Raw genomic sequence first — 57481 nt, forward strand, 5'->3', positions numbered from 1 at the left:
AGCCGCGCCGGGATGACAAGAGGAAAACTGCAAAAGATGGCACTTTTTGCAGTTTTTCGATTCAACCGTTGTTTTATTAAACAAAAGCCCCGCATCGGCGGGGCTCTTTCAGGCAATAAACCCTGAATTTACATCACACTGCTACCTTTTTGACCAGAATTCGCGTGCGAAGCTGCGCACCTTTTCCCAATCGGTAAACTCGAGGTCCTTGCTGGTATCAGTGCTACCACCGGTGATCTTCATGATCAGCTGGATAATGCGGGTCTGCCACCAGTTATAGCTGGAGTACTGCAATGCACCAGCAAACACCCCCATGGTTTTCGGCTTCCAGGGTGAGAGACGCAGGAACTTCTTCATATAGGCATTGGTTTGCGGCGTCTGCTTCTCTGGCTTGCGAGCGGTCAGGTTGACACAGAAGAAGGCCGCATTGGCCACTTCCAACTGCTCCTGATGGGCATGAATAAAACTGAACAGGCTGGGGTGATAGTTGCCATAGCGAATGGAGGCGCCAATCAAGACCTTGGCATACTTGCTGAGGTTGCACATCGGCAAGGTATGCAGATCGTGCATCACCACTTCGCATCCAGGCATCTGCTCCAGCATGACATCGATGATTTTGCGGGTTTGGCCATCCCGAGAGGAATAAAGCACCAGAATCTTGTTCATAACAACCTCAACTACGCCAGAATGCAGGGGTAAACAGTACCAGAAGTGTGAAAATTTCCAATCGACCAAACAACATGGCCACCACCAGCACCCACTGTGCCGCTGGCGAGATATTGCCAAAGTTGGCAGAGACCTCTCCCAACCCCGGGCCTACGTTGGTGAAGGCCGCCGCCACGGCTGAAAACGCCGTTACCTCGTTCAGGCCACTCATCAACAGCAGCAGCATGAAGATAAAGAAGAGAATGATATAGGTGGCAAAGTAACCCCACACTGCTTCGACGATGCGTTCGGGCACCGCCCGCCGTCCCAGCTTCAAGGTATAGATCGCCCGCGGATGCACAAGACGTTTCAACTCGCGCATACCCTGCATAAACAGGATCATGAAGCGCATCACCTTGATGCCGCCCCCGGTACTTCCCGCACAACAGCCAATAAAGGCGGAGAACATCAGTAACATGGGCAGAAAAGAGGGCCAATCTGCATACGTTGTGGTGCTGTAACCAGTCGTTGTTCCCAACGAAACCGCCTGGAACAGACCATGATTGAGCGCCTCCTGCCAAGTGGCGTAGTGCCCGTGCGTCAGCAAGGCGACAAAGCAGATCAGCACCAAGGTTGCCTGAATGGCGAGGAACACCTTGAGCTCGGAGTCATAAAGATAGCGCCCGAGCTGGATTGGACGATGGGAGAATACGGTAAAGTGCAGCGCAAAGTTCACACTGGCCAGCAGCAGGAATACCACCGTGATCAGATTGATAACTGGGCTATTGAAGAAACCGATGCTGGCATCGTGGGTAGAGAAACCACCGACCGACAGGGTCGAAAACGAATGACACACCGCATCAAACAGCGTCATCCCCGCCAGCCAATAAGCCAGGGCACAGAGCGCAGTCAGCAATAAATAGATGAACCAGAGCGCCTTGGCCGTTTCGGCGATACGCGGCGTCACCTTGGTATCCTTGACAGGTCCCGGGATCTCGGCACGGTAGAGCTGCATGCCACCGATCCCGAGCAGCGGCAGAATGGCCACCGCCAGTACGATGATCCCCATCCCACCCAGCCACTGCAACAGCTGGCGGTAGAACAGAAACGCCTTGGGCAAATTGTCCAGCCCGGTCAGCACTGTCGCCCCCGTGGTGGTCAAACCGGAAAACGACTCGAAGAAGGCCTCCGAAACCGACATATCCGGCACATCGCTCATGATGAAAGGCACCGCACCGACACTGCCCAGCACGGTCCAGAACAGCACCACAATGAGGAAACCCTCTTTAGAGCGCATCTCTTTCTTGTGGTAGCGGTTGGGAAACCAGAGCACCACCCCGAGCAACAGGGCGACGAAAAAGGAGTTGATGAACTCGGCCCCACCCCCATCCCGGTAGCCAAAGGCCACCAGTGCAGGCAACAACATGGTCGAACTAAACAGCGCAACCAGCAGGCCTACGATGCGAATGATGCTCCGAATGTGCATTACTGCTCCCTTTCCCCAATTATTAAAGAGCGATGGATTCTAGCCATCTAAGGGACTAAGGGATACCCGTCCATGAGTTCGGTCGGTCAATTCCCGATCAACCTGAGCCCACACGGAAGATTCCCACGCCACCTGCAGAGTGACCTGCTGGCCGTAATCAGCAGCCAGCAGATCGCCGTTGTGGCTGCTGATCAGTGACTCGACCACACCCATATCGCCATAGTCGCAATGAATGGAGGAAGGAGTTCGCGGCACCTTGAGTTCGGTCACCAGCTGCTTGAGCGCGGATCCCACACCGCCGCCATAGGCTTTGACCAGACCGCCGGTACCAAGCTGGATACCGCCGTAATAGCGCACCACGACAGCACAGATCTCTCCGTATCCAGAACCCATCAGCTGGGCCAGGATCGGTTTGCCCGCAGTACCGGATGGCTCGCCATCATCGCTGAAGCCATAGACCTGGCTGTCTTGTGGCGCGCCAGCTACAAAAGCCCAGCAGTGGTGGCGGGCGACAGGGTGTTGTCTCTTTATCTCGCTTACCCACGCCTTGGCCGCCTCGACGGTCGGGGTGTGGGCAATCAGGGTGATGAAGCGGCTCTTCTTGATCTCTTCGGTCAGTTCCAGCGGGGCGGCCGGAATGGAATAGGCTACCGCCATCAGAGCCCTGCTTGTCTGGTCATGTTCTCCACCCCGTTGGCGTGCAGCACCACGTTGTCCTCGATGCGGATGCCGCCGAACGGACGCAGCGCCTCCACCTTGTTCCAGTTGACTCGCTTGCCCTGTTCGCCCTGACGCAGCGGCTCCAGCAGGCTGTCGATGAAGTAGAGACCGGGCTCAATGGTAAAGACCTGGCCTACCTCCATCACCCGGGTACAGCGCAGATAGGGGAACTGCTCAGGAGCCGCCAGATGGGTACCGCGCTCATCCTGCATAAAACCACCCGCATCGTGTACCTGCAAGCCAAGGAAGTGACCGAGACCGTGAGGGAAGAAGACGTTGGTCACCCCGGTGTGGATCATCTCGTCCACCGACATGTCCACCAACTCGGTCGCTTGCAGCAGGCGCGCCAGCTTGTGGTGCATCTGCAGATGCAACTCGCTGTAACGACGGCCCGGTTTGATCTCACCGATGATCTCCTGCTGCTGCGCATCCAGCGCCGCGATGAGATCGGCAAACTCGCCGCGCCGCCACGCCCAGGTACGGGTGATGTCGGAGGCATAACCGTGGAAATCGACGCCCGCATCGATCAGGAAGGAGTAACGCTCGGCATCCGGCACCCGGATGGCAGAGAGGTGGGTGTAGTGCAGGATGGCCGCATTGCGGTTGATGGCGACGATATTGCCATAGGGTGCCTCGTTGGCCCCCTGCCCGACCGCCTTCATATAGGCCAAGTTGATCTCGAACTCGCTCGCCCCTGCCATAAAGGAGTCCTTGGCCGCGATATGGCCACGGACACCGATGCGGTTCGCCTCGCGCAGACACTCCAGCTCGTAGGGGGTCTTGTAGGCGCGGTGATAGTGCAGGTAGTTAAGCACCGCTTCGGGATTGGGCTGGGTCAGCCCCAGCAGCTCGGCCACTTCCAGATGACCGCCCAAGTAGGCCCACTCTTGCTTGTTGCTCGGCAGATGATCGGCCACCTGCTCGGGTCGAGTCAGGAAACGGATATCAAAGAATTCGACCCAGAAGGCATTGGGCAGATCAGCCACCTTGTGCCAGAAATCGACCGGACGATAGAACAGCAGGATTGGTTTGTTCACCCCGTCCACCAGCAGCCAGCAGTGGGGATTGTCCAGCACCGGCAACCAGGCCTTGAAGTGCGGGTTTACCTTGAACGGGTAATCCTGATCATCGAGGAAGATGCGGTGGGTCTGGCCGGAGTGGATGGCCAGCCCGCCAAGCCCCTGTTGCTGCAGGATATCGCGGGTGCGTTGCTGCAAGGTATCGAGATGCTGGGCAAAAAGTTGGCTGTAGCTGCTCATGGCGTCCTGCTCCGAGGTGAATGTGATAGCAGCATAACATCAAGCTCGGGGCGGCTCGACCCGTCAAGCTGCCGCTTCGTGAGGTAACGCATGCGTTACAACCTGTTTGTTATCAACACAAAACCAAACATTAACAAATCAAAAACAATTCAATACACTGCCGGTAGATACATGAAGTCAGGGACTACTCATGGACAACCTCTGCCTGTGGCAACCGGATCCGCTCAGGATGCAGCAATCCAACCTCTACCGTTTTATGGCGGAGGTGAACCGTTTCCACGGCTTGCAGTTGCAGAACTATCCGCAGCTTTACCAATGGTCGGTGGAGAAGACCACCCGTTTCTGGCCACTGGTGTGGCAACACTGCGGCGTCAAGGGTGAGCTCGGCAACATAGTGGCGGAGAACCGTCAAGATATGCAGCGCACCCGCTGGTTCCCCGACAGTCGCCTCAACTTCGCCGAGAACCTGCTGCGCCGCCAGGACGAGAGCCCGGCCATCATCTCCCGCATCGAAGAGAGCCCAAGCCGCACTCTGAGCTGGCGTGAACTGGGAGAACAGGTTGCCCGCTTGGCTCAATGGCTGCGCCATCAGGGGATTGGTCGTGGCGATGTGGTTGCCGCCTATCTGCCCAATATTCCGGAAACCGTGGTAGCCATGCTGGCAACCACCAGTCTGGGGGCAATCTGGACCTCCACCAGCCCCGACTTTGGCGAGGCCAGCGTGGTAGAGCGCTTCGGCCAGACCCAGCCGCGAGTGCTGTTTGCGGTGGATGGCTATCGCTACAACGGCAAGGCTATCGACATTCAGGATAAAGTGGCAGGGGTCGTCAGCCAGATCGACAGCATAGAGCAGACGGTGATGATCCCACTGCTCGGCAACCCGCTGCAGCTTGGCCACGACTGGCAACAACTACTGGCCAGCCAAAGCGGTGCCCAGCTCACCTTCGAGCCGATGGCCTTCAATGACCCGCTCTACATCCTCTACTCCTCCGGCACCACCGGCAAACCCAAGTGCATCGTGCACGGCATCGGCGGCACCCTGCTGCAACATCTGAAAGAGCACCAGCTGCACTGCGACATCAAGCCGGGGGAGCGGATCTTCTACTTCACCACCTGCGGCTGGATGATGTGGAACTGGCTGGTGAGCGCCCTCGCCTCCGGCGCCACCCTGGTGCTCTATGACGGCTCGCCGTTTTACCCGGATGGCAATGTGCTGTGGGATCTGGCCCGCGACGAGCAGGTCAGCTTATTCGGCACCTCGGCCAAGTATCTCGATGCGCTGCACAAACAGGGTTATGCCCCCATCAAGACTCACCAGCTGCCGCAGTTGCGGCTGATCTGCAGCACCGGTTCTGTGCTGTCGCCGGAGGGGTTCGACTACGTCTATCAGCAGATCAAGCAGGATGTGCAGCTCAGCTCCATCTCCGGCGGCACCGACATCTGCTCCTGCTTCGTCATCGGCAATCCGCTCAGCCCGGTCTATCGCGGCGAGAGTCAGGGGCGCGGCCTCGGCCTCGCGGTGCAGGTGTTCAACGAAGCGGGGCAGCCGGTGCAAGGGGAGAAGGGCGAGCTGGTCTGTACCAAGCCGTTCCCGGCCCAGCCCATCTACTTCTGGGGTGACGAGAACGGCGACAAGTACCACGCCGCCTACTTCGAGCGGTTCGACAACATCTGGTGCCACGGCGACTGGATCGAGCTGACCCCGACCGGGGGCATTCTGTTCTACGGCCGCTCCGACGCCACCCTCAACCCGGGCGGCGTGCGGATCGGCACCAGCGAGATCTATCGCTATGTCGAGCAGCTGGACGAGGTGGAGGAGAGCATCGTCATCGGCCAGCAGTGGCAGCAGGACGAGCGGGTGGTGCTGTTCGTCAAACTCAAGGCGGGCTGCAAGCTGGATGAGCCGCTGCGCGAGCGGATCCGCCAGCAGATAAAACAGCACTGCACCGCCCGCCACGTGCCCGCCCGTATCCTGCAGGTGGATGCCATCCCCCGCACCAAGTCCGGCAAGATCGTCGAACTGGCGGTGCGGGAAGTGGTGCACAACCGGCCGGTCAACAACACCCATGCCCTCGCCGATCCCGAAGTGTTGAACCAGTATCGCAACCGGCCGGAACTGGCCAGTTGAGAACAAACTCACATCCATCGGAGGCGCCGCAAGGCGCCTCTCTTTTGCCCGTTTTGTGATGAGGAGCTTTTACTCGATAACTGTTAAACAAATGTTTTAAATAGGTGTTGAAAATGTCTCCTTTTGGATCAATAGTGAGCCTCGCCCCCTGCTGGGGATAAAGGAGCAACACCCCCCACTGAGTGGGAACAAGGAGACACTCTCATGATCTACCAAGGCGAAACCCTGTCGGTCAGCTACCTCGAAAACGGCATTGCCGAGCTGAGGTTTGATGCCCCGGGTTCAGTCAACAAGCTGGATCGCGCTACCCTGCTCTCCCTGAGCGAAGCGATCGCCGCACTACAACAAGAACGTGAACTAAAAGGTCTGATCCTCACCTCCGGCAAAGACGCCTTTATCGTCGGTGCCGACATTACCGAATTCCTGGAACTGTTCGATCTGCCGCAAGAAGATCTGCTCGGCTGGCTGAAAAAGGCCAACGACATCTTCAACGCTATCGAAGATCTGCCGGTTCCGACCCTCTCCGCCATCAAGGGCCACGCGCTGGGCGGCGGCTGCGAGACCATTCTCTCTACCGACTTCCGGCTGGCTGATACCACAGCCAAAATCGGCCTGCCCGAGACCAAACTCGGCATCATGCCGGGCTTTGGCGGTACAGTCCGTCTGCCGCGAGTGATCGGTGCCGACAACGCGCTGGAGTGGATCACCACCGGCAAGGATGTCCGTGCCGATGACGCCCTCAAGGTGGGTGCTATCGATGCGGTGGTCGCCCCCGAGGCGCTGCAGAGCGCTGCGGTACAGATGATGAAAGACGCCATCGCGGGCAAGCTGGACTGGCAAGGCCGTCGTGCCGCCAAAAAAGCGCCGCTGCGTCTCTCCAAACTGGAAGCCATGATGAGCTTCACCACCGCCGCAGGCATGGTTGCCGCCGTGGCAGGCAAACACTATCCGGCACCGATGACTGCGGTGAAAACCGTCGAGGCCGCCGCAGGCATGGGCCGTGACGAAGCGCTGGTGGTCGAGGCACAAGGCTTTATCAAGCTGGCCAAAACCGATGTCGCCAAGGCGCTGGTCGGGATCTTCCTCAACGATCAACACATCAAGGCGCTGGCCAAGAAGGCGGCCAAGCAGGCTGCTAAGGCCACTAGCCACGCCGCCGTACTGGGTGCCGGCATCATGGGGGGCGGCATCGCCTACCAGTCTGCCAGCAAGGGCATTCCGGCGGTGATGAAGGATATCAACGAGAAGGCGCTGGCACTTGGCATGGGTGAAGCCACCAAGCTGCTTAACGGCCAGCTCGAAAAAGGCCGCATCGACGGCATCAAGATGGGCCAGGTGCTCTCTGCCATTACCCCGACCCTCAGCTATGACAACGTCAAGCATGTGGACGTAGTGGTCGAAGCCGTGGTCGAAAACCCGAAAGTGAAGGCCGCCGTACTGGGCGAAGTGGAAGGGATCATTGGTGAAGACGCCGTGCTCGCCAGCAACACCTCCACTATTCCCATCTCCCTGCTGGCCAAGGGGCTGAAGCGTCCGCAGAACTTCTGCGGCATGCACTTCTTCAACCCGGTACACCGCATGCCGCTGGTGGAGATCATCCGCGGCGAGCAGACCTCCGATGAAACCATCAACCGCGTGGTGGCCTATGCCGCCGCCATGGGCAAGTCCCCGGTCGTGGTCAACGACTGTCCGGGCTTCTTCGTCAACCGCGTGCTGTTCCCCTACTTCTTCGGCTTCAACAAGCTGGTCGCCGATGGCGCCGACTTCGCCGCCGTCGACAAGGTAATGGAGAAAGAGTTCGGCTGGCCGATGGGCCCCGCCTACCTGCTGGACGTGGTCGGCATCGACACAGGTCACCATGCCGGTGACGTGATGGCGCAGGGTTTCCCGGCACGTATGAGCAAGGAAGGCCGCACCGCCATCGACGTGATGTATGAGGTGAGCCGCTTCGGCCAGAAGAATGGCAAGGGGTTCTACGCCTACGAGCAGGACAAGAAAGGCAAGCCGAAGAAGGTGGCCGATGCCGCTGCCTACGAGCTGCTGGCCCCCATTGCCAAGGCGAAACAGGAGTTCGACAAGGACGCCATCATCGCTCGCATGATGATCCCGATGATCAACGAAGTAGTGCTCTGTCTGGAAGAGGGCATTGTTGCCACGCCAGCCGAAGCCGACATCGCACTGGTCTACGGTCTGGGCTTCCCTCCCTTCCGCGGTGGCGTGTTCCGCTATCTGGACACCATAGGTCTGGATCGCTACGTGGCCATGGCCGACCAGTATGCCGATCTGGGCCCGCTCTACCGCGTCAGCGACAAGCTGCGTGAGATGGCCGCCCAGGGCAAAACCTTCTACTGATTGCGGAAAGGAGATCCATTCATGAAAGACGTAGTCATTGTCGACTGTATCCGGACCCCCATGGGCCGGTCCAAGGGCGGCGCCTTCCGCAACGTGCGTGCAGAAGATCTGTCCGCGCACCTGATGAAATCCATCCTGCTGCGCAACCCTAACCTCGACCCGAACGAGATCGAGGATATCTACTGGGGCTGCGTGCAGCAGACCCTGGAGCAGGGCTTCAACATCGCCCGTAACGCCGCGCTGCTGGCCGGTATTCCGAAGCAGGTGGGGGCGGTCACCGTCAACCGTCTGTGCGGCTCCAGCATGCAGGCGCTGCACGATGCTTCCCGCGCCATTCAGGTGGGTGATGGAGATATCTTCATCATCGGCGGCGTCGAGCACATGGGTCACGTACCGATGAGCCATGGCGTCGACTTCCATCCCGGCATGGCCAAGTCGGTGGCGAAAGCCTCCGGCATGATGGGGCTGACTGCCGAAATGCTTGGCAAGCTGCACGGCATCAGCCGTCAGCAGCAGGATGAGTTTGCTGCCCGCTCCCACCGCCGCTCCCATGCTGCAACCGTGGAAGGGCGTTTTGCCAAGGAGATCGTCGGGCTGGAAGGCCATGACGCCAGCGGCGCCCGCTTCTTCTACGACTACGACGAGGTGATCCGCCCGGAGAGCACGGTCGAAACTCTGAGCCAACTGCGCCCGGTATTTGACCCGGTCAACGGTACCGTCACCGCGGGCACTTCTTCGGCGCTGTCCGATGGCGCCGCCGCCATGCTGGTGATGAGTGCGGATCGTGCCAAGGCGCTCGGCCTCACCCCACGCGCCAAGGTACGTGCCATGGCCATCGCAGGCTGCGACGCCGCCATCATGGGTTACGGCCCGGTGCCAGCGACCCAGAAAGCGCTCAAGCGTGCCGGTCTGACCATCGGCGACATCGACCTGTTCGAGCTGAACGAGGCATTTGCCGCCCAGTCCCTGCCCTGCGTCAAGGACCTAGGTCTGCAGGATCTGGTGGACGAGAAGGTAAACCTCAACGGCGGCGCCATTGCGCTGGGCCACCCGCTCGGCTGCTCCGGTGCGCGCATCTCCACCACCCTCATCAACCTGATGGAGGAGAAGGATGCCACGCTAGGGGTTGCCACCATGTGTATCGGTCTGGGTCAGGGCATCGCCACCGTGTTTGAACGGGTGTGATAACCAGCCGGATCGACGGGATGCACTACTGAGAGTTGTCCCTTTTCGGGGCCAGTCTGACTGGCCCCTTTTAACGGCTGTGACGATCGCCACACGGGGTAATCGTCAGTGGTCAGAAGCTGTCTATTGGCCGTCCCGTTTGGGTCGGCCTTTTTTCATTTCAAACTTATCAATAGTCTGTTATTGCCTTAAACCTCACATTAGATGGGGGGCTTGCTTGCTTTTTACTCCCCCGACAGGTTCAATCTGCACAAAAAAATGGGTGGATGCACATACATATGTCAATGAGCAAACAACTGCTGATCGTCGATGACGACCAAGAGATCCGCGAGCTGCTCAATGAGTACCTGACCCGGGCGGGCTTTCAGGTATTGACGGCAGCGGAGGGCAACGAGATGCGCCAGCAACTCGCCCAGCACAGCCCGGACCTGATTATTCTGGACATCATGATGCCCGGCGAGGACGGTTTTACCCTCTGCCAGCAGATCCGTCGTGATTCTCAGGTTCCCATCATCATGCTGACCGCCGCCTCCGACGAAGCGGATCGGGTGATCGGCCTCGAACTCGGTGCCGACGACTATATCGCCAAGCCGTTCAGCCCCCGTGAACTGCAGGCCCGCATCAAGGCGCTGCTGCGCCGTGCCGAATTCCGCCAGCCGGAAAAAGAGAAAGAGCCGAGTCGGCGGCTGCGTTTTGCCGAATGGACCCTCGATACCCTGAGCCACCAGCTGACCCATGACGATGGCAGCCTGCTGGATCTCTCCGGCAGTGATGCCATGCTGCTCGGCATGTTCCTGCAACAACCCGGCGTGGTGCTGGATCGGGATACCATCTCGGATGCCACCCGCGGCCGCGAGAGCCTGCCGATGGAGCGCGGCATTGACGTGCAGATCAGCCGGTTGCGCCAGAAACTGGGCGACAACGGCAAGAGCCCGCGCATCATCAAGACCATTCGCGGCAGCGGTTACATGCTGATTGCCGAGGTGCACGAACTGCCATGAGCAACAAATGGTCCTGGGGGGCGCTGGTGCCCCGCTCTCTGCTGTCACGGATGATCCTGCTGCTGCTGCTGGCCATCCTGCTCTCCCAGACCATTCTGACCGGCATCTGGATGCAGCAGATCCAGAAGCGGGAGCTGGAGGGGATGATCAGCACTACCCGCAATCTGGCGCTCTCCGCCGCCTCCACCGTTAATTTCTTCAAATCCCTGCCGCTGCAGTACCGCCATATCGCGCTGGACCAGCTGCGCAACATGGGCGGCAGCCGCTTCTTCGTCTCTCTCAACGAGGAAGAGATCCACATCAATGCCATTCCCGAGAGCGAGCGCAAGATGCTGGTGCTGCAGGAGGTGCAGGGGGTTCTGACCCGCAAGCTCTCCGACGCCATGGCGATCAAGGTGGACTTCTCGCGACCCGAAGATCTCCACGTCTTCAACAACGACACACTGCTGGCGGATCTCCCCTCCTCCTGGGCCCGCTACACCCTGTCGCTGGAACCGCTCAACCCGCCGGTGCTGGTGACCCAGATCGAGATTGAAAAGGGGGAGTGGCTCTATCTGGCGGCCCTGCTGCCCGCCCCCTACATGACGCTGGATGACACAGTCATGCCGAGCAATCAGGTGCGCTTCATCGCCCTGATGACAGTGTTCCTCTGCTTCTTTACCTTCATGCTGGTGCGCTGGCAGACCCGTCCCCTGCGTCGTCTCGCCAAGGCGGCAGTCAACCTCGGCAAGGATATCGACCAGCCCTCCCTCAAAGAGGAGGGCGCCTCGGAAATCGTGGCGGCCACCCGCGCCTTCAACATCATGCAGCACCGGATCCGGCGCTATATCGATGATCGGGAGCGGCTGTTCAGCTCGATCTCCCATGACCTCAAGACCCCCATTACCCGACTGCGGCTACGGGTCGAGCTGCTCGACGACGAGGTGCAGATCGGCAAGTTCAACAAGGATCTCGACGAACTGGAGCTGATGGTGAAAGGGGCGCTGCAGACGGTCAAAGAGACCGACATCCACGAGAACATCGAGGAGATCGACATCAATGCCCTGCTGGAGCAGATGGCGGAGTCGATGAACCTGCACGACGAGCGGCTGACTATCGAAGGCCACTGCAAGTGGCCCTATCGCGGCAAGCTGCTGGCGCTCAAGCGCTGCATCGGCAATCTGGTGGACAACGGCATCAAGTACGGCCAGCGGGTGCGCATCATCATCATGGATGACGAGGAGATGCTGATCCTCTTCATCATGGATGAGGGCCCCGGCCTGCCGGAAGATCAGTTCGAGCGCATTTTCGAGCCCTATTACCGGCTCAGTACCGATCAGGCGGGAACCGGCCTCGGCCTTGGCATCGCCCGCAACATTGCCCACGCCCACGGTGGCGATCTGGTGCTGGAAAACCGTCCGCAAGGTGGCCTACAGGCCACACTCTCTCTACCAAGGCAGTAACCTTATGAAGTGGTTGTCTTTTTCTGTCATCAGCCTGTTATCACTACCGGTTAGCGCCTCGCAAGTGGAAGTGCTGCACTGGTGGACATCCGGCGGCGAAGCCAAAGCGGTGGAGGTACTCAAATCCGAGTGGACCGAACAGGGCAACCAGTGGAACGACTTTGCTGTACAGGGCGGCGGTGGCAAGAGTGCCATGACGGTGCTGAAAAGCCGGGCGCTGGCGGCCAACCCGCCGGAGGCTGCCCACCTCAAGGGCTATGAACTCAAGGAGTGGGCCGGGCTCGGCTTTCTGCGCGATCTCAGCCCGATGGCCGATCATCTCGGCTGGTACACCAAAATGCCCCCCATGGTACGGGCCACCCTCAGCCAGAATGGTGCCCTGATGGCGGTACCGACCGGTATTCACCGGGTCAACTGGTTGTGGCTCAACCGCAAGGTGTTCGAGCAGCAGAAGCTCTCCCCGCCCACCGACTGGGCCCAGTTCGTCGCGGTCGCCGACCAACTTAAAAAACGGGGCATCACCCCGCTCGCAATCGGCAACGAACCCTGGCAGCTGGCGGTACTGTTTGAAACAGTCGCGCTCGGCGAAGGCGGCAAAGCGTTCTATCGCAAAGCATTTCTCGATCAGGATAGCGAAACGCTGACCGGCCCCGAGATGGTGCGGGTGCTGACCCGTTTCCAGCAACTACGCGCCTATGTGCCACAAAAGTACGCCGGACTGAAATGGCATCAGGCCACCAATCTGATGGAGAGCGGGGGTGCCGCCATGCAGGTGATGGGGGACTGGGTGAAGGGGGAGCTGAGCGCGGGCAACTATCGACCGGGTGAGGATATCGCCTGCCTGCCCAGCCCGGGTAGCGCTGGCCTCTTTAGCTACAACCTCGACTCCATCGCCATGTTCAAACAGCGGGATCCCGCCCAGCTACAAGCGCAGGGCGAGCTGGCCCAACTGCTGATGACGCCGAAATTTCAGGAGGAGTTCAACCGAGTGAAAGGCTCGATCCCGGCGCTGACCAACCCGAACATGAGCAAGTTTGACCGCTGCGCCGTCCACTCTTATCAGGATTTTCTGCTGGCGGAAAAAGAGGACAACCTGCTGCCCAGCATGGCAGAAGGGATGGCCACACCGACCAATATGCGGCAGGCAATCATGGATGTGCTGAGCAACTTCTTCAACGATCCCAAAGCCAACCCGGAGCAGACGGCGCTGCATCTGGAGCGGGCCATGCGCTCGACCCGCTGAGCCAGCCAAATGGCTGAGCGGCAGAAATGACAAAGGCGGAGTTACTCCGCCTTTGTAGTTGAATCGTCATCCGGTTCAGGATTGATCGTTTTCGTCCTCCTCCTCATCGTAGTAATCGCTGAGCTCGATCCAGAGCCCCAACCCGACCATCACCATGGAGCCGAACCAGGTACCGGTATTCCCGATCGGGCTGCCCATCACTATCATGGCGAAGGACAAGAACCCCATGCCTGCGTAGGCCTGTAATCTGCCGTAGGAGACCTGCATATTCACCTCCTTGTTGAATATGGTTCAATTTTTATATTACTCGTCCGGCGCAAGCTGGGTAGGGCTGAATAACATTTCGGTTACATATGCTGGTTGGCAGGCCGTTTATTTGCTTATTTTTTAGCCCTGAGTATCATTGGCAGCCGAATAGGTTGAAGGTTGATAATAGATGAGTGATTTATTCTGCGATGCAACCCATGAGTTGGATGCAATCGGGCTTCGTTGCCCGGAACCCGTAATGATGGTACGCAAAAAAGTGCGACTGATGGCGGATGGCGAGACCCTGCTGGTCAGCGCCGACGATCCTTCAACCACCCGCGACATCCCCAGTTTCTGCCGCTTTATGGATCACACCCTGGTCGCCAGCGAGACAGAGCAGGCCCCCTACCGTTATCTGATCCGCAAGGGTCAGTAAGCCCCCGTTTCCGGAGCACTCCATGACAACCATTACCCGAATCGGCACCACCCAGCGTTGGTCAGACGTGGTCATCCACAATGGCACCCTCTATGTGGTAGAAGTCCCCGTCAGCGAAGAAGCTGACATCCACCAGCAGACTCGCGAAGTACTGAGCAGCCTGCAACGTCTGCTGGAGGCCAATGGCTCCGGCGTCGACAAGATCCTGATGGCCAATATCTATCTCAAAGACATTCAGGACATCGCTGCCTTCAACGAGCAGTGGGATGCCTGGATCCCGGCTGGCACCGCACCGGTCCGCGCCTGCGTACAGGCCCGTCTGGCCCACGAAGGCTACAAGGTCGAAGTGCAGCTGACTGCAGCTGTCTAAGCAAAACGGGATGCCTGGCTCCCCTGATGCCGACACTGCGCCAGTCCGCGCCTGCGTACAAGCCCGCCTCGCCCACGAAGGCTACAAGGTAGAAGTGCAGCTCACTGCAGCTGTCTAAGCCACGCGATGCAAGGCCGTGACCAATTGCTAAGGGAGTAGCCCGATCCGGGGTCTGTTCCCTCTCCCTTTGGGAGAGGGCAGGGTGAGGGGGCTTTCCGTTTGTTGGCTATGTTTACAACAAGGTTTGCAGCTCCCCTCATCCCCGGCCCTTCCCCCACAAGGGGAGAAGGGTGCAAACAACAAGGCGCCGTTGCAAGCAACGGCTCCAATAGAAAGGCCCCGCCATCACTGGCGGGGCCTTCTCGTTACCGAAAACCGGACGACTTAGGCTGTCGGGGTCAGGGTAATAGTCACACGGCGGTTCTGGGCTTTACCAGCCGCGGTGCTGTTGGTAGCAATCGGCTGATCCGGGCCGACGCCACGGGTAGCGATGCGGCTGCCCGCCACACCCTGACCAATCAGCTGGGCAGCAACGGCATCGGCACGGTCGCGGGAAAGCTTCATATTCAGGTCGCGGGAGCCGGTGCTGTCAGTGTGACCGACCACATTCAGGCGAGTCTTGTCGAACTCGGCAACCACCATGGCTACACCGGAAAGGGTGTTGGCACCGGCCGCTTTCAGCTGGGAGCTGGAGCTGTCGAAGGTGACGTTGTTCGGCATATTGAGGATCAACTCGTCGCCATTACGGGTAACGCTGACGCCAGTACCCTGCAACTTCTCGCGCAGTTTGGCCTCCTGTACATCCATGTAGTAACCGATACCCCCACCCAGCGCTGCACCGGCAGCCACGCCAGTCAGGATACCCTTCTTGCGGTCACCCTTGCTGGAGGAGAGTGCTCCCACCGCGGCACCGGCAGCAGCCCCCGCCAGAGCGCCCCACGCGGCCTTGCCGGTCTGCTGCTCACCAGTGTACGGGTTGGTAGTACAGCCACTCAGGGCTACGGCCAGCGCAACGGCTGGAACAAGTGTCTTGAAATGCATGAAAAAACCTCTGAAAAAAACCGACTCTAAACCGGAGAGCGCGCATTCTACCCCAGAGGAGTGCCAAGGTGTGACGTCAGGATACGGGTTACGCCCTCTTCTGACAGATAGCCGTCATTCGGCCAAACCGCCCAGGTTATCAGCTAGCACAAAAGCCCCGAACGAAACCAAAATAATCAGAAACAGCAGGCCGCAATGTGACGCCGTTGACTACTATTGAAGGTACTATCAACAGCTCTCAGAGATCTTTCCATGCCTGCTCTGCTTCATAACCTCTCGATCCGGCGTCTGTTGCTGGGAGCGAGTCTCGTCATTCTCCTCACCATGGTACTTGGGGGCATCTGGCGCAGCACTCTGACTGATCGGCTCGGGCAACTGCCTGAGCAGTTGATCACCAGCGCCAACCACCAAATTGCCCTGCAGGAGCTGCGCTATCACACCACTCAGGTGCAGCAATTTCTCACTGATGCGGCCGTATCGGGCGAACAGGACTCCATCGGCGAGGCGGAGCAGCACGCTCAGGCCGCCCGCCAACTGCTGGATACCCTGCCACAACTGCAAAATACCCTCTCCCCCCTGCTTACCAAGCAACTCGATATTGGCAAGCGGATGGTCGATGCCTATCTGAAAGGGGGGCGTGAGGCGGGCAACCTGTTGATGAAGCAGCCAGGCGAGGGGTTTGATGCGATAACCGATACCATCGCCAGCCAGGTGGAGGGGGCGCTGGATCAGCAACATCAGCAGTTAATGCAACAAGAAACGAAGATCGAAGACCAAAGCAAAGCGTTGCAAAGCCAGGATCTGCTACTGCTGGTCACCAGCCTGACCATTATTTTGCTGATGCTGCTGTTTATCTATCTCAAAACGGTGCGACCATTGCAGCATCTGATGACCCAACTGGTCGAGCTGGCCAACCACAGCCACAACCTCACCTTCCGCCTGCGTAGTCAGGGACAGGACGAATTCGCCTACCTCGCCACGGTTTTCAACCGCTTCCTCGACAATATCGACAGCCTGATCGGCTCGGTCCAACAGGTATCCCACAAAACCCACGACAAGATGGCGATGCTGATGAAGCACTCGGGCAGCACCCTGAGCAGCATGCAGCAAGCCCAGCAAAATACCGACTTGCTGGCGACCGCCATCAACGAAATGACCGCCACCGTCCACAACATCGAACACAATACCGAGCAGGCCAGTCAGGATACGCTGCTAACCCAGCGCCAGGCTCACGATGGCCAGCAGCAGGTGAGTCAAACCATCGCCCTTATCCGTCAGGTGGCCAACCATATCGAGCAATCCGCCGGTGAAGTAACCCAGCTGGATCAGGAGAGCAGCCAGATCGGCAACATACTGCAGGTGATCAGCACCATCTCGGAGCAGACCAACCTGCTGGCACTCAATGCTGCCATCGAAGCCGCCCGGGCTGGCGAACAGGGACGCGGTTTTGCAGTGGTCGCCGATGAGGTTCGCCAGCTGGCAACCCGCACCCAGGCGGCCACCGTCGATATCCAGAAGCGGATCGAAGCGTTGCAGAACAACACCCGCCATGCGGTCAGCACCATGCACACCACTCGCAACGTCAGCGAACAGGCGGTCAATCAGGCCGCGGGCACCGGCGAAACCCTCAATGCCATTGTCTCGGCCATTACCCGGGTCGCCGATATGAATGGCCAGATCGCCACAGCGGCCGAGCAACAGGCTCAGGTCGCTGAAGAGACCAATCGCAACGTTATGCAGGTTGCCAATATTGCTCGTGAATGCCTCGAGCTGGCCCGCGAGAGCCGCGCCCACACTCGCGACCTGAACCAGTCCAATGAGGAGATCAGCCTGATCAGCGATCAGTTCGAGGTGAGCCCGCCGAAATCCACGGGACATGAGCATGACCTGCTGCACTGGAACGAGACATTCATGGTGCGGGTAGCGAGTGTGGATCGCCAGCATCAGGGATTGTTCGAAGCGATGAACCGCTTCTACCACGCGGTCAGTGATAACAGTCCGGTGCAGGTGCGCAAACAGCGGCTGGACGAGCTGCTCAAGCTGGCGATTCAGCACTTTGCCGACGAGGAGCGCAGTATGGAACAGGCGCGCTATCCGGATCTGCAGCGCCACAAACAGGAGCATGCCAGGCTGCTGGCCGAGCTGGGCAACCTGATCCGCCGCGAAGATGGCGACGAACAGGATCTCAACATGGAGATGATCATCTTCCTCAAGAGCTGGCTGCTCAACCATATCCTGAAGGTGGACAAGCAATACAGCGAGTGCATGATCAAGGCGGGGGTACAGTAGTTTATCCCCTTCCCAAACCGAGCCAACGCCAGTCAGTCATGACTGGCGTTTTTGTTTGCGGGGCTATTTTGGCAAGGCGATTATGTACGGGCGGGACGGGCAGCCTGCTGGCATTCGGCGTGGCAAGGACAGCTGACCAGATGATCGTTCACCATTCCCACCGCCTGCATAAAGGCATAACAGATGGTGCTGCCGACGAAGTTGAAGCCGAGCTTCTTGAGTGCTTTCGACATGGCATCCGACTCGGGCGACGTTGCCGGAATATCGCCGTTACCCTGGCGCTGGTTGACGATGGGGGCACCGCCGACAAAGCCCCACAGGTAATCGGCGAAGTCGATCCCCTGCTCCTGCAACGCCAGCCAGGCGCGGGCATTTTTGATGATCGACTGCACCTTGAGCCGGTTGCGGATAATGCCGCTGTCCTGCATCAGCCGCTCCACATCCTGCTCGTCGAAGCGGGCGATCAGCACCGGATCAAAGTCGGCATAGGCGCGATGGTAGCTTTCGGTGCGCTTCAAGATGGTGATCCACGACAGCCCCGCCTGCTGGCCATCGAGGCAGAGCTTGGCAAACAGCTCGCGGGGGTCATAAACCGGCCTGCCCCACTGTTTGTCATGGTATTCAATGTATTCCGGGTCCTTGGTCACCCATGCGCAGCGCAGTTCCATTTCCTCTCCCTCGTTATTTCAGCGGTCTCCCCGACCCTGCCTACTCTGCAGGCGGCATCGCTCACATCATATACCGGACATCCCGCCCGACCAGCCAGGGCGCAGCACCATCCCGCGAATCCGCTGCAATTTCGCCTATTATCCGACCATGCCAGACGGTATACTCCCTCGGTTCACATTCAGCAAATCTTGCTCTGATTTTCATTTCGCGCGAAAAAAATTATGCAAAAATTCGATGTCAAAACCTTTCAGGGCCTGATCCTGCAGCTGCAGGACTATTGGTCCCGCCAGGGCTGTACCATCATTCAGCCGCTGGATATGGAAGTGGGTGCCGGTACTTCCCACCCCATGACCTGTCTGCGTGCCCTGGGCCCGGAGCCCATCGCCTGCGCCTACGTGCAACCGTCCCGCCGTCCGACTGACGGCCGCTACGGTGAAAACCCCAACCGCCTGCAGCACTACTACCAGTTCCAGGTGATCATCAAGCCTTCCCCCGACAACATTCAGGAACTCTATCTGGGCTCCCTGAAAGAGCTGGGCATGGATCCTGAAATCCACGACATCCGCTTCGTGGAAGACAACTGGGAAAACCCGACACTGGGTGCCTGGGGTCTGGGTTGGGAAGTGTGGCTGAACGGCATGGAAGTGACCCAGTTCACCTACTTCCAGCAGGTTGGCGGCCTCGAGTGCAAGCCGGTGACCGGCGAGATCACCTATGGTCTCGAGCGTCTGGCCATGTACATTCAGGGCGTGGACAGCGTCTACGATCTGGTCTGGTCTGACGGCCCGCTGGGCAAGACCACCTACGGCGACGTGTTCCACCAGAACGAAGTGGAGCAATCCACCTACAACTTCGAGCACGCCGACGTGGAGTTCCTGTTCCACTGCTTCGAGCAGTACGAGAAGGAAGCCCAGAATCTGCTGGCACTGGAAAAACCGCTGCCGCTGCCTGCCTACGAGCGCATCCTCAAAGCCGCTCACTCCTTCAACCTGCTGGATGCCCGCAAGGCCATCTCGGTCACCGAGCGTCAGCGCTACATCCTGCGCATTCGCACCCTGACCAAGGCCGTGGCAGAGGCATACTACGCCTCCCGCGAAGCGCTGGGCTTCCCTATGTGTCAGCGCAGTGAGAACAAGCAAGGTTAAGGAACGGACATGGCACAACATACATTTCTGGTAGAGATCGGTACTGCTGAGCTGCCGCCCAAAGCCCTGCGCTCCCTGGCCGAAGCCTTTGCCGACAACTTCAAAGCCGAACTGACCAAGGCCGATCTGGCCTTTGGCGACGTCGAGTGGTTTGCCTCACCGCGCCGTCTGGCACTCAAGGTGAGCGAGCTGGCCGGTGAACAGCCGAGCAAGAGCGTCGAGAAGCGCGGCCCGGCCGTAGCTCAGGCGTTCGATGCCGAAGGCAAGCCGACCAAAGCAGCCGAAGGCTGGGCCCGTGGCAACGGCATCACCGTTGAGCAGGCCGAGCGTCTGGTCACCGACAAGGGTGAGTGGCTGGTTCACACCGCCAAGGTCGAAGGCCGTCCGGCCAAAGATCTGCTGGGCGAGCTGGTTGCCTCTGCGCTGGCCAAGCTGCCGATCCCGAAAATGATGCGCTGGGGCGACAAAACCATCCAGTTCGTGCGTCCGGTCTTCACCGTGACCCTGCTGCTGGATGGCGAGCTGGTTCCCGCCACCATTCTGGGTATCGACTCTGCCCGCACCCTTCGCGGTCACCGCTTTATGGGCGAGAGCGAATTCACCATCGACAACGCCAGCCAGTACCCGCAGATCCTGCAGGAGCGCGGCATGGTGATTGCCGACTTCATGGCGCGCAAGGCCAAGATCAAGGCTGACGCCGAAGCGGCCGCTGCCGCCTTCGGTGGCGTTGCCGATCTGGACGACGCCCTGCTGGAAGAGGTCACCGCACTGGTCGAGTGGCCGGTGGTGCTGACCGCCAACTTCGAAGAGAAGTTCCTGGCCGTGCCGGCCGAAGCACTGGTTCACACCATGAAGGGTGACCAGAAGTACTTCCCGGTCTACGACAAGAACGGCAAGCTGCTGCCGAAGTTCATCTTCGTCACCAACATCGAGTCCAAAGACCCGAGCCAGATCATCAGCGGCAACGAGAAGGTGGTTCGCCCCCGTCTCTCTGACGCCGAGTTCTTCTTCAAGACCGACCTCAAGCAAACCCTGGCCTCCCGCCTGCCGCGCCTTGAAACCGTGCTGTTCCAGCAACAGCTGGGCACCGTCAAGGCCAAGGTCGAGCGCATCGAGACCGTCGCCGGCTTTATCGCCGAGCGTATCGGTGCCGACGTGGCTCAGGCCAAGCGTGCCGGTCTGCTCTCCAAGTGTGACTTGATGACCAACATGGTCGGCGAGTTCACCGACACCCAGGGTGTCATGGGGATGCACTACGCCCGTCACGATGGCGAAGACGAAGCAGTGGCCGTGGCCCTCAACGAGCAGTACATGCCGCGCTTTGCCGGTGATGCCCTGCCGTCTGGTCTGGTTGCCTGCGCCGTCGCGCTGGCCGACAAGTTCGACACCCTGGCCGGTATCTTCGGCATCGGCATGCTGCCGAAGGGTGACAAGGACCCGTTCGCCCTGCGTCGCGCCGCCATCGGTGCCCTGCGCATCATGACCGAGAAGCAGCTGGATCTGGACCTGGTTGAACTGGTGGAAGAAGCGGTACGCGTCTACGGCGACAAGCTGACCAACAAAACCGTCGTCACCGACGTGGTCGACTTTATGCTGGGCCGCTTCCGCGCCGCCTATCAGGACGAAGGCATCGGTGCCGACGTGGTACTGGCCGTGCTGGCCCGCCGCCCGACCCGTCCGCTCGACTTCGATCGCCGCGTCAAGGCCGTCAGCCACTTCCGCACGCTGGATGCCGCACTGGCACTGGCTGCCGCCAACAAGCGCGTGAGCAACATTCTGGCCAAGGTCGAAGGCGAACTGCCGACTGCCGTCAAACCGGAACTGCTGGTCGATGCCGCCGAGAAGGCGCTGGCCACCCAGGTTGCCGAACTGCAAGCCGAACTGGCCCCGCTGTTCGCTGCCGGTGACTATCAGGCTGCCCTCACCCGTCTGGCCGCCCTGCGCGAGCCGGTCGACACCTTCTTCAACGAGGTGATGGTGATGGCCGATGACGAAGCCCTCAAGGCCAACCGTCTGGCGCTGCTGAACAACCTGCGCAACCTGTTCCTGCAAGTCGCGGATATCTCCCTGCTGCAGTAAAAACGAAGTTTGGGATTGAGATCAAGAAAGGCGCCGATAGGCGCCTTTTTAATTGACCATACACATCTAAATACGTAATTTATTCAACTGGTTAAGTTTAGAGTTCTATTTTATGATAGATATACCTCTCAATATCAAAAAGATCAACGTGAATGATTTTTTAGAGTTTCTTTGGGATAGATTCTCTAAAGAAATCGGACCTGTTGCATGCCAACACTTTTATATTGAAACAGGCGACCCTCAAGTCTATATATACGATGTTAATTGGGCGCATAGAACATTACCATTCTCTGCTAGCATGCAATTTTACAACCATACAAACAAAGGAATTTACAAGGTAGTTCTTGATGTTACGTATGAGAACACATCTATAAACGGTGATCATGAAAAAGCGATCGCAGATATAATTAAAGATGCTAACAAAATAGATCTGCACACCGTAATAAATGCAAGGAGAATTTATTTCCCTGTGAGATCTAAATACCACTTTGGATGTGACTACTTTTTCCCTGAATCTAATCTTGGGATAACTAGTATAAATGGTGTTCTATATTTTTATTTCTCTGTAGAATACATATCAAAGTCCCAATTAGACATGTACATATTGGAGAGAGTAAAGCTCACCTGTGCGATATTCACTCTAGTAACACAACACCTATTCGAATATGAACCAAACAATAAAATATACTGCACAGATATCGACAACAACACCACAAAAGAAAACTACTTTATTGATAAGGATGGTTTTGTTGATGCTGACGAAATAATAAAAAATGATAAGTTATATTTACCGAACGAGGCTCACAAAATAATTTCAGCAATAATAAGAGATGATAAATGTAAGAACTCAGCTCTGAGATTTGCAGAATCCATCAAGTTAAGACATGAGGTTGAGCATGACCGTATACATAATTTATTTAAGATTCAGTACGAGCTTTTAGGATATGTATCTGCGATAGAATCTCTATTAGACACTACTGAAAAAACCATTACGGTTGCATGTAATAACTGTGGTGCTCCAATTGATAAAACCCAACGTAAAATAACAAACAAATTTAATGACTTTGTAAAAATACATTCGTTAAATAAAAAATCAGTGATGACTGCGATGAAAGACCTTTATAATGACAGGTCTAAATTTGTTCATATGGGAGAGTCATTGACAAAATCAAACACAATGGGCTCAAAACCACTGTTGCTAGAAGGGAAATCGTATAACATAGGGTTTCCATATTATTATTTAAATATTCATGAATTCACTGGGTATCTATTAAGAAGCTCAATGTCTCAACCAAATATAAATTCATAGTCCGTTCAATTAGCCGTCAGGCATAATCGGACGTTCGCGTAAATCGATTCTCCCACCATAACAGCCAGCCGAATTTCCCCCTCCGGCTGGCCGCCCCTGCGTCACGGCAACAACCGCAACCAAAGCCTCTCGTTCGTCCGATTACGCTGCGCTAATCGAACCTACAGGGCTTTGGCTGGCGCGGCATACCTATTGATTAAGATCGGCCATTGCCCTTTGCGGGCGGTGGACGGGCCAAACTGCGGCATCAGGGCACACTACAAGCATGCATAAGTAAAAATTTGGTCATTATCCGAAAACCCATAAATTCTGTTTATACCTACTACCTTGGCTGAGTTGGCGGCCACCCGCGGCGATAACGGGTGCCAGCGGGGCATCGCCCGATCTCTGGCAAACAAGCGGAACACCCCTTACCCGCCCTTGCCGCATATCTTGCAGAAAACGGGGTAACGTTTGGTGCATCGGGTCGTAGGTTCGATTAGCCGTCAGGCGTAATCGGACGTTCGCGTAAATGGATTCTCTCGCTATAACGGCCAGCCAAATTGCCCCTCCGGCTGGCCGCCCCTGTTGCACGGCAACAACCGCAACCAAGGCCACTCGATCGTCCGATTACGCGGAGCTCATAACACCCACAGAAAACGGTAGCTTGTGGTGCATCTGCCTGACGCTGATCAGCTATGGCCCGCACCAATCATGCCGCTCTTATTTAATTTATAAATAACAGCTTAATAGTGGGACAGGTAAATATCATGAATAGTGGGCCGTATCACAATAACAGCAAAAAAGCCTTGGTTAATTCTCAGCGAGAATTTAGTGTATGAAAATCAGAGGTTGAATATAAACACCGCCGCAAAAGCATTCTGTTGTCGATATAAACATCACGTAGAAGACAGCATTTTCCATAGAGATATTTATGAACAAACTATACAGTCTTTTTTTCATTGGAGCGCTAACACTTCCACTCTGTGCCAATGCTCAGGATGGACGTGCCAACAACAACCAGAACAGCCGTGAAGTGGCCAGCGCCATGAACGGGTTACCCAACAAGGTGTTTGCACAAAATAGAGGCCCATCCATTACTGTTGCCACGTTCAATATTGGTGCGGCAAAAGTGTCAAATATCAGTGCTATTGCAGCAGCAATAAAGGCTAGCTCAGCAGATATTGTTGCTTTGCAGGAAGTTGACCAACTCACAAAGCGCAGTGGCAATATCGATCACCTGGCTGAATTAAAAAAACTCACCGGTATGAATGGTGTGTTTGGTGCAGCAATTGATTTTGATGGCGGTAAATATGGCTTGGCATTCTTGTCAAAATATCCCATAGCAACCAAAGAAATTGTACAGCTGCCATCTGGTAACAGAGAGCAACGGATAGCGCTGATCACCGAAGTTTCCGTACCGGGCTTCCCTGCCCCCATTACCGCGATCAACACCCACCTGGATACCAAAGAGAATCCGGAAATGCGGATCGGCCAGATCCAGGAGCTTAATGACCGGACAATTGAAATTCGCGGTATAAAAGTGCTTATGGGTGACTTCAATGACACGCCAGAGACAGCAAGCATCAAGGAAGTAACAAAATACTGGAACTCGATCACCCCACTGAATCGGGATCATCGTACATGGCCAGCCAATAACCCTGAAATCGGGGTAGACTATATCTTCACCAGCAATGCACAACGCTGGAATATCAAAAATGTCACCATTCCAGCCAAGACCGGTGTTTATGCTGGGGTCAATTGGCCAACCGTCAGTGACCATTTGCCAATTATGGCTACGCTGCAATTAACCGAGCAATAATTGCGCTGGTCAATTCCTGCCGCTTTTTGCGTTTGATAGCATGATCTCTTTGGCTATCACGCCCCCAGCCCCGAGTGAAAAAATACGCTCGGGGCTGTAACACTCCTCCTCTTGCCAGCCCTGCTGCTTTTTGACCTAGCCAGAGAATCAGAGACGTTCTGCACTGGTCATCTGCGTCATCAGTTGATCGATACAGCCCACCACCCGTTCGGAGTTCTGTTCAATCTCCCGATAGAGGGCCTCCGCCTCTTCGTGTTTATGCTGGCTCTTGAGTTCGATGATCTGCTGGATCACCTGATGCAATCTGGCATGGGGCGCGGCGATCGCCTTGAAAGCAGGATGGTCGCCACAGCATGCGGCCCCTTCGCTAAAGTACCAGCGGCCAAGGCGGCACTCCTTGTCGCTGACGGCTTCGCTGCGGGATAACCCCTCCTGTCCGTCGAGATAGGCACGCACCCTGGTCTTCCAGCCCATGTGGGCGGCGCGGGCACGGCTCAGCACCATCTTCAGGTTGGCGCCATCGTGAAACTGACCCGCCAGCTCCCCCAGCTTGTCGACCAGGGTAGCCACATGGCTGGCAATCTGGGCGGTATCCCGCGCCACCAGCGTGGTGGCCTGGGAGATCTCGTGGACACCAACGATGTTACGGGTGATCTCGTCGCTCACCGAGGATTGCTCCTCCGAAGCAGTGGCAATCTGGGCATTCATGTCGCGAATGCGGTTGACTGCCCCCTTGATCCGGCCGAGCGCTTCCCCTGCCTGATTGGCCCGCTCGACCGACCCTCCCGCCTGCTGCACACTGTGCTCGATCATGGTCACCGTGTTGGTAACAGCCCGTTGCAGTTGCTCGATAGTGCTGCGGATCTCGGCAGTGGAGTGCTGGGTACGCCCCGCCAGCGAGCGCACCTCATCGGCCACCACCGCAAAACCGCGCCCCTGCTCACCGGCCCGGGCCGCCTCGATGGCGGCGTTGAGCGCCAGCAGGTTGGTCTGCTCCGCAATGGACTGGATCACCGCCAGCACCGAGCCGATCTGCTCGCTGGCTCTGGCGACCTCCTGCACCGTGCTGCCTGCGCTGGCGATCTCATCGGCCAGCTGCTCGATCATGGTGACGCTCTGCTGCACCACTCCGTCGCCAGTGACGGCCTGAGTATCCGCCTCGCTGGCTGCTTCGGCAGCCTGCGCCGTGTTGTTGGCTACCTCGTGCACCGTGCTGGTCATCTCGCTCATGGCGGTTGCGAGCTGGGTGGTCTGCTCCTGCTGACGCGTCATGCTGCCAAGGTTGCCCGCTGCACTGCGCGACAGCCGTTCGCTCTCGCCCGCCAGTTCGCCCAGGGTGGCGGTCAACTGGCTGATGGTGTCACGGATCTTGCCGACAAAGGCGTTGAAGGCAATGCCGAGACGGCGAGTCTCCTCCGGCCCGGCCACCGGCAACGTACTGCTCAGATCGCCCGAACCATTGGCCAGCGCCTCCAGCGCTTTGACGCTCTCCTGCAGCGGGCGGTTAAGGCGTCCCAGCAGCAACACCAGCGCCACCGCGATCAAGGCCGTACCGAGCAGGGCAATCATCACCATCTGCCAGTTCTGGCGCGCCAGTGCGGCGGCAACCTCGCTGTGATCCCGGGCCAGCTCGATGACCCCGACCGCCTTGCCGGAGAAGTCGCGCAGCGGCGCCACCATCACCAGAAAATCGCGCCCCTGCTGCTTGCTGGTGGTGAAGCGGCTCTCTCCTGCCAGCACCTCCTGATACCAGTCCGCCGACTCGACGAGCATGGATGTACCGGTCAGCATCACGGGTTTGCCCTGTTCAAACAGATAGATGGCGAGACGACTGTCCTGACCCAGCAGATCGGCAAACAGCGAAGCATCGAGGGCGCGGCCAAACTCCACCGAACCGACCGGCTGACCGTTGAAAGTCACCGGCACCACGCCACGGATCCCGGTACCACCCTGGCCTGTCTCCAGCCCGCCCACCGGCTGGTGGTTGCGGTTCACCTCCACCACCGCCAACCGGGTGGCAGAGAGATCATCGCCATGGTTTGCGGGCTTGTGCACCCGATAGAGGGAGGTTGCTGGCGGCAGGTGGAAGTGGAACTGCTGGATCCCCTGCGCCTTGAGGGCTGGCCAGAGCGGATCGAACAGGCTGGCGAGGGTTTGCCAATCCTTGTCGGCCACGGCTTTGGCGGCATCCGGGCGCTGCGCAATCAGGGTGGCCGCCAGCACCGTCTCATGGCTGGCATTGCGGATCACCGATTCGATATTTTGCAGTTCGGTTTGCAGCGCAGTCTGCTCGGCCACGACGGCTCGCTGACGGTTTTCGAACAGGTTGAAAGTGAGCAGCACGACGGCCAGCAATACGATGCCGCTGATCGCCAGCAGCGTGATCTGGTGACCCAGCTTGCGAGGGGGGAACATAAGACACCATCCTTGATAGTCATACCCAACTTACAGGATGGAACGGTTAAAATGGGAGTCCATCAGAACTTATGTCTTTGTTGATATTGATCAAGCCATCAGCAGACTAAACCGGAGCCTGCTCACAATTCCCCCTTGCAACCCGCTCAATGGGTCAACTGCGGCAGCAGTTGCAGCAGGTGGGCCCGCACCGCCAGCGGAGTCTGGCTGACCCAGATATCCAGCAGACCATAAGCAAGCAGCGGCAACACCAGCAGCATCAGACAGAGCAGCCCCAGCAAACGGTTCGGCGCGAGCCTGTGCGTCTTGCTACCAAGGTGCAACGCATCGGCCCGCTTGGGGCAGGCGGCGACACAGCTCAGGCAACTGGTGCACTCCGGGTTGCGCACCGCGATAAGCTGATGCACCTGAATGTGCGACGGACAAGCACGGCTGCACTTGTCGCAGTCGTGGCCCGCACTGCGCAGGCAACGGGCCGGGTCACGGCGTATACGCAGAGGCGTCAGCAAGCCCAACAAGGCGAGCCAGGCGCCATAGGGGCAGAGATAACGGCAGAAGCCCTGCCGGAAGACGGCGGTGAGCAGCAGCACCCAACCGAGGCACAGGCCGGAGATCAGGGTCAGGTTGAAGAAGAAGGCGCCCATCTTCATATCTGCCGCCTGATGATAGGGGCTGGTGAAGTAACCGGGCAGGGCGGTGGAGGGCACCGCCAGCACAATAATGAAGAGCAGAAAACCAAGTACCAGAAACTTCTGGGCACGCAGCAACCTATCCAGCCAGCGCGGCGGCAGCCACTCCCCCGTAATCCAGCGACTGCGCAGGCAGTGCAGCCACTCTCCCACCAGACCAAGCGGACAGAACCAGGCACAGAACGCCCGCCCCAGCAGCAGGGCCGACAGGGAGAGTGCCAGCACAGTGATGGTCGCCGCCGGATGGTGGGGATCCACCAATCCCTGGCCGAACCAGGCCCGCAGCCCAAGCCCGCCAGCAATGGGCAAGAAACCGTCCACCACGTCGGGACGCACCAGCCAGGGAGTCATCCCCTGCCCCAATTGCCAGATATGCAGAGCATATTGGGCCGTCACCAAGCCCCAGCAGAGCAACAACAGGTGCCGCGTCCGCCCCCGTAACCACTGGCTGTTGATCTCGCCGAGGTCAGGCAACGGCCTACCCCGTTGCCACAGAACAAGCGCCGCAGCCACCAGCCCCAGACCAAGCCAGAGCAGACTATCTGCCGCCAGCAACCAGACCATAAGCAGCAGACCGAGGGCAAGGCACCACGACCAGCCGGATCGCGCCTGCCACGCCAACAGAACCAGATAAGCCAGGCCTGCGGCCATGGTCACGGCTTCGATCACACTCATGTTTCCCTCACTGCCCCCATCCAGAACTGACGGGGCAAGGATAACTAACATCTGAGTTGATTATTTTGATCTGCATGGGCAGAAGGAGACATTCGCGGCCATAGCCCCGACAGGTTTATCTGTCGCTATTGTTGAGCAGGACTCCTTATGACTGTTGCACAGACTCGGCCTGCTCATCATCAAAGCGGTGTGAGGGGTCTGCCCGCGTTAAACCACAGGACCAACTCATCTGCCAGTCACGCTAGCTAGCTGCGGGCCCGACGCAGGTGGTAATCCACGTGATAGTCGTTGGCATTGCGAAACATGATGGAGTAGTTGAGAAACTCGCCGTTCTCGCCGTATGAAAGGGAGGTGAGTCGCAGGATGGGGGCACCCTGTTCGATATGCAGCAACTCGGCCATCCGCCTATCGGCCAGCACGGCGCTGAAACTTTCGTAGTTGCCTGCAATGGGGAGCTGGCACTCATTCTCGATGTAGGCAAACTTGGAGCCCTCCAGATGAGCCACCGATAGAGTGCGAAACAACCGCACCGGCATGTAGCTCTCCTCCACGAGCAGGGCCCGACCATCAACCGAACGCACGCGGTTGGAGAAATAGACCGGCTCGTTCACCTTGATCCTGAGCTGACTGGCGATGGCAGGCGGAGCTGGCATGGTGCGAAACTCCAGCACCTCGCTGGTCAAGGTGCGACCCTGCGAACGCATCAGTTCGGTAAAACCACATAACCCTTTGGTTTCATGCTGGACATCCTTTTTCGTCACATAAGTGCCGCTGCCGTGACGCCGCTCCACTAGTCCCCATTCGATCAACATGTCCAACGCTTTTCGGATGGTCATACGGGAAACGCCATACTGTTCTGCCAATGCTTTTTCGCCCGGCAACACATCCCCTACCCGACACTCGGCCTCATTTACCCTGATCCTGAGTCGATCGGCTACCGATTTATAGATCACTGCTAGACATCTCCTGTGGTAGCAATACCAGCTACCTCATTTTGAAAAACGTAGCAAAATAACATAAAAACAATGAGTTAACTTTCAACAAAAGCTGCATAAACATCACAAAACAAAGAGGTACAATAATATCTCAAAAGTTGGACATCTTTGTCTAAATAACCGCATGCGTCAGATCACATATTTCCAAGATATTTCATGAGCTCTCTTTTTTTCGTTGTTAATTTGCATCTGGCAACACCGGCAAAGATTAGATTAATTATTTCAACCAAGGGACAATATATGCTCAGTCAAATTCAACGTTTTGGCGGAGCAATGTTCACTCCTGTCCTGCTTTTTCCATTTGCAGGTATGGTAGTAGGCATTGCCATTATGCTGAAAAACCCGATGTTTGTCGGTGAATCACTGGCAAACCCACAAGGATTGTTTTTCCAGATCATCCATATTATTGAAGAGGGTGGCTGGACAGTATTCAGAAATATGCCGCTAATATTTGCAATTGGCCTGCCAATCGGTCTGGCAAATAAGGCACAAGCCAGAGCGTGTCTGGCTGTATTGGTCAGTTTCATGACCTGGAACTATTTTATCAACGCCATGGGAATGACCTGGGGCAGTTATTTCGGAGTCGACTTCAGTCAGGATGTGGGTGGTGAAAGTGGCCTCGCCATGGTGGCGGGGATCAAGACCCTGGATACCAGCATCATAGGTGCCATCGTCATCTCCGGCATCGTCACTGCCCTGCACAACCGTCTGTTTGATCGCCAGCTGCCGGTCTTTCTCGGCATCTTTCAGGGCAGCTCCTTTGTCACCATCGTCGCCTTCTTCGTGATGATCCCCTGTGCCTGGCTGACCCTGCTCGGCTGGCCAAAAGTACAGATGGGCATCGCCTCCCTGCAGAATTTCATGCTGGTCTCCGGTCCGGTCGGGGTCTGGGTATACACCTTCCTCGAGCGAATTTTGATCCCGACCGGCCTGCATCACTTTATCTACGGCCCCTTTATCTTTGGCCCTGCAGCAGTAGAAGGTGGCATTCAGCTCTACTGGGCACAACACATGCTGGAGTTCAGCCAGAGCACTCGCCCGCTGATTGAGCAGTTCCCTCAGGGTGGCTTTGCCCTCCATGGCAATTCGAAGATTTTTGGTGCCATGGGTATTGCCCTGGCCATCTACGCCACTGCCGCCAAAGAGAACAAGGCCAAGGTGGCAGGCCTGCTGATCCCGGCCACCCTGACCGCCATTCTGGTAGGCATTACCGAGCCACTGGAGTTCACCTTCCTGTTTATCTCGCCGCTGCTATTTGCCATCCACGCCCTGCTGGCAGCCACCATGTCGACGGTGATGTACCTGTTTGGCGTGGTCGGCAATATGGGCGGGGGTCTGCTCGACCAGTTCCTGCCACAGAACTGGATACCCATGTTCCACAATCATGCAGGAATGATGTTCACCCAGATCGCTATCGGATTGGTCTTTACTGGCATCTGGTTCCTGGTATTTCGCGCACTTATTATCCGGCTCAATCTTAAAACCCCTGGGCGGGAAGACAGTGAAATAAAGCTTTATTCAAAAGCTGATTATCAGGCAGCCAAAAAACAGCATGGTAGTGATAGCGCAGCACAAATTATCGAGGCGCTTGGCGGAGTCAAAAATATACGCAGCCTGAATAATTGCGCCACCCGGTTAAGAATTTCGCTGGTTAACAGCAAGCTGGCAGCAGCAGATGAGGAATTTATGAAATTGGGTGCCCATGGTGTCGTCCGCCATGGCGATAGTATCCAGGTAATTATCGGTCTGCATGTACCTCAGGTACGTGAAAATATGGAATCGATTATGAACAACAGTCATCAACAATCATCTTTAGTAATGGAGTCATGATCATGAAAAAATTCTCTGTAGTCATTGCCGGTGGTGGCAGCACTTTTACTCCTGGTATCGTTCTGATGTTGCTGGAAAATCAGCATCGCTTCCCGCTCAAGGAGATCAAATTCTACGACAACGATGGTGCCCGTCAGGAGATCATCGCCGAAGCCTGCAGAATTCTGCTGAAAGAGAAGGCCCCCGAGATCGCCTTCAGCTACGGTACCGACCCCAAAGCTGCTTTTAGCGATGTAGATTTCGTCATGGCCCATATCCGGGTTGGCAAATATCCGATGCGCGAGCTGGACGAGAAGATCCCGCTGCGCCATGGCGTGGTCGGTCAGGAGACCTGCGGCCCGGGCGGTATCGCCTACGGCATGCGCTCCATCGGCGGGGTGCTGGAACTGGTCGACTATATGGAGCAGTACTCACCCAATGCCTGGATGCTCAACTATTCCAACCCGGCTGCCATCGTGGCCGAAGCAACCCGGCGCCTGCGCCCCAACGCCAAAATTCTCAACATCTGCGACATGCCGATCGGGATCGAGGGACGCATGGCCCAGATCGCAGGCCTCACATCCCGCAAAGAGATGCGGGTGCGCTACTACGGCCTCAACCACTTCGGCTGGTGGACCCGCATCGAAGATCTGGCAGGCAACGACCTGATGCCGAAGATCAAGGAGCACGTTGCCCGCCACGGCTATGTCGCCAACAGCGACAGTGGTGCAGAAGCAAGCTGGAACGATACCTTCGCCAAGGCCAAGGATGTGTGGGCGCTCGACCCGGATACCCTGCCCAACACCTATCTGAAGTACTACCTTTACCCGGACTACGTGGTTGCCCACGCCAACCCGGAGCACACTCGCGCCAATGAAGTGATGGAGCACCGTGAGAAACATGTCTTCAGCGCCTGCCGCGCCATCGTGGCAGCTGGCAACTCCGCAGCCGGCGAGCTGGAGATCGATGAGCACGCCTCCTATATCGTTGATCTGGCAACCGCCATCGCCTTCAACACCCAGGAGCGGATGCTGCTGATCGTTCCCAATCGCGGCGCCATCCCCAACTTCGACCCGGAGGCCATGGTCGAGATCCCCTGCCTGGTGGGCAGCAATGGGCCTGAGCCGTTGCAAGTGGGTAACATCCCGTTGTTCCAGCAAGGCATGATGGGTCAGCAGGTAGCGGTCGAGAAACTGGTGGTCGAAGCCTGGGTCGAACACTCTTACCAGAAGCTGTGGCAAGCCATCACCCTCTCCAAGACAGTACCGAGCGCCTCGGTGGCCAGAGCCATTCTGGATGACCTGGTTGCGGCCAACAAAGCATACTGGCCCGAGCTGAAGTAAACTGCCCATAAACAAAAACCCCCTCGCTAGCGAGGGGGTTTTCTTGTTCATGGTATTGCCATGGCGTGATCAGCGCAGGGACTTGACCGAACGACGAATAATCAGCTCGGGCTGTACCGTCATCGACTCGACATCCTGCTCCTTGTCACGGATCCGGCTGACCAGCTGTTTGACCGCCAGCAGACCCAGTTCGGCCTTCGGGTGGCGGATAGTGGTCAGCGGCGGGCTGGAGAAGCGCGCCATCGCCACATCGTCGTAACCGATGACGGAGATGTCGTCCGGCACCTTGACCCCGGCCTCCCAGGCGGCGCAAATCGCACCGATCGCCATGGGATCGTCAAAAGCAAACACCGCGGTCGGACGAGGCTGCAGGGCAAGGATCCGCTGCATGGCATCGAAACCGCTCTGGCTCTCGTAATCCCCTTCAAAGATCTGCTCCTCTTTCAAGGTCAGACCTTGCTCGCCAAGGGCATCTCGCACCCCTGCCAGCCGTTGCTGAGTGGTCTGCTTGGCGATATGGCCAGTAATGCAGACGATATCGCGGTGCCCCAGCTCCAGCAGATGGCGCACGGCCATGCGGGCCCCGATCCGGGCATTGTCATTGATTACGTTGGCGAAATCGCACTCCGTGCCCCAGTCCAGTACCACCTGCGGTACGTTCTTGTGGATGCGCAGCATGTCGCGCAGTGGAGTGTCGATATCAGTCCCCAATACCAGCAGGCCATCAACCCGCTTTTCCATCAACATGCGCAAATAGTGCTGTTGACGGGGTGGCTGGTTTTCGGTGTTGCAAAGGATCAGGCTGTAGCCCTGTTCGAAGCAGTACGCTTCCACCCCTTGCACCACTTCTGCGAAGAAGGGGTTTACGCTGGTGGTCACCAGCATGCCAATTGTTTTGGTCGAATTTATTTTAAGACTGCGCGCTACCGAGTTGGGCGCGTAGTTGAGTTCTGCCACCGCCTCAATCACTTTCTGGGTCGCGTCTTCGCTGACCCGGCGAGTGTGGTTGAGCACATGTGAGACGGTGGAGATGGATACGCCTGCGCGCGAGGCGACATCCTTGATAGTGGCCATCTCTGTCTCCTGACTGTCAAAGGCGGAACATTAGCAGATTTCCCGAATAAAGGCTTGGTTTTAACGAGCTCTGCCACGGAATTGTCAATGCTGGCTAATTTAGGCGCTCACTTTCGTTTGCGCAAACGTTTCGAACGCAAAATGGGAGCATCATCGGGATAAAATATCATCAGATTAATCCTCTGATGTTTATCCGCCGCGCCTCGCGTTATCAAGATGTTAACTTACAAAATCAACATTAAATTCTAATTGGTGAAAAATAACAGGCTATTTGTTTCAAAATAAGCCACTAACCACCCCTCTGGTTAGTATCTTTAACAGCTTGTTATTGCCCCGTGAGGAATGATAGAACCATACCTATTGCCGGATGCACGGGATGTAGGTCCGGAATGGTAAACGGAAATGAAACAATTCACTGATTAAGGGACGAATCAATGCATAAGTTGAGCAAAATCACAGTTGGCGCAGCGGTTTCTTTGGCTCTGTTTGGATCGATCTCCATTGCCCACGCAGCAGACACCATCAAGATCGGCATTGCAGGTCCGCTAACCGGCCCGGTTGCCCAGTACGGTGACATGCAGTTCACCGGCGGCAAGATGGCGGTCGAGCAGATCAACAAGGCGGGCGGCATCAAGGGCAAGCAGATCGAAGCGATCGTCTATGACGATGCCTGCGATCCCAAACAAGCCGTAGCAGTCGCCAACAAGGTGGTGAATGACGGCGTCAAATTTGTGGTCGGCCACCTCTGCTCCGACAACACCCTGCCAGCCTCCGACATCTATGAAGATGAAGGGATCCTGATGGTCACCCCGGCCTCCACCAACCCCAAGATCACCGAGCGCGGTTATCAGCTGACCTTGCGCACCATCGGTCTGGATAGCGATCAGGGGCCGACCGCCGCCAAGTACATCATCGAGCAGGTCAAACCCAAGCGCGTTGCCGTTATCCATGACAAGAAGCAGTATGGCGAAGGCATCGCCTCCAGCGTGAAAGCGGCGCTGGACAAGGCGGGCGTCAAGGTAGTGGCCTTTGAAGGGATCACCGCCGGTGACAAGGACTTCTCCGCCCTGATCGCCAAGTTGCAGAAAGAGAACGTCGACTTCGTCTACTACGGCGGCTATCACCCCGAGCTGGGTTTGATCCTGCGTCAGGCTGGCGAGAAGGGTTTGAAGGCTAAGTTCATGGGGCCGGAAGGGGTAGGCAACAAGGACATCTCCGCCATCGGCGGCCCGGCGTCTGAAGGCCTGCTGGTGACCCTGCCGAACAAATATGATCTGGTACCTGCCAACGCCCCGCTGGTTGCGGCGTTCAAGGCCAAGGGTCAGGACTCCTCCGGCCCGTTCGTCTGGACCACCTATGCCGCAGTGCAAACCCTGGCAGCCGGTATCGCCAAGGCGGGTGACGAGGATCCGGCTGCCGTCGCCGCCGCCATCAAGGCCGCACCAATCGATACCGTGATGGGTCCTCTGAGCTGGGCACCGAACGGTGACCTGAAAGGCTTCGAATTCGGTGTATTCCAGTGGCACGCTGACGGTACCTCCAGCCAACTCAAATAATCTGCCGATTGGGGGCGAGGTGACTCGCCCCTCCTCTTCTTTGCGGGCAAGTACAGGGAATGCAGTATGTCCGAACACCTCCTCTATTTCGTTCAGCAGTTGCTGAACGGATTAACCATAGGCAGCACCTATGCGTTGATCGCCATCGGCTACACCATGGTCTATGGCATCATCGGCATGATCAACTTCGCCCACGGCGAGGTTTACATGATCGGCTCCTATGTCGCTTTTATGGTGATGGCGGGGCTCATGATGATGGGTATCGACAGCACCGTTTTGCTGCTGGGCGGCGCCTTTCTGGTCAGCATCATCATCACCGGCAGCTATGGCTGGACCATAGAGCGGGTCGCCTACCGGCCGCTGCGCGGCGGTAACCGGCTGATCCCCCTCATCTCCGCCATCGGCATGTCGATCTTCTTGCAGAACATGATGCGGATGGCCCAGGGCTCGCGGGATATCGCCATGCCCACTCTGATCTCCGGTGGCTGGACCCTGGGAGGCGAGGATGGTTTTCAGGCCAGCCTCTCCTATATGCAGCTCATCATCTTCGTGATCACCTTCATCACCATGCTGGCACTGACCCAGTTCATCAACCGCTCCCGCATGGGCCGCGCCTGCCGCGCCTGTTCGGAAGATATCAAGATGGCCAACCTGCTGGGGATCGACACCCACGTGGTCATCTCCATCACCTTCGTGCTCGGAGCTGCGCTGGCCGCCGTGGCCGGGGTGCTGCTCGGCATGTATTACGGCGTCATCAACCCCTACCTCGGCTTTATGGCCGGGCTGAAGGCCTTCACCGCCGCAGTGCTGGGCGGCATCGGCAGCATTCCGGGTGCCGTGCTGGGCGGCCTGCTGCTCGGCGTGGTGGAAGCGCTCACCGCCGGTTATCTCAGCACCGAGTACAAGGATGTGATGGCGTTTGCCCTGCTCATCTTTGTGCTGCTCTTTATGCCCACTGGCATTCTGGGTCGTCCGGAAGTGGAGAAAGTCTGATGAAACGTCAATTTATCCACGCCTGTATCGCCAGCCTGGTACTGCTGGTGCTCTCCTTCTGGCTGCTCGGCTTCAAGCTGGAGACCGATGGCTCCCGCCTGCTGGTAGTGAGCCGCCTCGATGTGTCGCTGGCCTGGCTGCTGGGCGGCGCCACCATCGTATTCTGGTTCCAGATGCTGCGCGGCCAGATTGCCAAGCTGTTTCAGGCCTCCATCAGCGGCTTCTCGGTCGGCTTCACCAAGCTGGTGCTGCCGAGCCCGGAAGAGGCGCCCAAGCTCTATAACCTCACCGCTGTACTGGTGCTGCTGTTCGCGGTGAGCTGGCCCTTTATGGCCTCTCGCGGCGCCATCGATCTGGCCACCCTCACCCTCATCTACATCATGTTGGGGCTGGGTCTGAACGTAGTGGTCGGCCTCGCAGGCCTGCTCGATCTTGGCTATGTCGGTTTCTATGCGGTCGGTGCCTACAGCTATGCCCTGCTCAACACCTACTTCGGGCTCAGTTTCTGGGAGTGCCTGCCCATCGCCGGACTGATGGCCGCCACCTTCGGCTTCCTGCTCGGGTTCCCGGTATTGCGGCTGCGGGGGGACTATCTGGCCATCGTCACTCTGGGTTTTGGCGAGATCATCCGCATCCTGCTCAACAATATGACCACCCTGACCGGCGGCCCAAACGGTATCTCCGGCATTCCCAAACCGACGCTCGCTGGCCTGGAATTCAACCGCACCGTCAAGGATGGCGGCTTTGATACCTTCCACAACTTCTTCGGCATTACCTACAACGCCAACCACAAGGTGATCTTCCTCTACCTGATGGCGCTGGTGTTGGTAGTGGCGACCCTGTTCGTCATCAACCGCCTGCTGCGGATGCCGCTGGGCCGCGCCTGGGAAGCGCTGCGGGAAGACGAGATCGCCTGCAAATCGCTGGGGCTCAACCCCACCATCATCAAGCTGACCGCCTTCACCATAGGTGCCACCTTTGCCGGTTTCGCAGGGAGTTTCTTCGCCTCGCGGCAGGGCTTTATCAGCCCGGAATCTTTCGTCTTTATCGAGTCGGCCATCGTGCTGGCGATTGTGGTGCTGGGGGGCATGGGCTCCCAGATCGGGGTGGTATTGGCCGCTATCGTGATGACGGTGCTGCCGGAGCTGGCCCGCGAGTTTAACGAGTACCGCATGCTGATGTTCGGCCTCTTGATGGTGTTCATGATGATCTGGCGGCCACAAGGATTGCTGCCGATGACCCGTCCGCATCTGGAGTTGAAGAAATGAGTACTCATCAGAAGTTATTGGAAGTCTCTGATTTGTCGATGCGCTTTGGTGGCCTGCTGGCAGTCAACGGGGTCAAGCTGGATATCGACAAGGGCGAGGTGATCTCCATCATCGGCCCCAACGGCGCGGGCAAGACCACCATCTTCAACTGCCTGACCGGCTTCTACTGCCCGAGCGGCGGCACCATCCGCTACAAGGGTGAGGAGATTCAGGGGCTGCCCGGCCACCTCATCGCCCGCAAGGGAATAGTGCGTACCTTCCAGCATGTGCGGTTGTTCAAGGAGATGACGGCGGTGGAGAACCTGCTGGTTGCCCAGCACCAGCACCTCAACACCAGCTTTATCGCCGGTCTGTTCAAGACCCCGGCCTTTCGCCGTGCCGAGCAGGAGGGGCTGGAGCTGGCTGCCTTCTGGCTGGATAAAGTGGGGCTCAAGGATCTGGCCAACCGCGCCGCCGGTAATCTGGCCTACGGCCAGCAGCGCCGCCTAGAGATCGCCCGCTGCATGGCAACCCGGCCCGAGCTGCTGATGCTGGATGAACCGGCTGCCGGTCTCAACCCGAAGGAAACCGACGAGCTGGACGAGCTGATCATGAGCCTGCGGGACGAATTCGGGGTCTCGGTGCTGCTGATCGAACACGATATGAAGCTGGTGATGGGTATCTCCAACCGCATCTTCGTGGTCAGCCAGGGCACCCCGCTGGCCCACGGCAAGCCGGATGAGATCCGCAACAACCCGGCAGTGATCAAGGCCTATCTGGGCGAGTCGTAAGGACAAAAAGATGTTAGAACTTCGCAACGTATCGACCCACTACGGCAAAATTCAGGCACTGCACGATGTCAGCGTCGAGGTGAAAGAGGGGGAAATCGTCACCCTGATCGGCGCCAACGGCGCGGGCAAGACCACCCTGCTGATGACCCTCTGCGGTGAACCCAAGCCCAGCAGCGGCTCAATCTGGTTTGAGGGGGAACAGATCAGCTCCCTCACCACCGCCCGCATCATGCGCAAGGATATCGCCGTGGTGCCGGAGGGGCGCCGTATCTTCGCCCGCCTGACGGTGGAGGAGAACCTGCTGATGGGCGCCTTCTTCGTCGACAAAGCCGAGCAGCACGGCCTGCTGGATCAGGTGTTCACCCTGTTCCCGCGCCTGCACGAGCGGCTGGAACAACGGGCGGGCACCATGTCCGGCGGCGAGCAACAGATGCTGGCCATCGGCCGCGCCCTGATGAGCAAACCGCGCCTGCTGCTGCTGGATGAACCCTCGCTGGGGCTGGCCCCCATCGTCATTCAGCAGATCTTCGACACCATAGAGCAGCTACGCCAGAAGGGGATGACCATCTTTCTGGTGGAGCAGAACGCCAATCAGGCGCTCAAGCTGGCCGACCGCGGTTATGTGCTGGAAAACGGCCACGTGGTGCTGCAAGACACGGGCGCCGCCCTGCTCGCCAACCCGGCGGTGCGGCAGGCTTATCTGGGCGGTTAACCCACTGACCCATATGCCATATCGACAAGGGAGCCGCGGGCTCCCTTATCTTTTGTGGGGTTAGTTTGCGCCCAAGCTTGCGGTACACTGGCCCGTAATCAACCTATTCGCAGGACATCTCAATGGACCAGTTTGCCCATATCAATGCCCATGATGCCCACCAGAAACTGAGCGCGGGTGAAGCCCGTCTGGTGGATATTCGCGACCCGCAATCATTTGAAGCGGCCCACGCGGTCGGTGCCTTCCACCTCACCAACGGCACGCTGGTGCGCTTTATGAATGAAGTGGATTTCGATACCCCGGTCATCGTGATGTGCTATCACGGCAACAGCAGTCAGGGTGCCGCCCAATACCTGCTGCAACAGGGTTATGACGAGGTCTACAGCATGGATGGTGGCTTCGAGGCGTGGCGTCGGGAGTTTCCCATCGAGGCAGGCGAGGCATGATCCAGCTGCTGGTGCTCGATAACGCCCGCATGGCGCAGGCGCTGGTGGACTATCTCGCGACGCTGGGCATCTCCTGCGAGCTGACTCAGTCCGAGCTGGGAGTCACCATCTGGCTGGCTGACGAGCAGCGCCTTGCTCAGGCCCAGCTGGAGGTGAAGCGCTTTCTCACCGAGCCGAATCACCCGCGCTACATGGAAGCCTCCTGGCAATCCGGCCGAGCCGATGCCCGCATCGACTACAGCAAGGGGATGACAGACCCCATCACCGATTTCCTCCATCAAGCGGGGCCGCTGACCCTGGTGGTGATCATCGCCTGTCTCGCCATCTACGGCATCGATGCCATCGGCCTGCCGATCTACGATGAGCTGGCTTTCCACCCGACCCTGGCCCAGTTCACCGACTGGCAGGCATGGCGCTATTTCACCCCCGCCCTGATCCACTTCTCGGTGCTCCATCTGGTGTTCAACTTGCTGTGGTGGTGGTATCTGGGGGGCCAGATCGAGCAGCGCCTTGGCAGCGGCAAGCTGCTGATCCTGCTGCTGGTGGGCGCCGCCCTGCCCAATATTGCTGAGTTCTTCGCCAGCGGCCCGCTGTTTGGCGGCCTCTCCGGCGTGGTCTATGCCCTGCTCGGCTACTGCTGGCTGCGAGCCAAGCTGCAACCGTCCTGCGGCCTGACCCTGCCACCGGCGCTGATGGGCTTTATGCTGTTCTGGATGGTGCTCGGCTTCTTCGACATGCTCGGCACCAGCACCGCCAATATCGCCCACCTGACTGGTCTGCTGGTTGGCCTGCTACAAGGCTGGCTGGATAGAAACCACCAGCCCACCTGATCTTTTGCAGCTACCGCAGAAATAACAACGCCGCCCCGAAAAGGGCGGCGTTGTTGTTACAGCTGCAAGGCTAATTTATTGCTTGAGCAAGTCTTTACCAGTAGCGGTCACTTGTACCGCAATACCGCCGTTATCGCCGCTCATAAAGAAGCTACCAAACTGCCTCTGTATCTCGGCAGTCACCTCGCTGTTACTGCTATTACCATCTGGGCCCAGCAGCGAGCTGTGACCACCATCCACAAAACGCGCCGCATGATGTACCGGGCCAAGGTAAGTATCGGTCAACGGATTTAATCCAAGCACCTGAAACAGCGGCTCTGTGCCACCTAGCGGAGCCGAGGCAATGCTGTTCGGGATCACCTGATCTGGCAAGTTGAGCGCCCCATTCCCCACGATCTCGGTAGCAAATAGCGGGAAATCTGCCGTGATGCCGCGACCCAAGTTGATCGGGTCGGCAGAGTCGAGCACTGTCTGGGCGGCAAAGGTATAGCTCTGCAGCGTGCTCACCGCGCCGGCCTGAGTGGCCGCATCCAGGCTCGGCAGGAACTCGTTGATAAAGCAGGTCGGCACTGCGGTTTTGCAGTTGGGAGCATAGGCGGTAAAGCCTGCTTTCAGCTCCGGACTACCCGAGGTGAGCACCCCCATCTTGATGGTCGGGCCGAAACTCGGCGAATTGAGCAGCAGCGGTGCAATGCCGCCACCCGGCATCGCCAGACCACCGGTTGAAAACTCGAACATAGTATCAGCGGCGTTACCCATTTTCTGGTTGGCGACCGCCAGCAAGTTCGCCCCGGTAATTGCGCCGAGAGAGTGGCCAAGGAAGTGCACCCTGAGGCTACCAGCACTGCCTATCTCGCCCTTGCTGTTGGCCAAACCTACCGCCAGACGCAAGCCCAGCAGATCCGCCACGCTCTGTTTCAGGTTGTCCCGCGCCACGGTCAGGTAGCCCAGATTCAGATAGGGGGTCGGATTGTCCGAGGTAGTCACGGTGTCCATGGTTCCACTCAGAGCAAAGCCACGCTCACCATGCAGCGGATGATCGATCACCACCACAGCAACCTGCTTGGCCGTTGGAGTAACCTGCAAACCCGCAGCAATCTGGCCCAAGGCCAGCGCATAGGCGTTCTCCTTGATGGAGGTAACCCCGTGTTGATAGATGATCACATCGGTGATGGCACTAAGCGGAGCGGCAGCAAAAATCCGCAGCGGCACAGATTGCACTTCGGTCAGTGCTGGCAGCGGGTTAAAGCGGCCGATATTGTGCTCGCTATCGAGCGGCTGGCCACCGGAGGTCAGGGTGACCCCGATCAGCTTGCTTGCCTCCTCCAGCAGTTCGTTATGACGAGAGGGATCGGCGATCAACTCGCCCAGCTTGGCAGGATCAACCCCCGCCCCGACCAGTCCACCGATAACCTCGGTATCGCCCGCTTTCAGCGCGTTGGCGATGGCATAGAGGCTGGGAATGACGCCGTGCCAGGATTGGGCCTTGGCCTTGTTCCAAGAACCGGCTATCGCCGGGGTTGAGAGGAAGTAAGGGAGTTTGACGGTACCGGTATAAACCTTGGTCAGCTGGGCAACCCCATTAAGTGGCGTGCCAGAACCAAAGGCGGCACTCAATGAATCTTTCTGCGCCTTCGGCAGAAACGTTTCGGCATCCAGCTGATCAAGAAATTCCACACCACTATTCAGCCCACCAATGGTGTAAGTTCCCGGCAGGCTGGTGTTACCTGTGGCGTCCTGCTTCCACAACGAGGCGGCGTCCAGACTCGGACTTTTCAATACGGCAGCGGCCGCAGCCTTCACCGCCAACAGCACATCGGCACCGGACTGGGTAGCAAACCAGTCAGAGAAGATCACCCGGTCACTGGTAATGCCGGTGGCGGATTTGAACAACCCCTCTTGCAGGTTTATCAGACCATTGATGGTCTGCTCCTGAGCGGTCGTCCCGGCGCTGGACTTGAAGTTGCTGTAATCGCCCCCCGCTTTGAGCGGCGTGCCGCGACTGTCCTTGAGGGCATCTGTCGCTACGATCATGTAGTAAGAGGAGGGATTAAGTGGCTTGAGCGGCACCAGATTGAGTTTGCCACCACCGTCACTCACCACAAAGTCGACACCATAGGTCAGAGGCTTGTTGTTCTTCACCCCGACAGGGCGCTGAGTTATCGGATCAAGCTCCAGCTCAAGCAGATACAGCGGTGCAATGGCAGAGGCATAGTCAGCTGCCGCCGGTGCCGGAACGGTCACCCCCGTCACGACAGATGGCACCAGCTGGATAGCTTGGGTGGTGGACCACCCATCCAGCGTAGAGAGGGCAGACACAGGGTTGGAGAGATCCTTGGTCTCGGTCGCAAACTTGAGGGTGCCATCGCTGGCACGGGGAGCCAGTACACTCGGACGCATACCGCTGGCACCACTCAGGGCATAGTCAAGGGAGCTGGCACTATCTCCCTTGTTGTCATCTTCCACACATCCGGTCAGCAGGACGCTGATCACAGCGGCATAAATTAGCTTCTTCTTCATTTATTGTTCTCTTTATAAGTTATTGTCCATCACAAGCCAACGAAGCATTACCCACTTCGAACGAACAAAGTTAACATAAAACCAACAACAAAAAGGACTCATATTGGCCATTTCATGTTTGGGTTTGTGGAGAGAATCAAGGTTTTACGTCAACAAAGGGGGCGCAAGGTTAACAACAGCAGAGGATTAACCAAACCCGACCAGCCTGCGGGCATCGTCACGACTAAAAAGCCGCCGCGATCTCGGCAAAGTGATGGAATTGTCGGTAGAATGTCCACCAACGCTTAAGGAGGACGTCATGATCGACCCGAAAAAACTGGAAGAGATCGCCAAGCAGGTACATAACTCTCTGCCACCCGGCATTCGCAGCATGGGTGAAGAGGCCGAAAAGAAGATGCGTCAGGTACTGCAGGCCCAACTGAACAAACTGGATCTGGTCAGCCGTGAAGAGTTCGACGTGCAGACCAAGGTACTGCTGCGTACCCGGGAAAAACTGGCCGCCCTCGAAAGCAAGCTGGCTCAACTCGAAGAGCAGCTAGGCGCCAAAGGCGAATAACAAAAACCCCAGCCAGGCTGGGGTTTTTGCTCTGTGTTGGTTCAGCCAACGCGCTTATACCCGCAGCAAATACCAAGCCTGCTTGCCACGCGCCTTGGCTTCATACATGGCCCTGTCAGCGATCTCCAGAGCCTGCAGAAATGTTAATGGCTCCTCTTCCCACAAGGCGATGCCGATACTCAATCCAACCCGTTGCGGGCAACCGGGTTTTGGTACATAACCACGCATCCTGCCAATCAGGGCATCGGCCAGCTGTGCCAGCCCATGGCTCGAGACATCCCGATGCAGGTACACAACAAATTCGTCGCCACCGTAACGGCCACATAGCGCCGAGCCCGGCATAATGAGACGCAGCCATGCGGCCATCTGCTGCAATACCAAATCACCACAGGCATGACCCAGTTGGTCATTGATCCCTTTGAAATCATCCAGATCGATAAAAAGCAGCGCGCCTGCACCTTGTGAACTCTGCCGTGTGAAGGCCTTGCCAAAACCTTGCCGATTGAGCAGCCCGGTGAGTGCATCACTATTGGCGCGCTCTGCCAGCCGTTGTTCGTAAGCCTTGCGCTGGGTGATATCGATATGGGAACCCATGATCCGCAGCGGCTTGCCATCAGCATCCCTATCGACAACCCGCCCTCTGTCCCACAACCAGGTGATCTCCCCTGCCGGGCTGATGGTGCGGTATTCCACCTCGTAGAAGGGGGTTTTCCCCTCAAGATGGGCGAAATAGCTGCCTATGGCATGGGCGCGATCGTCGGGATGGAGCTTGGCGCTCCACTGCTCGAAATGGGGGGCCATATCCCCAACCTGGAAGTTTTGCAGATTGAATACGCGCAGCTCACCGGTGGGGATGGAGCCCTGCCAAAGGCAGATACCGGTACCATCGAGGGCGGCATTGAGCTTCTCGTGCAACAGGCTGTTTTCATGCTTCAACGCGGCGAGTTCTTGCTGCAAACGGGCAAGCTCACCATCATGTTGGGTCTGGGTCGCGATGCGCCTCGCAGATCCCGCAACCTCCCGGTCATCCTCTGCTGGAGCCCTGCCCTCTGCGCTCAACACCGCCTCTCCTTGCGTTATCACTGCGGATATCCTTATCCAGCTTGCTGACCATCACTCACCAAGATGCCATCAGCCACACCCGATTAGTAGCCATTCATAGCCCAAATATCGAAAAATCATGGGATAACGAGACAACCGTCGCATCATGGGTCGCCGTCCCCAACGTGGTAGCCCCAAAAAGCAAAACCCCCGGTAAAACCGGGGGCTGCAGCATTGAACGAGGAGATCGTCAGATAAATTCGTAGGCATCACCGAAGATGCGCTCAGGCTCGGCACCGAGGATCTTGAACTCCTCGCGGGCCGCCCCCGCCATCTCGAAGCGACCGGCGACATAGATGTCGTACTCATGGAGGCTGACGAAATCATCCATGATCGCCTTGTGCACCAGACCGGTACGGCCGCTCCAGTCGCTTTCCGGCTCCTGCACCACCGGGATAAAAGTGAGCGGCGCGTAGTCACTCTCCCACTGCTGCATCAGCTCCAGCTCGTAGAGCCAGTGCGCCTGACGCACACCCCAGTAGAAGAACACCGGGCGCTTGCTACCGCTGTCGATCAGGGACTCCAGTATCGATTTGACATAGGAGAAACCGGTGCCCCCCGCCATCAGGATCAGCGGACGCGGCGACTCATTGCGCAGGAACGCCTTGCCGGCGGGCAGTTCGACCTCGATCTCGCCCTGCTCGCGCATGCGGGCCAGTACCTGACCGGCGTAGGCATTTTCGGGGGTGGCACCAATCTGCAGCTCCAGCACGCCCGGGCGAGTCGGCGAGTTGGCGATGGAGAAGGGGCGCTTGTCCGAATCGCTCATCACCACCAGCAGATACTGGCCCGGCTTGAAATTAATCTCTTGCTGCGGCGTCAGGGCCACATGCCAGATGGTGTCGACATATTCGCGCAGTTCCTCTACGCGGCACTTGATACGTTGCATTCTTGTCCTTGTGGCAGGCTCGCTCGGCCCGCTTCGCTCATTGTTTCACTATGGAGTGACGACCAGCAGCCCTGGCCCCGTCAGTCGAGAATACTCAAATAACTGCGGATCGCATCACTTTTTGCAGCAAATGCAACAAAGCAGCCATGTTTACCTCAGTCGAGGATCTTCAGCTCATCCCAGATGGCATCGATCTTCTGCTTCACCGCCTCGTCCTGCACGATGGGCTGACCCCACTCGCGATTGGTCTCCCCTGGCCACTTGTTGGTGGCATCCAGCCCCATCTTGGAGCCAAGGCCGGAGATGGGCGAAGCGAAGTCCAGATAGTCGATCGGGGTATGCTCAATCAAGGTGGTGTCACGAGCCGGGTCCATCCGGGTAGTAATGGCCCAGATCACATCCTTCCAGTCACGAGCGTTGACGTCGTCATCGCACACAACCACGAACTTGGTGTACATGAACTGGCGCAGGAAGGACCACACCCCCAGCATCACGCGCTTGGCGTGACCCGGGTAACGCTTCTTGATGGTGACCACCGCCATCCGGTAGGAGCACCCCTCCGGCGGCAGATAGAAGTCGACGATCTCGGGGAACTGCTTCTGCAACAGCGGTACGAACACCTCGTTTAGCGCCAACCCCAACACCGCCGGTTCATCGGGCGGACGGCCGGTGTAGGTGCTGTGATAGATGGCATCGCGCCGCTTGGTGATGTGGGTGATGGTAAAGACCGGAAACTCGTCCACCTCGTTGTAGTAGCCGGTGTGGTCGCCATAGGGCCCTTCCGGCGCCAGCTCACCCGGCTCCAGATAGCCTTCCAGCACGATCTCGGCACTGGCGGGCACCTCCAGATCACAGCTGATGGCTTTTACCACCTCGGTACGACTGCCGCGCAGCAGACCGGCAAAGGCGTATTCGGAAAGGGTATCCGGCACCGGCGTCACTGCGCCGAGAATAGTCGCCGGATCGGCACCAAGCGCCACCACCACCGGGAACCGTTCGCCCGGATGGGCCTCCTGCCACTCGCGAAAATCAATGGCACCGCCACGGTGATCCAGCCAGCGCATGATCAGCTTGTTCTTGCCAATCTTCTGCTGCCGATAAATACCTAGATTCTGCCGCTTCTTGTAGGGGCCACGAGTAATGGTAAGGCCCCAGGTAACCAGCGGCGCCACGTCGCCGGGCCAGCAGTGCTGGATCGGGATCTGGTCGAGATCGACCGCATCCCCCTCCTGCACCACCTGCTGGCAGGGGGCGGAAGAGAGGCGCTTGGTCGGCATATTGAGCACCTGCTTGAAGATCGGCAGCTTTTCCATCAGCTCCTTGAAGCCGCGGGGCGGTTCCGGCTCTTTCAGATAGGAGAGCCATACCCCGACCTGACGCAAAGCGCTCACGTCGGGCTGACCCATCCCCATGGCAACCCGATCCGGCGTGCCAAACAGGTTGGTCAGCACCGGCATGGTGTAGCCTTTGGGATTTTCAAACAGCAGAGCCGGGCCACCAGCACGCAGGGTGCGGTCGCTGATTTCGGTCATCTCCAGATAGGGATCTATCTCGCGGGTAATGCGCTTGAGTTGTCCGTTTTGTTCCAGCTGCGCAACGAAATCACGCAAGTCCTTGTACTTCATGCAAGTTCCCAACCGGGTTCAGGAGGTCAGGCATTATAACCCTGGCGGCACATCGGGTGTACCCGAATCGGGCAACAGACTCGGCGCAATGGGGGGCGTGTCACGCTGGCCGAGACGTTTGGCCAATGAGGAGAGCAGCCTGGGCTCATCCACCTCCATCAACAGACCAGCCACCAGCGCGCCATACTGGCGATTGGCGAGCTCGGCCAGCAGATAGTGCTGAGCCTGTTGTGGCAAGGGAGATAGTTGACTCAACTGACGTAGCGCAGCCTCTCTGAGGCGCGGCTTCTTACTGGCTGCGATCAGCAAATCGCTGGCCACAACCCCATGATGAAACCGGCTGATGGAGGGGAGCGCAGCCAGCGTGTCCTGATCGACCGGCTGACGCCACAATCGGGCATAGAGAGTGGGCTCACCGGTACGCTGCAGCAAGTGCAGCAGCAGGCCGTTGTCAGGCAAGTAGATATTCTGCGCAGCCAACTGACGCGCCTCACGACGCCAGACAGGTAGTGGCAATTGCTCGAAAGCCAGCAACAAGGCTTGCTGCTGGCGGGCAATATTGGCATTGCCGCGGTAATAGATGCTTTTGAAGCGGAAGTTGCCCGCACTCAACTGCTGCTGATAGCTGAGCTGCCAGCGCTGCTGCTGCCACTGGCAAAGCAGCAGACGGGCCTGGGCACTGAAATCGTAGGCAGGCTGCTGTACCAGGAACCCATCCACCTGCTGTTCGACCAGCCACTGGGGCACCTTGCCAGCCTGAGCCTCCACCCAGGCATGCAAGTCCGGGGAGGCAAGCTCAGAGGCAGGTATGTCCCGTAGCAGTTGCAATAGCAGAAACTCCCGCTGCGCACGGCTCAGGGTCGCCAGCAAGGTGTCGATGGCAGCAAACTGCCCCTGCTGCAGACGGCTCGCCAGATAGGCCTGATGCGTCTGCAAGATCTCGGCAGTCACCGCAGTCGGAGCGGCCCGCGCGTAGCCTGGAGCTACCAACAATAATCCCAGCAGGAGCCATAAAACGGGTTTCATGACGTCTCTATCCTTGTGACATCGAGGATTCATAGTAACCAAGCGCACAGAAAACAGATAAACAAAAACCGCGACCAGGGCCGCGGTTTCGTTATTTTGTGACCGGGTTTACTTCTGCTGACGCCGCATGGCGTCGAAGAACTCGTCGTTGGTCTTGGTCATCGCCAACTTGTCGATCAGGAACTCGATGCCGTCGATTTCGCCCATCGGGTGCACAATCTTGCGCAGGATCCACATCTTCTGCAGCTCGTCACCGGTGGTCAGCAGCTCTTCCTTACGGGTGCCAGAGCGGGTGATGTCGATGGCCGGGTAGACACGCTTCTCGGCGATTTTGCGCGAGAGGTGCAGTTCCATGTTGCCGGTACCCTTGAACTCTTCGTAGATGACTTCATCCATCTTGGAGCCGGTATCGATCAGCGCGGTAGCGATGATGGTCAGGCTGCCGCCCTCCTCAACATTACGCGCAGCGCCGAAGAAGCGCTTGGGACGGTGCAGGGCGTTGGCATCCACACCACCGGTCAGTACCTTGCCGGATGACGGGATGACGGTGTTGTAAGCACGGGCCAGACGAGTGATGGAGTCCAGCAGGATCACCACGTCTTTCTTGTGCTCGACCAGGCGCTTGGCCTTCTCGATCACCATCTCGGCAACCTGAACGTGACGGGACGCAGGCTCGTCGAAGGTAGAAGCGATCACTTCACCCTTCACCATGCGCTGCATCTCGGTCACCTCTTCCGGACGCTCGTCGATCAGCAGAACGATCAGTTCACAGTCCGGGTGGTTGTAGGCGATGCTCTGGGCGATGTTCTGCAGCAGCATGGTCTTACCGGCCTTGGGCGGCGCAACGATCAGACCACGCTGGCCTTTACCGATCGGCGAAGCCAGATCCAGCACACGGGCGGTGATATCTTCGGTAGAACCGTTACCCCGTTCCATACGCAGGCGCTCGTTGGCATGCAGGGGGGTAAGGTTTTCAAACAGGATCTTGTTGCGGGAGTTTTCCGGACGGTCGTAGTTGACCTCGTTGACCTTGAGCAGCGCGAAGTAACGTTCGCCCTCTTTCGGTGGCCGGATCTTGCCGGAAATGGTATCGCCGGTACGCAGGTTGAAGCGGCGGATCTGGCTCGGGGAGACGTAGATATCGTCCGGGCCTGCCAGATAGGAGCCGTCTGCACTACGCAGGAAGCCAAAACCATCGGTCAGGATTTCCAGCACACCGTCGCCAAAGATATCTTCGCCACCCTTGGCGTGCGCCTTGAGGATTGCAAAAATAATATCTTTCTTGTGCGCCCGAGCCAGATTTTCCAACCCCATGGATTCGCCAAGCTTGACCAGCTCGGACACAGGAGTGTTCTTTAGTTCAGTCAGATTCATAGTGGTGAAAGTCTGTAAGCAAGGATTGAAATGAGGAGACAGTCTGCTGGATTGATGCTGATCGGATTTGATTGCCAGGCTATGTTAGCAAAGAGTCAGGCAAAAGGTTAGCAAACGAGCGATAAACTAGCACCAATCGGGATGAGCGTCTAGGTGATAAAACACAAGGAGCGCATTATTGCAATGCGCTCCTCTTTTAATTATTACAGGTTGCCGTCCAGAAACTCTTTCAGCTGAGTCTTGGACAGTGCACCGACCTTGGTCGCTGCCACTTCGCCATTCTTGAACAGCAAGAGGGTCGGGATACCACGAATGCCGTACTTGGGCGGAGTATCAGAGTTATGGTCGATGTTCAGTTTGGCTACGGTCACACGACCTTCGTACTCTTGGGCAACTTCTTCCAGGATCGGGGCAATCATCTTGCACGGACCACACCATTCGGCCCAGAAGTCGACCAGAACGGCGCCATCAGCTTTGATTACATCTGCCTCGAAGCTGGCATCGCTCAGCTGAACAATCTTGTCACTCATCTCCAACTCCAGTCAGTAAATAAGGCTTTATTGATACGTCAATAAAGGCAATAGTTGCCCTATTTGAAATGATCCTGTTTATTATTGCAAGCCTAACCTGATAACCTACCGCCATGAGCAAAACACACTTAACGACCGACAAATTCGCCCAAATGGGCCTCGAACCCGAAGTTCTGGCTGGTCTGGAATCAAAGGGATTTCACTATTGCACCCCCATCCAGGCACTGTCTCTGCCACTGCTGGTAGAAGGCCATGACCTCGCCGGTCAGGCTCAGACAGGCACCGGCAAGACCATTGCCTTCCTGGCCGCCACCTTCAACTATTTGCTGACCCATCCACTGACCAATCCCCGTCTGGTTAATCAACCCAGAGCCATCATCATGGCGCCCACCCGGGAACTGGCAGTACAGATCTACAACGATGCCGACAGCATCGCTGCATCCACCGGTCTGAAGCTTGGCCTCGCCTACGGTGGCGAAGGCTATGACAAGCAGCTGGCCGTGCTGGAACAGGGCGTCGACATCCTGATCGGCACCACGGGTCGCATCATCGACTACTTCAAGTCCAAGGTGATCGATCTGAGCAACATTCAGGTCGTGGTACTGGATGAAGCGGATCGCATGTTCGATCTGGGCTTTATCAAGGACATCCGCTTCCTGTTCCGCCGCATGCCTGCCCCGACCGAGCGTCTGAGCATGCTGTTCTCCGCCACCCTCTCCCTGCGGGTGCAGGAGCTGGCCTACGAACACATGAACCACCCGGAACATGTGCAAGTCGAGCCGGAGCAGATGACCGGTGTACGGATCAAGGAGGAGCTGTTCTACCCCTCCAACGAAGACAAAATGTTGCTGCTGCTCTCCCTGATGGAAGAGGAGTGGCCGGAAAAAGCGATCGTCTTCGCCAACACCAAGCATGTCTGTGAAGACGTGCATGCCTGGCTGGAGAATGACGGCCACCGCGTTGGTCTGCTGACCGGTGACGTGCCGCAGAAGAAACGGATGAAGATCCTCGAGGATTTCACCAAGGGTGCGCTCGATATTCTGGTCGCCACCGACGTGGCTGCCCGTGGTCTGCACATCCCCGACGTGACCCACGTCTTCAACTATGACCTGCCCGACGACGCCGAAGACTATGTACACCGCATCGGTCGTACCGGTCGTGCCGGCAAGAGCGGTCACTCCATCAGCCTGGCCTGTGAAGACTATGCCTTCAACCTGCCAGCCATTGAGGAGTACATCCACCACCCGATCCCGGTCAGCAAATATGACCGCGAAGCGCTGCTGGATGATGTGACTGCCCCGAAACGGGTGTTCCGCAACCGTCAGCCAGTGAACCGCAACATGCGGGATCGCCAGGGCGGTGGCAACAGCAACAACCGCCGTCGTCCGCCGCGCAAGAGCTAAGGACAGGCCAAGTTGCACAACTCGCCTCTCTATGCCGCCATCGACCTCGGCTCCAACAGCTTTCACATGCTGGTGGTGCGCGAGGTCGCCGGTGCCCTGCGCACCGTTGCCAAGGTCAAACGCAAGGTTCGCCTCGCCGCTGGCCTCGATCCGGAATTTCGTCTCAGCCGTGCCGCCATGGAGCGGGGCTGGGACTGCCTGCGCCTCTTTTCCGAGCAGTTGCAGGACATTCCGGCTGACAACATCCGGGTCGTGGGCACCGCCACCCTGCGTCTTGCCACCAACGTCGATGAGTTCCTCAGCGAAGCGGAACGGGTGCTCAACCACAGCATCGATATCATCTCCGGTGAGGAAGAAGCCAAGACCATCTATGAAGGTGTCTCCTGGACCTCTGCTGGCGAAGGCAACCGGCTGGTGATCGACATCGGCGGCGCCAGTACCGAACTGGTGATCGGCGAACATAGCGAAGCGAAACTGCTCAACAGTCTGCACATGGGCTGCGTCACCTGGCTCAACAATCACTTCGGTGATGGCGAGCTCTCCGAGGCGCGCTTCGAGCAGGCGATTGCCGCTGCCAAGGCGGTGCTGGAGAAAGTGGCTGAAGATTACCGCACCCTCGGCTGGCGTACCTGCGTCGGCGCCTCCGGCACTGTGCAGGCGCTGCAGGAGATCATGCTGGCGCAAGGGAAGAGCGAGCGGGTCACCCTGCCGAAACTGCAGGAGCTGATGGGGCAGGCCATCGCCTGCGGCAAGCTTGATCAACTTCAGCTGGAAGGGCTGGCAGCCGAGCGGCTGACCGTGTTCCCCTCAGGCCTTGCCATCCTGATCGCCATCTTCGAAACCCTGAATATCGAGAGCATGACGCTGGCGGGCGGTGCACTGCGCGAAGGCTTGATCTACGGTCTGCTCGGCAACAATCACGACTGTGATGCCCGCGATCGCACCGCCGACAGCCTGATCAGTCGCTATCAACTGGATAAAGAGCACGCCGAACGGGTGCGTGATACTGCCGTCGAGGCGTTCACCCAGTTGCAACCAGCCTGGCGACTCTCCAAACGCTACGGTCGCCCAATCTTGCGTTATGCAGCACTGCTGCACGAGATCGGCCTCTGTATCGAGTACAAGAAGGCGCCGCAACACGCCGCCTACATCATCGACAACATCGACATGCCGGGCTTTACCCCTGCACAAAAGAAGCTGTTGTCGGCCCTGCTGTTCAACCAGCGGGACGAATTCAAGCTGGAACCGCTGGAAAAGCAGGGAGCCGTTACCGGACGTCAGGCGATCCGGTTGGCCCGTATCCTGCGCATCGCGCTGATCCTCTGCATGCGCCGCACCCAGGGCACCGTACCCCACTTCACCCTGCAAGTAGAAGAGGAGTCACTGACCCTGACCCTGCCCAAAGGATGGATGGAGGAGCACTACCTGCGTGCCAGCGAGCTGCGGCTCGAAATGGAACGCCAGCAGAAGATGGGCTGGCCGACCCGCGTGCAGGAAGCCTGACTCAGCAACCTGCCTGTTTTGGAGCCGATCATGCCGGATTACCAACCCATCAGCTGCGATCTCTACGACTGGCTCGAAATTGCCGCCAGCTGGCAATTACCGGTCTCCCTGGCCAGCCGCGATGGCCGCCAGTGGCATGACAAGATCCGTACTATCGAGGCCAGCGCGGGGGTCGAGTATCTGCTGTTACACCGTGGCGAGCGGCTCAGTCTGGCAGAGTTGGCAACCCTGCGCCTGAACTGGCAAGGGGAAGAGAGACTGATCCGCTTCGCCCCACCAGCCCAGTCTGACAACCAATAAATAGCAAGAGGGCCAACCTGAGCAGGTTGGCCCTCTTCTTTTGTCGCTCGGAAGATATGCCGGGCGCAACTTAACCCGCCAGCGCCGCCATCACGTAGACATCGAAGCGGTTGCTCTTGGTCTCGATGGCCATGCTCGGCTTCTGCTCATTGAGCCAGCCAGCGTAGTCCGGCCGCTTCACCACCACCCGCTTCTCTGCCATCTGGAGCGCAGCTGGTAGCAAAGCATCGGCATCGAGATCCGGCCCCACCAGCGACTGGAACACCCGCATCTCTTTTTTCACCAGCGCCGACTTCTGCTTGTGCGGGAACATTGGGTCGAGGTAGATCACCTCGGGCCGCTCCGGCAACGCCAGCAAATTGTCCACCGCCGGGCCCTGCAACAGCTGCATCCGCTCGCTGACCCAGGAGCCGATCTCGGGATCTTGCGCCGCCCGCGCCAGTCCGTCCTGCAACAGGGCAGCCACCACCGGGCTGCGCTCGATCAAGGTCACCTTGCAACCGAGGGAGGCTAGCACGAAGGCATCGCGTCCCAGCCCGGCGGTGGCATCCACCACGGTCGGAGTGGCACCAGCCTTGAGCCCCACAGCCTTGGCGATGGACTGACCACGACCACCGCCAAACTTGCGTCTATGGGCCACCGCCCCTTCCACGAAGTCCACATAGACGGCACCCAGCTTGGGCTCATCCAGCTTGCGCAGCTCCAACCGTTCCGGGGTATATACCAGGGCAAACTGGGGAAGATCGATCTGGTCAAGCTGGCTGCTCAGCGCTTGTGCCTGCGCGGCCTTGGCGGGGTCTTCGAGGAGGATTTGCATGGTCTCTGGATGCGTTCTAAGTTCAGTGAACCGAGTGTACCACAGCCCTTTCACCTCGCTGTAGGGAGGAAACCCCATGCACCTGTTCATCGCCCTGCTGCTCGCAGCCCAAAGCAGCACAAATTTGAAGGTCTGCGGTGTGGACTGGCCTCCATTCTCCTACGCCGAACAGGGCAACCTGAAAGAGGGGATATCGGTCGAGATCCATCAGGAGGTGGCACGCCGCCTTGGCATGAATCTCACCTTGCTCGAGCTGCCGTGGGGACGCTGCGAACAGTACGTCAGCACCGGGTTGGCGGACGGCATTCTCGATAATGCCCCCCTGCCCGGCTGCTACCACTCGGATCTCGCCACCGCCTTCTACCCGCTAGCCGCCTATGTTCGCACCGACAGCCCGCTGCAAAGCTTCTCGTGGGAGATGGCCAAGGGACTGAAAGTGGGAATGGTCAGGGGCTACGACTACACGGACAAGATCAAGAACTTCACCGGCTGGGAACCCATCAAGGCCCACTCCGACAAACAGCTGCTGCTGATGCTGGAGAAAAACCGGGTCGACATGATAGTACTGGACTACTTCTCGGCCCCCATTCTCTCCAAGGAGCAGGACGTCAAGATCCGCGCCCTCACCCCCTTTATCGATTCAACCCCGCTCTACCTCTGTTTTGGCAAGCAGAGGGCTGAGCTGTTGCCCGCCTACAACAAGGCGCTGCAGCAGATGCAGGACGAGGGAACACTGGATCGCATCTATCTGCGCTATCTCGGGGAAGATTACCGAACGCTGCGGAGCAAGCAGGAGAAACTGAAAGCGACGCAATAACGGTCAGCTGGAGCGGGCCTGAACAAACATGTTTTTATCGTTGAGTTGCAGGTATTCGGTGAGGTCGTCGTAGGCCAGTGGGCGACTAAGCAGATAACCCTGAGTAAAGGCACACCCCTTCTGGCAGAGGAAGTTGAGCTGCTCGCGGGTCTCCACCCCTTCGATCACCACCTGCATCCCGAGGTTGTGCACTATGTTGATGATGCCATCGAGCAGCATGCGATCCTGCTCGTTGAAGGGAATATGACGCACGAAAGATCGGTCGATCTTGACCAGATCGACCGGGAATGTGCGCAGATAGTTGAGCGCCGAGTAGCCGGTGCCGAAATCATCGATGGCCAGCTTGCAGCCCGCCTCACGCAGAGCGTCGAGCCGAACCCTGTGTTGATCGCTGCTCTCCATCAGCAAAGATTCGGTGATTTCGATCACGATGTCGGCAGGATCGAGCTCAAAATGGCGAATCACCTTGAGCCACTCGCTCGCCTCGGGATCGATGGTCTGAAACTCCATGGTGGAGCGGTTGATCGACATCTGCAGCTCCGGGAAGCCGGACTGCTGCAACCGCGCCAAATCCCGACATGACTGCCACAGCACCAGCTCCCCCAGCCCCTGAATCAGACCAGCCTCTTCCGCCAGCGGGATAAACTCGGCGGGCGAGACCTGTCCCCACTGGGGGTGATACCAGCGTACCAGCGCCTCCAGCTTGGCCACCCGCCCACTGCGGTTGTCCCAGATCGGCTGGTAGGCCATGGTCAACTGCCCCTGCTTGATCGCCTCCGCCAGATCCTGCTGCATCTGGTGGCGCTGACGCACCTCTTCCCGCATCGAGGCACAGTAAGTACCGAGCAGCCGCCCCTGCCGCTTGGCCGCAAACAGCGCCTGTTCGGCGTTGCGCAGCAGCTCGTCACTCTCGCTGCCATCGACCGGACAGAGGGTCATACCGATGGTCGCCGCCACATAAAGATGCTGATTGGCCAGCATGAAGGGGCGAGCAAAGCTGCCGATCACCTGCTTGGCAAACACCTCCGCCTGACGGCGGGTGACGATACCCGGCACCAGAAAGGCGAACTCGTCACCACCGATGCGAGCCACCAGATCTTCGGTGCGCACCCGGCTCACCAGCCGATCCGATACCTCCCGTAGCAGGGCATCACCGGCGTGGTGATCCATGCTGTTGTTAACCGCCTTGAAGTTGTTGAGGTCGAGCACCATCAGGGCGAAACGCTCGCCCCGCTCGCAAAAACGGGCGAGACAGCGGCCAAACAGCCAGCGGTTGGGCAGGCTGGTGAGATTGTCATAGTTGGCCTGGGTCGCGATCTTCTGCTCAGCCTGCTTGGTGCGGGAAAGATCGCTGAAAATGGCGATATATTGCTGAATTTTGCCAGTTTCGCGCAGAGTACTGATCATCACCTGCTGCGGGTAGAGCTTGCCGTTCTTGCGCTTGTTCCACACCTCGCCCCGCCACACTCCCACCCGCTCCAGCGCGTGGTACATGTCGGCATAGAAGGTCTGGTCGTGCAGCCCGGACTTGAGAATGCTGGGGCGCAGGCCACGCACCTCTTCTGCGCTGTAGCCAGTGATCTGCTCGAACGCCGGATTGACCGACATGATACGGCTATCGGCATCGCACACCAGAATCGCCTCGGAGAGGTTGTCATAGACCCGATGGGAGAGCTTGAGCTGCTCGGCGTGACGCTTGAAGGTGTCGATGTTCTCCAGCAGCACCATCAGATAGTCCGGCTGCTGCCGATCATCACGGATCAGTGTGACCGTCACCCGTCCCCACAGCATCTCCCCCCCCTTGCAGAAGTAGCGCTTCTCCTGGGTGAAACTGCCGCGCTCGCCACGTCGAATCTCTTCGTAGCACTCCAGGCTGCGCTGCCAATCTTCGGGGTGATTGATGTCGGCAATGGTGCGATCGAGCAATTCGTCGAGGGGATACCCCAGCATCTTCTCGATAGCCTGATTGGCCCAGAGGATCCGGCCAGCAAGGTCCAGCTTGCCGATCCCGACCGGTGCCTGGGAGAGCATGCCCTGCAACATATGGGGTGGAGCGGGCAGTGACGGCAGCGTGCGCTGCAACAGGAGCGCAAGCTCGCGCCCGGCCAGCGGCCCCAGCAGCTTGAGCAGCCCCATCACCTTGTTCAAGTTGGCCTGAGGCTGACGATAGAGCAGGCTGCAAATACCGATGGGCTCGCCATCGGCATTTTTGAGCACGATACCGGCATAAGCCTGAGGCTGCCACTCTTGCGCAAGGGGAACATGGGGGAAGAGCTGGGGCAGACGATCGCTGAACCAGGCTTCTCCCTCGTGCCAGGTGATGGCATCGGGCGAGCCGCTCAGCGGCAGTTGCAAAGATTCGGGTTCGAGAGACGAGGGATAAGCAGCCAGCACCCGGAATTGGGTTGCGTTTGGTCCCCAGGCGGAGATCAGGGCGACATCAGCCATCACAGCCGCGGCGATTTCACTCACAAAGGTATCGAAATATCCCAGACCGCTAGAGTGAGCCAGACTGGAGATGATTTGATAAACGGAATCGAGTGCTCGCCTCATGGCAAGGGGGCTTCTCTCCTTGATTGATTAGGACACGACTCTACTG

At 58.0% G+C, this 57481-nt stretch carries 48 protein-coding genes; 28 read left to right on the top strand and 20 right to left on the bottom strand.

Annotated features, from left to right (window positions below):
* Positions 1-141: 141 nt before the first annotated feature.
* From hemG to pepQ, 4 genes are read right to left on the bottom strand one after another with little or no spacing between them, the layout of a single operon-like run.
* Entirely contained in the window at positions 142-666 is a 525-nt protein-coding gene (gene hemG, locus ACE1BR_RS19875; protein WP_374873332.1) for a menaquinone-dependent protoporphyrinogen IX dehydrogenase, read from the bottom strand.
* A 7-nt stretch (positions 667-673) separates the two neighbouring features.
* Positions 674-2131, bottom strand: coding sequence for a TrkH family potassium uptake protein (locus ACE1BR_RS19880; protein ID WP_374873334.1), 1458 nt, complete (start codon positions 2129-2131; stop codon positions 674-676).
* A gap of 39 nt (positions 2132-2170) precedes the next feature.
* Entirely contained in the window at positions 2171-2788 is a 618-nt protein-coding gene (locus ACE1BR_RS19885) for a YigZ family protein (RefSeq protein ID WP_374873336.1), read from the bottom strand.
* Entirely contained in the window at positions 2788-4110 is a 1323-nt protein-coding gene (gene pepQ, locus ACE1BR_RS19890; RefSeq protein WP_374873338.1) for a Xaa-Pro dipeptidase, read from the bottom strand. Before pepQ ends, ACE1BR_RS19885 begins: the two co-directional genes overlap by 1 nt.
* 190 nt (positions 4111-4300) lie before the next feature.
* Between pepQ and ACE1BR_RS19895 the strand changes: the two genes are divergently transcribed.
* From ACE1BR_RS19895 to ACE1BR_RS19920, 6 genes are all read left to right on the top strand, one after another.
* Positions 4301-6238: an acetoacetate--CoA ligase gene (locus ACE1BR_RS19895; protein ID WP_374873340.1), complete on the top strand. Its 1938-nt coding sequence runs from the start codon at positions 4301-4303 to the stop codon at positions 6236-6238.
* A gap of 204 nt (positions 6239-6442) precedes the next feature.
* Positions 6443-8590 carry a fatty acid oxidation complex subunit alpha FadB gene (gene fadB / locus ACE1BR_RS19900; RefSeq protein ID WP_374873342.1) on the top strand — a complete coding sequence of 716 codons (2148 nt, stop codon included), beginning with the start codon at positions 6443-6445 and terminating at the stop codon, positions 8588-8590.
* A gap of 21 nt (positions 8591-8611) precedes the next feature.
* Positions 8612-9775 carry an acetyl-CoA C-acyltransferase FadA gene (gene fadA / locus ACE1BR_RS19905; RefSeq protein WP_374873344.1) on the top strand — a complete coding sequence of 388 codons (1164 nt, stop codon included), beginning with the start codon at positions 8612-8614 and terminating at the stop codon, positions 9773-9775.
* A 278-nt stretch (positions 9776-10053) separates the two neighbouring features.
* Positions 10054-10776, top strand: a complete 723-nt coding sequence (locus ACE1BR_RS19910; RefSeq protein WP_005339475.1) for a response regulator — start codon at positions 10054-10056, stop codon at positions 10774-10776.
* Positions 10773-12218, top strand: a complete 1446-nt coding sequence (locus tag ACE1BR_RS19915; protein ID WP_374873346.1) for an ATP-binding protein — start codon at positions 10773-10775, stop codon at positions 12216-12218. The genes ACE1BR_RS19910 and ACE1BR_RS19915 overlap by 4 nt, the downstream gene beginning before the upstream one ends.
* 4 nt (positions 12219-12222) lie before the next feature.
* Positions 12223-13461: an ABC transporter substrate-binding protein gene (locus ACE1BR_RS19920; RefSeq protein ID WP_374873348.1), complete on the top strand. Its 1239-nt coding sequence runs from the start codon at positions 12223-12225 to the stop codon at positions 13459-13461.
* A gap of 75 nt (positions 13462-13536) precedes the next feature.
* Here the strand turns inward: ACE1BR_RS19920 and ACE1BR_RS19925 are convergent, their stop codons facing one another.
* A complete protein-coding gene (locus ACE1BR_RS19925) occupies positions 13537-13728 on the bottom strand; it encodes a hypothetical protein (RefSeq protein ID WP_374873350.1) in 192 nt (63 codons plus the stop codon).
* Positions 13729-13897: 169 nt separating this feature from the next.
* Here ACE1BR_RS19925 and tusA point away from each other — a divergent pair, with 169 nt between their 5' ends.
* Genes tusA through ACE1BR_RS19940 form a run of 3 tightly spaced genes read left to right on the top strand, consistent with a single transcriptional unit; the run spans position 13898 to position 14631 of the window.
* The gene (gene tusA / locus ACE1BR_RS19930; protein WP_005342448.1) at positions 13898-14143 is read left to right on the top strand and encodes a sulfurtransferase TusA; all 246 of its coding nucleotides are present in this window, start codon (positions 13898-13900) and stop codon (positions 14141-14143) included.
* A 22-nt stretch (positions 14144-14165) separates the two neighbouring features.
* Complete coding sequence (locus ACE1BR_RS19935; protein ID WP_374873352.1) at positions 14166-14513, top strand: RidA family protein; 348 nt, start codon at positions 14166-14168, stop codon at positions 14511-14513.
* A 10-nt stretch (positions 14514-14523) separates the two neighbouring features.
* Positions 14524-14631, top strand: a complete 108-nt coding sequence (locus ACE1BR_RS19940; RefSeq protein WP_010672406.1) for an endoribonuclease L-PSP — start codon at positions 14524-14526, stop codon at positions 14629-14631.
* A 266-nt stretch (positions 14632-14897) separates the two neighbouring features.
* Here ACE1BR_RS19940 and ACE1BR_RS19945 read toward each other — a convergent pair whose 3' ends face one another.
* The gene (locus ACE1BR_RS19945) at positions 14898-15554 is read right to left on the bottom strand and encodes an OmpA family lipoprotein (protein ID WP_374873354.1); all 657 of its coding nucleotides are present in this window, start codon (positions 15552-15554) and stop codon (positions 14898-14900) included.
* Between the two features lie 252 nt (positions 15555-15806).
* Here ACE1BR_RS19945 and ACE1BR_RS19950 point away from each other — a divergent pair, with 252 nt between their 5' ends.
* Positions 15807-17843 (top strand): bacteriohemerythrin, encoded by a 2037-nt coding sequence (locus ACE1BR_RS19950; RefSeq protein ID WP_374873356.1) that lies wholly within the window; start codon positions 15807-15809, stop codon positions 17841-17843.
* Positions 17844-17923: 80 nt separating this feature from the next.
* Here the strand turns inward: ACE1BR_RS19950 and ACE1BR_RS19955 are convergent, their stop codons facing one another.
* A complete protein-coding gene (locus ACE1BR_RS19955; RefSeq protein ID WP_374873358.1) occupies positions 17924-18511 on the bottom strand; it encodes a DNA-3-methyladenine glycosylase I in 588 nt (195 codons plus the stop codon).
* A gap of 222 nt (positions 18512-18733) precedes the next feature.
* On the opposite strand from ACE1BR_RS19955, the gene glyQ reads away from it, so the two are divergent.
* From glyQ to ACE1BR_RS19975, 4 genes are all read left to right on the top strand, one after another.
* Positions 18734-19657, top strand: coding sequence for a glycine--tRNA ligase subunit alpha (glyQ, locus tag ACE1BR_RS19960; protein ID WP_005339464.1), 924 nt, complete (start codon positions 18734-18736; stop codon positions 19655-19657).
* A gap of 9 nt (positions 19658-19666) precedes the next feature.
* Complete coding sequence (glyS, locus tag ACE1BR_RS19965) at positions 19667-21736, top strand: glycine--tRNA ligase subunit beta (RefSeq protein ID WP_374873360.1); 2070 nt, start codon at positions 19667-19669, stop codon at positions 21734-21736.
* A 112-nt stretch (positions 21737-21848) separates the two neighbouring features.
* Positions 21849-23045 carry a hypothetical protein gene (locus ACE1BR_RS19970; protein WP_374873362.1) on the top strand — a complete coding sequence of 399 codons (1197 nt, stop codon included), beginning with the start codon at positions 21849-21851 and terminating at the stop codon, positions 23043-23045.
* Positions 23046-23958: 913 nt separating this feature from the next.
* Positions 23959-24846 carry an endonuclease/exonuclease/phosphatase family protein gene (locus tag ACE1BR_RS19975; RefSeq protein WP_374873364.1) on the top strand — a complete coding sequence of 296 codons (888 nt, stop codon included), beginning with the start codon at positions 23959-23961 and terminating at the stop codon, positions 24844-24846.
* A gap of 147 nt (positions 24847-24993) precedes the next feature.
* Here ACE1BR_RS19975 and ACE1BR_RS19980 read toward each other — a convergent pair whose 3' ends face one another.
* The 3 genes from ACE1BR_RS19980 to ACE1BR_RS19990 all read right to left on the bottom strand — a co-directional run bounded on the left by ACE1BR_RS19980 (position 24994) and on the right by ACE1BR_RS19990 (position 29578).
* Positions 24994-27261 (bottom strand): methyl-accepting chemotaxis protein, encoded by a 2268-nt coding sequence (locus ACE1BR_RS19980; RefSeq protein WP_374873366.1) that lies wholly within the window; start codon positions 27259-27261, stop codon positions 24994-24996.
* Between the two features lie 146 nt (positions 27262-27407).
* Positions 27408-28625, bottom strand: a complete 1218-nt coding sequence (locus ACE1BR_RS19985) for a 4Fe-4S binding protein (protein WP_374873368.1) — start codon at positions 28623-28625, stop codon at positions 27408-27410.
* A 245-nt stretch (positions 28626-28870) separates the two neighbouring features.
* Positions 28871-29578 (bottom strand): GntR family transcriptional regulator, encoded by a 708-nt coding sequence (locus ACE1BR_RS19990; RefSeq protein WP_374873370.1) that lies wholly within the window; start codon positions 29576-29578, stop codon positions 28871-28873.
* A 282-nt stretch (positions 29579-29860) separates the two neighbouring features.
* On the opposite strand from ACE1BR_RS19990, the gene ACE1BR_RS19995 reads away from it, so the two are divergent.
* Complete coding sequence (locus ACE1BR_RS19995) at positions 29861-31450, top strand: alpha-glucoside-specific PTS transporter subunit IIBC (protein ID WP_374873372.1); 1590 nt, start codon at positions 29861-29863, stop codon at positions 31448-31450.
* Positions 31447-32772 (top strand): 6-phospho-alpha-glucosidase, encoded by a 1326-nt coding sequence (locus tag ACE1BR_RS20000; RefSeq protein ID WP_374873374.1) that lies wholly within the window; start codon positions 31447-31449, stop codon positions 32770-32772. The genes ACE1BR_RS19995 and ACE1BR_RS20000 overlap by 4 nt, the downstream gene beginning before the upstream one ends.
* A 69-nt stretch (positions 32773-32841) precedes the next feature.
* Here the strand turns inward: ACE1BR_RS20000 and ACE1BR_RS20005 are convergent, their stop codons facing one another.
* Entirely contained in the window at positions 32842-33846 is a 1005-nt protein-coding gene (locus ACE1BR_RS20005; RefSeq protein WP_374873376.1) for a substrate-binding domain-containing protein, read from the bottom strand.
* Positions 33847-34280: 434 nt separating this feature from the next.
* Between ACE1BR_RS20005 and ACE1BR_RS20010 the strand changes: the two genes are divergently transcribed.
* The 7 genes from ACE1BR_RS20010 (at position 34281) to glpG (ending at position 40421) form a co-directional block, all read left to right on the top strand.
* Positions 34281-35402 (top strand): branched-chain amino acid ABC transporter substrate-binding protein, encoded by a 1122-nt coding sequence (locus tag ACE1BR_RS20010; RefSeq protein ID WP_374873378.1) that lies wholly within the window; start codon positions 34281-34283, stop codon positions 35400-35402.
* A gap of 66 nt (positions 35403-35468) precedes the next feature.
* Positions 35469-36395, top strand: a complete 927-nt coding sequence (gene livH, locus ACE1BR_RS20015; protein ID WP_350237445.1) for a high-affinity branched-chain amino acid ABC transporter permease LivH — start codon at positions 35469-35471, stop codon at positions 36393-36395.
* A complete protein-coding gene (locus tag ACE1BR_RS20020) occupies positions 36395-37663 on the top strand; it encodes a high-affinity branched-chain amino acid ABC transporter permease LivM (RefSeq protein WP_163129674.1) in 1269 nt (422 codons plus the stop codon). The genes livH and ACE1BR_RS20020 overlap by 1 nt, the downstream gene beginning before the upstream one ends.
* Positions 37660-38433: a high-affinity branched-chain amino acid ABC transporter ATP-binding protein LivG gene (gene livG / locus ACE1BR_RS20025; protein WP_374873381.1), complete on the top strand. Its 774-nt coding sequence runs from the start codon at positions 37660-37662 to the stop codon at positions 38431-38433. The genes ACE1BR_RS20020 and livG overlap by 4 nt, the downstream gene beginning before the upstream one ends.
* 10 nt (positions 38434-38443) lie before the next feature.
* Positions 38444-39145 carry an ABC transporter ATP-binding protein gene (locus tag ACE1BR_RS20030; RefSeq protein ID WP_005339433.1) on the top strand — a complete coding sequence of 234 codons (702 nt, stop codon included), beginning with the start codon at positions 38444-38446 and terminating at the stop codon, positions 39143-39145.
* Positions 39146-39267: 122 nt separating this feature from the next.
* Positions 39268-39591 carry a thiosulfate sulfurtransferase GlpE gene (gene glpE / locus ACE1BR_RS20035; RefSeq protein WP_042060826.1) on the top strand — a complete coding sequence of 108 codons (324 nt, stop codon included), beginning with the start codon at positions 39268-39270 and terminating at the stop codon, positions 39589-39591.
* Positions 39588-40421, top strand: a complete 834-nt coding sequence (gene glpG / locus ACE1BR_RS20040) for a rhomboid family intramembrane serine protease GlpG (protein ID WP_374873383.1) — start codon at positions 39588-39590, stop codon at positions 40419-40421. Before glpE ends, glpG begins: the two co-directional genes overlap by 4 nt.
* A gap of 75 nt (positions 40422-40496) precedes the next feature.
* On the opposite strand, the gene ACE1BR_RS20045 is transcribed toward glpG, so the two are convergent.
* Positions 40497-42941, bottom strand: a complete 2445-nt coding sequence (locus ACE1BR_RS20045) for a VolA/Pla-1 family phospholipase (RefSeq protein WP_374873385.1) — start codon at positions 42939-42941, stop codon at positions 40497-40499.
* Positions 42942-43239: 298 nt separating this feature from the next.
* Between ACE1BR_RS20045 and ACE1BR_RS20050 the strand changes: the two genes are divergently transcribed.
* On the top strand, positions 43240-43497 hold the full coding sequence (locus ACE1BR_RS20050) for an accessory factor UbiK family protein (protein WP_374873387.1): 258 nt from the start codon (positions 43240-43242) through the stop codon (positions 43495-43497).
* A 54-nt stretch (positions 43498-43551) separates the two neighbouring features.
* On the opposite strand, the gene ACE1BR_RS20055 is transcribed toward ACE1BR_RS20050, so the two are convergent.
* The 6 genes from ACE1BR_RS20055 to trxA all read right to left on the bottom strand — a co-directional run bounded on the left by ACE1BR_RS20055 (position 43552) and on the right by trxA (position 50042).
* Positions 43552-44559, bottom strand: coding sequence for a GGDEF domain-containing protein (locus ACE1BR_RS20055; protein ID WP_374873389.1), 1008 nt, complete (start codon positions 44557-44559; stop codon positions 43552-43554).
* Between the two features lie 229 nt (positions 44560-44788).
* A complete protein-coding gene (gene fre / locus ACE1BR_RS20060; protein ID WP_374873391.1) occupies positions 44789-45487 on the bottom strand; it encodes an NAD(P)H-flavin reductase in 699 nt (232 codons plus the stop codon).
* A 155-nt stretch (positions 45488-45642) separates the two neighbouring features.
* Complete coding sequence (ubiD, locus tag ACE1BR_RS20065) at positions 45643-47112, bottom strand: 4-hydroxy-3-polyprenylbenzoate decarboxylase (RefSeq protein WP_374873393.1); 1470 nt, start codon at positions 47110-47112, stop codon at positions 45643-45645.
* A gap of 33 nt (positions 47113-47145) precedes the next feature.
* Complete coding sequence (locus ACE1BR_RS20070; protein WP_374873395.1) at positions 47146-48138, bottom strand: hypothetical protein; 993 nt, start codon at positions 48136-48138, stop codon at positions 47146-47148.
* A gap of 108 nt (positions 48139-48246) precedes the next feature.
* A complete protein-coding gene (rho, locus tag ACE1BR_RS20075) occupies positions 48247-49512 on the bottom strand; it encodes a transcription termination factor Rho (RefSeq protein WP_005342418.1) in 1266 nt (421 codons plus the stop codon).
* A 203-nt stretch (positions 49513-49715) separates the two neighbouring features.
* Positions 49716-50042, bottom strand: a complete 327-nt coding sequence (gene trxA / locus ACE1BR_RS20080; protein WP_005339416.1) for a thioredoxin TrxA — start codon at positions 50040-50042, stop codon at positions 49716-49718.
* A 113-nt stretch (positions 50043-50155) separates the two neighbouring features.
* Here trxA and rhlB point away from each other — a divergent pair, with 113 nt between their 5' ends.
* Genes rhlB through ACE1BR_RS20095 form a run of 3 tightly spaced genes read left to right on the top strand, consistent with a single transcriptional unit; the run spans position 50156 to position 53248 of the window.
* Positions 50156-51445 (top strand): ATP-dependent RNA helicase RhlB, encoded by a 1290-nt coding sequence (rhlB, locus tag ACE1BR_RS20085; protein WP_374873398.1) that lies wholly within the window; start codon positions 50156-50158, stop codon positions 51443-51445.
* A gap of 12 nt (positions 51446-51457) precedes the next feature.
* Positions 51458-52948 carry a guanosine-5'-triphosphate,3'-diphosphate diphosphatase gene (gene gppA, locus ACE1BR_RS20090; protein WP_374873400.1) on the top strand — a complete coding sequence of 497 codons (1491 nt, stop codon included), beginning with the start codon at positions 51458-51460 and terminating at the stop codon, positions 52946-52948.
* 30 nt (positions 52949-52978) lie between these two features.
* A complete protein-coding gene (locus tag ACE1BR_RS20095) occupies positions 52979-53248 on the top strand; it encodes a Rho-binding antiterminator (protein ID WP_374873402.1) in 270 nt (89 codons plus the stop codon).
* A 70-nt stretch (positions 53249-53318) separates the two neighbouring features.
* Here the strand turns inward: ACE1BR_RS20095 and ACE1BR_RS20100 are convergent, their stop codons facing one another.
* Entirely contained in the window at positions 53319-54065 is a 747-nt protein-coding gene (locus tag ACE1BR_RS20100) for a class I SAM-dependent methyltransferase (RefSeq protein ID WP_374873404.1), read from the bottom strand.
* 76 nt (positions 54066-54141) lie between these two features.
* On the opposite strand from ACE1BR_RS20100, the gene ACE1BR_RS20105 reads away from it, so the two are divergent.
* Positions 54142-54882: a substrate-binding periplasmic protein gene (locus tag ACE1BR_RS20105; RefSeq protein ID WP_374873406.1), complete on the top strand. Its 741-nt coding sequence runs from the start codon at positions 54142-54144 to the stop codon at positions 54880-54882.
* A 3-nt stretch (positions 54883-54885) separates the two neighbouring features.
* On the opposite strand, the gene ACE1BR_RS20110 is transcribed toward ACE1BR_RS20105, so the two are convergent.
* A complete protein-coding gene (locus ACE1BR_RS20110) occupies positions 54886-57435 on the bottom strand; it encodes a putative bifunctional diguanylate cyclase/phosphodiesterase (protein WP_374873408.1) in 2550 nt (849 codons plus the stop codon).
* Positions 57436-57481: the final 46 nt, after the last annotated feature.

The sequence above is a fragment of the Aeromonas sp. MdU4 genome, from assembly GCF_041929505.1.
Classification (GTDB): Bacteria; Pseudomonadota; Gammaproteobacteria; order Enterobacterales; family Aeromonadaceae; genus Aeromonas.

Bases quoted from the DNA above. Each gene is read 5' to 3' on its own strand.
- hemG (WP_374873332.1), bottom strand. From the start codon at position 666: ATGAACAAGATTCTGGTGCTTTATTCCTCTCGGGATGGCCAAACCCGC.
- ACE1BR_RS19880 (WP_374873334.1), bottom strand. From the start codon at position 2,131: ATGCACATTCGGAGCATCATTCGCATCGTAGGCCTGCTGGTTGCGCTG.
- ACE1BR_RS19885 (WP_374873336.1), bottom strand. From the start codon at position 2,788: ATGGCGGTAGCCTATTCCATTCCGGCCGCCCCGCTGGAACTGACCGAA.
- pepQ (WP_374873338.1), bottom strand. From the start codon at position 4,110: ATGAGCAGCTACAGCCAACTTTTTGCCCAGCATCTCGATACCTTGCAG.
- ACE1BR_RS19895 (WP_374873340.1), top strand. From the start codon at position 4,301: ATGGACAACCTCTGCCTGTGGCAACCGGATCCGCTCAGGATGCAGCAA.
- fadB (WP_374873342.1), top strand. From the start codon at position 6,443: ATGATCTACCAAGGCGAAACCCTGTCGGTCAGCTACCTCGAAAACGGC.
- fadA (WP_374873344.1), top strand. From the start codon at position 8,612: ATGAAAGACGTAGTCATTGTCGACTGTATCCGGACCCCCATGGGCCGG.
- ACE1BR_RS19910 (WP_005339475.1), top strand. From the start codon at position 10,054: ATGTCAATGAGCAAACAACTGCTGATCGTCGATGACGACCAAGAGATC.
- ACE1BR_RS19915 (WP_374873346.1), top strand. From the start codon at position 10,773: ATGAGCAACAAATGGTCCTGGGGGGCGCTGGTGCCCCGCTCTCTGCTG.
- ACE1BR_RS19920 (WP_374873348.1), top strand. From the start codon at position 12,223: ATGAAGTGGTTGTCTTTTTCTGTCATCAGCCTGTTATCACTACCGGTT.
- ACE1BR_RS19925 (WP_374873350.1), bottom strand. From the start codon at position 13,728: ATGCAGGTCTCCTACGGCAGATTACAGGCCTACGCAGGCATGGGGTTC.
- tusA (WP_005342448.1), top strand. From the start codon at position 13,898: ATGAGTGATTTATTCTGCGATGCAACCCATGAGTTGGATGCAATCGGG.
- ACE1BR_RS19935 (WP_374873352.1), top strand. From the start codon at position 14,166: ATGACAACCATTACCCGAATCGGCACCACCCAGCGTTGGTCAGACGTG.
- ACE1BR_RS19940 (WP_010672406.1), top strand. From the start codon at position 14,524: ATGCCTGGCTCCCCTGATGCCGACACTGCGCCAGTCCGCGCCTGCGTA.
- ACE1BR_RS19945 (WP_374873354.1), bottom strand. From the start codon at position 15,554: ATGCATTTCAAGACACTTGTTCCAGCCGTTGCGCTGGCCGTAGCCCTG.
- ACE1BR_RS19950 (WP_374873356.1), top strand. From the start codon at position 15,807: ATGCCTGCTCTGCTTCATAACCTCTCGATCCGGCGTCTGTTGCTGGGA.
- ACE1BR_RS19955 (WP_374873358.1), bottom strand. From the start codon at position 18,511: ATGGAACTGCGCTGCGCATGGGTGACCAAGGACCCGGAATACATTGAA.
- glyQ (WP_005339464.1), top strand. From the start codon at position 18,734: ATGCAAAAATTCGATGTCAAAACCTTTCAGGGCCTGATCCTGCAGCTG.
- glyS (WP_374873360.1), top strand. From the start codon at position 19,667: ATGGCACAACATACATTTCTGGTAGAGATCGGTACTGCTGAGCTGCCG.
- ACE1BR_RS19970 (WP_374873362.1), top strand. From the start codon at position 21,849: ATGATAGATATACCTCTCAATATCAAAAAGATCAACGTGAATGATTTT.
- ACE1BR_RS19975 (WP_374873364.1), top strand. From the start codon at position 23,959: ATGAACAAACTATACAGTCTTTTTTTCATTGGAGCGCTAACACTTCCA.
- ACE1BR_RS19980 (WP_374873366.1), bottom strand. From the start codon at position 27,261: ATGTTCCCCCCTCGCAAGCTGGGTCACCAGATCACGCTGCTGGCGATC.
- ACE1BR_RS19985 (WP_374873368.1), bottom strand. From the start codon at position 28,625: ATGAGTGTGATCGAAGCCGTGACCATGGCCGCAGGCCTGGCTTATCTG.
- ACE1BR_RS19995 (WP_374873372.1), top strand. From the start codon at position 29,861: ATGCTCAGTCAAATTCAACGTTTTGGCGGAGCAATGTTCACTCCTGTC.
- ACE1BR_RS20000 (WP_374873374.1), top strand. From the start codon at position 31,447: ATGATCATGAAAAAATTCTCTGTAGTCATTGCCGGTGGTGGCAGCACT.
- ACE1BR_RS20005 (WP_374873376.1), bottom strand. From the start codon at position 33,846: ATGGCCACTATCAAGGATGTCGCCTCGCGCGCAGGCGTATCCATCTCC.
- ACE1BR_RS20010 (WP_374873378.1), top strand. From the start codon at position 34,281: ATGCATAAGTTGAGCAAAATCACAGTTGGCGCAGCGGTTTCTTTGGCT.
- livH (WP_350237445.1), top strand. From the start codon at position 35,469: ATGTCCGAACACCTCCTCTATTTCGTTCAGCAGTTGCTGAACGGATTA.
- ACE1BR_RS20020 (WP_163129674.1), top strand. From the start codon at position 36,395: ATGAAACGTCAATTTATCCACGCCTGTATCGCCAGCCTGGTACTGCTG.
- livG (WP_374873381.1), top strand. From the start codon at position 37,660: ATGAGTACTCATCAGAAGTTATTGGAAGTCTCTGATTTGTCGATGCGC.
- ACE1BR_RS20030 (WP_005339433.1), top strand. From the start codon at position 38,444: ATGTTAGAACTTCGCAACGTATCGACCCACTACGGCAAAATTCAGGCA.
- glpE (WP_042060826.1), top strand. From the start codon at position 39,268: ATGGACCAGTTTGCCCATATCAATGCCCATGATGCCCACCAGAAACTG.
- glpG (WP_374873383.1), top strand. From the start codon at position 39,588: ATGATCCAGCTGCTGGTGCTCGATAACGCCCGCATGGCGCAGGCGCTG.
- ACE1BR_RS20045 (WP_374873385.1), bottom strand. From the start codon at position 42,941: ATGAAGAAGAAGCTAATTTATGCCGCTGTGATCAGCGTCCTGCTGACC.
- ACE1BR_RS20050 (WP_374873387.1), top strand. From the start codon at position 43,240: ATGATCGACCCGAAAAAACTGGAAGAGATCGCCAAGCAGGTACATAAC.
- fre (WP_374873391.1), bottom strand. From the start codon at position 45,487: ATGCAACGTATCAAGTGCCGCGTAGAGGAACTGCGCGAATATGTCGAC.
- ubiD (WP_374873393.1), bottom strand. From the start codon at position 47,112: ATGAAGTACAAGGACTTGCGTGATTTCGTTGCGCAGCTGGAACAAAAC.
- ACE1BR_RS20070 (WP_374873395.1), bottom strand. From the start codon at position 48,138: ATGAAACCCGTTTTATGGCTCCTGCTGGGATTATTGTTGGTAGCTCCA.
- rho (WP_005342418.1), bottom strand. From the start codon at position 49,512: ATGAATCTGACTGAACTAAAGAACACTCCTGTGTCCGAGCTGGTCAAG.
- trxA (WP_005339416.1), bottom strand. From the start codon at position 50,042: ATGAGTGACAAGATTGTTCAGCTGAGCGATGCCAGCTTCGAGGCAGAT.
- rhlB (WP_374873398.1), top strand. From the start codon at position 50,156: ATGAGCAAAACACACTTAACGACCGACAAATTCGCCCAAATGGGCCTC.
- ACE1BR_RS20095 (WP_374873402.1), top strand. From the start codon at position 52,979: ATGCCGGATTACCAACCCATCAGCTGCGATCTCTACGACTGGCTCGAA.
- ACE1BR_RS20100 (WP_374873404.1), bottom strand. From the start codon at position 54,065: ATGCAAATCCTCCTCGAAGACCCCGCCAAGGCCGCGCAGGCACAAGCG.
- ACE1BR_RS20105 (WP_374873406.1), top strand. From the start codon at position 54,142: ATGCACCTGTTCATCGCCCTGCTGCTCGCAGCCCAAAGCAGCACAAAT.
- ACE1BR_RS20110 (WP_374873408.1), bottom strand. From the start codon at position 57,435: ATGAGGCGAGCACTCGATTCCGTTTATCAAATCATCTCCAGTCTGGCT.